Origin of the sequence: Nitrincola sp. A-D6, from assembly GCF_000764495.1 — a bacterium.
GTDB lineage: Bacteria > Pseudomonadota > Gammaproteobacteria > Pseudomonadales > Balneatricaceae > Nitrincola.
In genome coordinates, this window is sequence record NZ_JRLB01000038.1 from 1 (window position 1) to 57,671 (window position 57,671).

Annotated in this window: 56 protein-coding genes and 8 pseudogenes (1 of these 64 running past the window's edge); 31 read left to right on the plus strand and 33 right to left on the minus strand. The window is 50.5% G+C overall.

Annotated elements, in window-relative coordinates:
* Positions 1–105: 105 nt before the first annotated feature.
* The 4 genes and pseudogenes from fba to tkt all read right to left on the minus strand — a co-directional run bounded on the left by fba (position 106) and on the right by tkt (position 5,450).
* A pseudogene (gene fba / locus LH51_RS07270) lies at positions 106–1,169 on the minus strand (class II fructose-bisphosphate aldolase).
* Between the two features lie 24 nt (positions 1,170–1,193).
* Positions 1,194–2,362 (minus strand): annotated as a pseudogene (locus tag LH51_RS07275) (phosphoglycerate kinase).
* 22 nt (positions 2,363–2,384) lie between these two features.
* Complete coding sequence (locus LH51_RS07280; RefSeq protein WP_036521067.1) at positions 2,385–3,416, minus strand: type I glyceraldehyde-3-phosphate dehydrogenase; 1,032 nt, start codon at positions 3,414–3,416, stop codon at positions 2,385–2,387.
* Positions 3,417–3,455: 39 nt separating this feature from the next.
* On the minus strand, positions 3,456–5,450 hold the full coding sequence (gene tkt / locus LH51_RS07285) for a transketolase (RefSeq protein ID WP_036521070.1): 1,995 nt from the start codon (positions 5,448–5,450) through the stop codon (positions 3,456–3,458).
* A 247-nt stretch (positions 5,451–5,697) separates the two neighbouring features.
* Here tkt and metK point away from each other — a divergent pair.
* The 10 genes and pseudogenes from metK to LH51_RS07330 all read left to right on the plus strand — a co-directional run bounded on the left by metK (position 5,698) and on the right by LH51_RS07330 (position 13,530).
* Positions 5,698–6,916 (plus strand): annotated as a pseudogene (metK, locus tag LH51_RS07290) (methionine adenosyltransferase).
* A 12-nt stretch (positions 6,917–6,928) separates the two neighbouring features.
* Positions 6,929–7,657 (plus strand): 16S rRNA (uracil(1498)-N(3))-methyltransferase, encoded by a 729-nt coding sequence (locus LH51_RS07295; protein ID WP_036521072.1) that lies wholly within the window; start codon positions 6,929–6,931, stop codon positions 7,655–7,657.
* A 38-nt stretch (positions 7,658–7,695) separates the two neighbouring features.
* Complete coding sequence (gene gshB, locus LH51_RS07300; RefSeq protein WP_036521073.1) at positions 7,696–8,646, plus strand: glutathione synthase; 951 nt, start codon at positions 7,696–7,698, stop codon at positions 8,644–8,646.
* Positions 8,646–9,182, plus strand: a complete 537-nt coding sequence (locus LH51_RS22390) for a hypothetical protein (protein WP_235263595.1) — start codon at positions 8,646–8,648, stop codon at positions 9,180–9,182. Before gshB ends, LH51_RS22390 begins: the two co-directional genes overlap by 1 nt.
* A gap of 11 nt (positions 9,183–9,193) precedes the next feature.
* Complete coding sequence (locus LH51_RS22395; protein WP_235263596.1) at positions 9,194–9,610, plus strand: energy transducer TonB; 417 nt, start codon at positions 9,194–9,196, stop codon at positions 9,608–9,610.
* A gap of 59 nt (positions 9,611–9,669) precedes the next feature.
* Positions 9,670–10,236, plus strand: a complete 567-nt coding sequence (locus tag LH51_RS07310; protein ID WP_036521075.1) for a YqgE/AlgH family protein — start codon at positions 9,670–9,672, stop codon at positions 10,234–10,236.
* 11 nt (positions 10,237–10,247) lie between these two features.
* The gene (ruvX, locus tag LH51_RS07315; protein WP_036521077.1) at positions 10,248–10,730 is read left to right on the plus strand and encodes a Holliday junction resolvase RuvX; all 483 of its coding nucleotides are present in this window, start codon (positions 10,248–10,250) and stop codon (positions 10,728–10,730) included.
* Entirely contained in the window at positions 10,705–11,217 is a 513-nt protein-coding gene (gene pyrR / locus LH51_RS07320) for a bifunctional pyr operon transcriptional regulator/uracil phosphoribosyltransferase PyrR (RefSeq protein WP_036521079.1), read from the plus strand. Before ruvX ends, pyrR begins: the two co-directional genes overlap by 26 nt.
* Positions 11,218–11,241: 24 nt before the next feature.
* Positions 11,242–12,239: pseudogene (locus tag LH51_RS07325) on the plus strand (aspartate carbamoyltransferase catalytic subunit).
* A 13-nt stretch (positions 12,240–12,252) separates the two neighbouring features.
* Positions 12,253–13,530: a dihydroorotase gene (locus LH51_RS07330; RefSeq protein ID WP_036521081.1), complete on the plus strand. Its 1,278-nt coding sequence runs from the start codon at positions 12,253–12,255 to the stop codon at positions 13,528–13,530.
* 18 nt (positions 13,531–13,548) lie between these two features.
* Here LH51_RS07330 and LH51_RS07335 read toward each other — a convergent pair whose 3' ends face one another.
* Both LH51_RS07335 and LH51_RS07340 read right to left on the minus strand, forming a co-directional pair.
* Positions 13,549–14,727, minus strand: coding sequence for a PilT/PilU family type 4a pilus ATPase (locus LH51_RS07335; protein ID WP_036521082.1), 1,179 nt, complete (start codon positions 14,725–14,727; stop codon positions 13,549–13,551).
* Positions 14,728–14,752: 25 nt separating this feature from the next.
* The gene (locus LH51_RS07340) at positions 14,753–15,787 is read right to left on the minus strand and encodes a type IV pilus twitching motility protein PilT (protein WP_036521084.1); all 1,035 of its coding nucleotides are present in this window, start codon (positions 15,785–15,787) and stop codon (positions 14,753–14,755) included.
* A 90-nt stretch (positions 15,788–15,877) separates the two neighbouring features.
* Between LH51_RS07340 and LH51_RS07345 the strand changes: the two genes are divergently transcribed.
* The 10 genes from LH51_RS07345 (at position 15,878) to LH51_RS24155 (ending at position 22,220) form a co-directional block, all read left to right on the plus strand.
* Entirely contained in the window at positions 15,878–16,570 is a 693-nt protein-coding gene (locus LH51_RS07345; RefSeq protein ID WP_036521088.1) for a YggS family pyridoxal phosphate-dependent enzyme, read from the plus strand.
* Positions 16,571–16,808: 238 nt separating this feature from the next.
* Positions 16,809–17,147, plus strand: coding sequence for a type II toxin-antitoxin system HicB family antitoxin (locus tag LH51_RS07350; RefSeq protein WP_036521090.1), 339 nt, complete (start codon positions 16,809–16,811; stop codon positions 17,145–17,147).
* Positions 17,148–17,201: 54 nt separating this feature from the next.
* Complete coding sequence (locus LH51_RS07355; protein ID WP_036521091.1) at positions 17,202–17,516, plus strand: hypothetical protein; 315 nt, start codon at positions 17,202–17,204, stop codon at positions 17,514–17,516.
* A 146-nt stretch (positions 17,517–17,662) separates the two neighbouring features.
* Complete coding sequence (locus LH51_RS07360; RefSeq protein ID WP_036521093.1) at positions 17,663–18,196, plus strand: YggT family protein; 534 nt, start codon at positions 17,663–17,665, stop codon at positions 18,194–18,196.
* Between the two features lie 56 nt (positions 18,197–18,252).
* Positions 18,253–19,410, plus strand: coding sequence for a homoserine O-succinyltransferase MetX (gene metX / locus LH51_RS07365; RefSeq protein WP_036521096.1), 1,158 nt, complete (start codon positions 18,253–18,255; stop codon positions 19,408–19,410).
* Entirely contained in the window at positions 19,400–19,990 is a 591-nt protein-coding gene (gene metW, locus LH51_RS07370) for a methionine biosynthesis protein MetW (protein ID WP_036521099.1), read from the plus strand. The genes metX and metW overlap by 11 nt, the downstream gene beginning before the upstream one ends.
* A gap of 102 nt (positions 19,991–20,092) precedes the next feature.
* Positions 20,093–20,464 carry a DUF4426 domain-containing protein gene (locus LH51_RS07375; RefSeq protein WP_081960726.1) on the plus strand — a complete coding sequence of 124 codons (372 nt, stop codon included), beginning with the start codon at positions 20,093–20,095 and terminating at the stop codon, positions 20,462–20,464.
* Between the two features lie 3 nt (positions 20,465–20,467).
* On the plus strand, positions 20,468–21,076 hold the full coding sequence (gene rdgB / locus LH51_RS07380; protein WP_036521104.1) for an RdgB/HAM1 family non-canonical purine NTP pyrophosphatase: 609 nt from the start codon (positions 20,468–20,470) through the stop codon (positions 21,074–21,076).
* Positions 21,073–21,834, plus strand: coding sequence for a radical SAM family heme chaperone HemW (gene hemW / locus LH51_RS07385; RefSeq protein ID WP_327124530.1), 762 nt, complete (start codon positions 21,073–21,075; stop codon positions 21,832–21,834). Before rdgB ends, hemW begins: the two co-directional genes overlap by 4 nt.
* The gene (locus LH51_RS24155) at positions 21,831–22,220 is read left to right on the plus strand and encodes a hypothetical protein (RefSeq protein ID WP_327124531.1); all 390 of its coding nucleotides are present in this window, start codon (positions 21,831–21,833) and stop codon (positions 22,218–22,220) included. The genes hemW and LH51_RS24155 overlap by 4 nt, the downstream gene beginning before the upstream one ends.
* A gap of 8 nt (positions 22,221–22,228) precedes the next feature.
* Here the strand turns inward: LH51_RS24155 and LH51_RS22400 are convergent, their stop codons facing one another.
* The 7 genes and pseudogenes from LH51_RS22400 to lptM all read right to left on the minus strand — a co-directional run bounded on the left by LH51_RS22400 (position 22,229) and on the right by lptM (position 26,806).
* Positions 22,229–22,441, minus strand: coding sequence for a hypothetical protein (locus LH51_RS22400; protein WP_235263597.1), 213 nt, complete (start codon positions 22,439–22,441; stop codon positions 22,229–22,231).
* 28 nt (positions 22,442–22,469) lie between these two features.
* Positions 22,470–22,961 carry an HAD family hydrolase gene (locus LH51_RS07390; protein WP_235263598.1) on the minus strand — a complete coding sequence of 164 codons (492 nt, stop codon included), beginning with the start codon at positions 22,959–22,961 and terminating at the stop codon, positions 22,470–22,472.
* Complete coding sequence (gene xerC / locus LH51_RS07395; protein ID WP_036521107.1) at positions 22,954–23,868, minus strand: tyrosine recombinase XerC; 915 nt, start codon at positions 23,866–23,868, stop codon at positions 22,954–22,956. The genes LH51_RS07390 and xerC overlap by 8 nt, the downstream gene beginning before the upstream one ends.
* A 1-nt stretch (position 23,869) precedes the next feature.
* Positions 23,870–24,586, minus strand: a complete 717-nt coding sequence (locus LH51_RS07400) for a DUF484 family protein (protein WP_052063551.1) — start codon at positions 24,584–24,586, stop codon at positions 23,870–23,872.
* Positions 24,583–25,412: pseudogene (dapF, locus tag LH51_RS07405) on the minus strand (diaminopimelate epimerase). Before dapF ends, LH51_RS07400 begins: the two are co-directional and overlap by 4 nt.
* Before the next feature lie 12 nt (positions 25,413–25,424).
* Positions 25,425–26,681: a diaminopimelate decarboxylase gene (gene lysA / locus LH51_RS07410; protein ID WP_036521110.1), complete on the minus strand. Its 1,257-nt coding sequence runs from the start codon at positions 26,679–26,681 to the stop codon at positions 25,425–25,427.
* Positions 26,682–26,689: 8 nt separating this feature from the next.
* Entirely contained in the window at positions 26,690–26,806 is a 117-nt protein-coding gene (lptM, locus tag LH51_RS19955; protein WP_081960719.1) for an LPS translocon maturation chaperone LptM, read from the minus strand.
* A 216-nt stretch (positions 26,807–27,022) separates the two neighbouring features.
* Here lptM and LH51_RS18995 point away from each other — a divergent pair, with 216 nt between their 5' ends.
* The gene (locus tag LH51_RS18995; protein ID WP_052063552.1) at positions 27,023–28,936 is read left to right on the plus strand and encodes a methyl-accepting chemotaxis protein; all 1,914 of its coding nucleotides are present in this window, start codon (positions 27,023–27,025) and stop codon (positions 28,934–28,936) included.
* 25 nt (positions 28,937–28,961) lie between these two features.
* Here LH51_RS18995 and LH51_RS07420 read toward each other — a convergent pair whose 3' ends face one another.
* The 3 genes from LH51_RS07420 to LH51_RS07430 all read right to left on the minus strand — a co-directional run bounded on the left by LH51_RS07420 (position 28,962) and on the right by LH51_RS07430 (position 31,147).
* Positions 28,962–29,747, minus strand: coding sequence for a ChbG/HpnK family deacetylase (locus LH51_RS07420; protein ID WP_052063553.1), 786 nt, complete (start codon positions 29,745–29,747; stop codon positions 28,962–28,964).
* Positions 29,744–30,115, minus strand: coding sequence for a GtrA family protein (locus LH51_RS07425; protein WP_052063554.1), 372 nt, complete (start codon positions 30,113–30,115; stop codon positions 29,744–29,746). The genes LH51_RS07420 and LH51_RS07425 overlap by 4 nt, the downstream gene beginning before the upstream one ends.
* Positions 30,116–30,229: 114 nt before the next feature.
* Complete coding sequence (locus LH51_RS07430) at positions 30,230–31,147, minus strand: glycosyltransferase family 2 protein (RefSeq protein ID WP_200881906.1); 918 nt, start codon at positions 31,145–31,147, stop codon at positions 30,230–30,232.
* Positions 31,148–31,235: 88 nt separating this feature from the next.
* On the opposite strand from LH51_RS07430, the gene waaA reads away from it, so the two are divergent.
* On the plus strand, positions 31,236–32,372 hold the full coding sequence (waaA, locus tag LH51_RS07435; RefSeq protein ID WP_144244207.1) for a lipid IV(A) 3-deoxy-D-manno-octulosonic acid transferase: 1,137 nt from the start codon (positions 31,236–31,238) through the stop codon (positions 32,370–32,372).
* Positions 32,372–32,530 (plus strand): hypothetical protein, encoded by a 159-nt coding sequence (locus tag LH51_RS20790; protein WP_160173695.1) that lies wholly within the window; start codon positions 32,372–32,374, stop codon positions 32,528–32,530. Before waaA ends, LH51_RS20790 begins: the two co-directional genes overlap by 1 nt.
* Here the strand turns inward: LH51_RS20790 and LH51_RS07440 are convergent.
* Genes LH51_RS07440 through LH51_RS24165 form a run of 3 tightly spaced genes read right to left on the minus strand, consistent with a single transcriptional unit; the run spans position 32,515 to position 35,759 of the window.
* Positions 32,515–33,990 (minus strand): glycosyltransferase family 39 protein, encoded by a 1,476-nt coding sequence (locus LH51_RS07440; protein ID WP_036521116.1) that lies wholly within the window; start codon positions 33,988–33,990, stop codon positions 32,515–32,517. The two genes, LH51_RS20790 and LH51_RS07440, sit on opposite strands and share 16 nt — an antisense overlap.
* A gap of 15 nt (positions 33,991–34,005) precedes the next feature.
* Positions 34,006–34,659, minus strand: coding sequence for an ABC transporter ATP-binding protein (locus LH51_RS24160; RefSeq protein ID WP_327124545.1), 654 nt, complete (start codon positions 34,657–34,659; stop codon positions 34,006–34,008).
* A gap of 17 nt (positions 34,660–34,676) precedes the next feature.
* The gene (locus tag LH51_RS24165; protein ID WP_327124534.1) at positions 34,677–35,759 is read right to left on the minus strand and encodes an ABC transporter permease; all 1,083 of its coding nucleotides are present in this window, start codon (positions 35,757–35,759) and stop codon (positions 34,677–34,679) included.
* 107 nt (positions 35,760–35,866) lie between these two features.
* Here LH51_RS24165 and lpxL point away from each other — a divergent pair, with 107 nt between their 5' ends.
* The 3 genes from lpxL to LH51_RS07460 are packed head-to-tail and all read left to right on the plus strand — an operon-like array spanning position 35,867 to position 38,638.
* The gene (gene lpxL / locus LH51_RS07450; RefSeq protein WP_235263599.1) at positions 35,867–36,811 is read left to right on the plus strand and encodes an LpxL/LpxP family Kdo(2)-lipid IV(A) lauroyl/palmitoleoyl acyltransferase; all 945 of its coding nucleotides are present in this window, start codon (positions 35,867–35,869) and stop codon (positions 36,809–36,811) included.
* Positions 36,808–37,854 carry a glycosyltransferase gene (locus LH51_RS07455; RefSeq protein WP_036521118.1) on the plus strand — a complete coding sequence of 349 codons (1,047 nt, stop codon included), beginning with the start codon at positions 36,808–36,810 and terminating at the stop codon, positions 37,852–37,854. Before lpxL ends, LH51_RS07455 begins: the two co-directional genes overlap by 4 nt.
* Before the next feature lie 7 nt (positions 37,855–37,861).
* Positions 37,862–38,638, plus strand: coding sequence for a glycosyltransferase family 2 protein (locus tag LH51_RS07460; protein ID WP_036521120.1), 777 nt, complete (start codon positions 37,862–37,864; stop codon positions 38,636–38,638).
* A gap of 3 nt (positions 38,639–38,641) precedes the next feature.
* Here LH51_RS07460 and LH51_RS19960 read toward each other — a convergent pair whose 3' ends face one another.
* The 7 genes from LH51_RS19960 to LH51_RS07495 are packed head-to-tail and all read right to left on the minus strand — an operon-like array spanning position 38,642 to position 44,286.
* On the minus strand, positions 38,642–39,208 hold the full coding sequence (locus tag LH51_RS19960; RefSeq protein WP_081960722.1) for a YrbL family protein: 567 nt from the start codon (positions 39,206–39,208) through the stop codon (positions 38,642–38,644).
* Between the two features lie 28 nt (positions 39,209–39,236).
* Positions 39,237–40,268: a glycosyltransferase gene (locus LH51_RS07470; RefSeq protein WP_036521123.1), complete on the minus strand. Its 1,032-nt coding sequence runs from the start codon at positions 40,266–40,268 to the stop codon at positions 39,237–39,239.
* A complete protein-coding gene (locus tag LH51_RS07475; RefSeq protein ID WP_036521125.1) occupies positions 40,265–41,026 on the minus strand; it encodes a hypothetical protein in 762 nt (253 codons plus the stop codon). The genes LH51_RS07470 and LH51_RS07475 overlap by 4 nt, the downstream gene beginning before the upstream one ends.
* Positions 41,010–41,468 carry an O-antigen ligase family protein gene (locus LH51_RS07480; RefSeq protein ID WP_036521129.1) on the minus strand — a complete coding sequence of 153 codons (459 nt, stop codon included), beginning with the start codon at positions 41,466–41,468 and terminating at the stop codon, positions 41,010–41,012. Before LH51_RS07480 ends, LH51_RS07475 begins: the two co-directional genes overlap by 17 nt.
* Complete coding sequence (locus tag LH51_RS07485) at positions 41,465–42,229, minus strand: hypothetical protein (RefSeq protein ID WP_036521132.1); 765 nt, start codon at positions 42,227–42,229, stop codon at positions 41,465–41,467. Before LH51_RS07485 ends, LH51_RS07480 begins: the two co-directional genes overlap by 4 nt.
* 42 nt (positions 42,230–42,271) lie before the next feature.
* Positions 42,272–43,369: a glycosyltransferase family 4 protein gene (locus LH51_RS07490; RefSeq protein ID WP_036521135.1), complete on the minus strand. Its 1,098-nt coding sequence runs from the start codon at positions 43,367–43,369 to the stop codon at positions 42,272–42,274.
* Positions 43,366–44,286 (minus strand): mitochondrial fission ELM1 family protein, encoded by a 921-nt coding sequence (locus LH51_RS07495; protein WP_036521137.1) that lies wholly within the window; start codon positions 44,284–44,286, stop codon positions 43,366–43,368. The genes LH51_RS07490 and LH51_RS07495 overlap by 4 nt, the downstream gene beginning before the upstream one ends.
* A 165-nt stretch (positions 44,287–44,451) precedes the next feature.
* Here LH51_RS07495 and LH51_RS07500 point away from each other — a divergent pair.
* A pseudogene (locus LH51_RS07500) lies at positions 44,452–45,449 on the plus strand (branched-chain amino acid aminotransferase).
* Between the two features lie 53 nt (positions 45,450–45,502).
* On the opposite strand, the gene glnE reads toward LH51_RS07500, so the two are convergent.
* Together glnE and LH51_RS22405 are read right to left on the minus strand one after the other, a co-directional pair.
* A complete protein-coding gene (gene glnE, locus LH51_RS07505; protein WP_052063555.1) occupies positions 45,503–47,413 on the minus strand; it encodes a bifunctional [glutamate--ammonia ligase]-adenylyl-L-tyrosine phosphorylase/[glutamate--ammonia-ligase] adenylyltransferase in 1,911 nt (636 codons plus the stop codon).
* Positions 47,410–48,395 (minus strand): annotated as a pseudogene (locus LH51_RS22405) (hypothetical protein). Before LH51_RS22405 ends, glnE begins: the two are co-directional and overlap by 4 nt.
* A 188-nt stretch (positions 48,396–48,583) precedes the next feature.
* Here LH51_RS22405 and LH51_RS07510 point away from each other — a divergent pair.
* The 3 genes and pseudogenes from LH51_RS07510 to argA all read left to right on the plus strand — a co-directional run bounded on the left by LH51_RS07510 (position 48,584) and on the right by argA (position 51,993).
* A complete protein-coding gene (locus tag LH51_RS07510) occupies positions 48,584–49,264 on the plus strand; it encodes a TIGR00153 family protein (protein ID WP_036521138.1) in 681 nt (226 codons plus the stop codon).
* A gap of 21 nt (positions 49,265–49,285) precedes the next feature.
* Positions 49,286–50,550 (plus strand): annotated as a pseudogene (locus LH51_RS07515) (inorganic phosphate transporter).
* Between the two features lie 102 nt (positions 50,551–50,652).
* Positions 50,653–51,993, plus strand: a complete 1,341-nt coding sequence (gene argA / locus LH51_RS07520; RefSeq protein WP_036521139.1) for an amino-acid N-acetyltransferase — start codon at positions 50,653–50,655, stop codon at positions 51,991–51,993.
* Position 51,994: 1 nt separating this feature from the next.
* On the opposite strand, the gene LH51_RS07525 is transcribed toward argA, so the two are convergent.
* The 4 genes from LH51_RS07525 to LH51_RS07540 all read right to left on the minus strand — a co-directional run bounded on the left by LH51_RS07525 (position 51,995) and on the right by LH51_RS07540 (position 54,692).
* A complete protein-coding gene (locus LH51_RS07525; protein ID WP_036521141.1) occupies positions 51,995–53,359 on the minus strand; it encodes an ATP-binding protein in 1,365 nt (454 codons plus the stop codon).
* Positions 53,359–54,042, minus strand: coding sequence for a response regulator transcription factor (locus LH51_RS07530; protein ID WP_036521144.1), 684 nt, complete (start codon positions 54,040–54,042; stop codon positions 53,359–53,361). Before LH51_RS07530 ends, LH51_RS07525 begins: the two co-directional genes overlap by 1 nt.
* Positions 54,043–54,054: 12 nt before the next feature.
* Positions 54,055–54,324 (minus strand): PepSY domain-containing protein, encoded by a 270-nt coding sequence (locus LH51_RS07535; protein ID WP_081960723.1) that lies wholly within the window; start codon positions 54,322–54,324, stop codon positions 54,055–54,057.
* Positions 54,325–54,431: 107 nt separating this feature from the next.
* Complete coding sequence (locus tag LH51_RS07540) at positions 54,432–54,692, minus strand: hypothetical protein (RefSeq protein WP_036521148.1); 261 nt, start codon at positions 54,690–54,692, stop codon at positions 54,432–54,434.
* 153 nt (positions 54,693–54,845) lie between these two features.
* On the opposite strand from LH51_RS07540, the gene ilvD reads away from it, so the two are divergent.
* Positions 54,846–56,681, plus strand: a complete 1,836-nt coding sequence (gene ilvD / locus LH51_RS07545; RefSeq protein WP_036521153.1) for a dihydroxy-acid dehydratase — start codon at positions 54,846–54,848, stop codon at positions 56,679–56,681.
* A gap of 46 nt (positions 56,682–56,727) precedes the next feature.
* Here the strand turns inward: ilvD and LH51_RS07550 are convergent, their stop codons facing one another.
* Positions 56,728–57,671, minus strand: partial view of an EAL and HDOD domain-containing protein gene (locus tag LH51_RS07550; protein WP_036521159.1) — the 3' portion only. Its footprint extends 289 nt past the window's final position; the window shows 944 of its 1,233 coding nt (coding positions 290–1,233); its start codon lies beyond the right edge, outside the window; the stop codon is at positions 56,728–56,730.

The following is a 57,671-nucleotide window of genomic DNA, read 5'->3' on the forward strand; positions in this document are numbered from 1 at the left end:
AGCTCCTACAGGGGGGGTATATTTGGGGCTTATTCGCTCGCGGAGCGAGCTCCTACAGGGGGGTGTATTTTATCGTAGGAGCCCGGTCTCCGGGCGATAGAATCCTCAGTTAATTTTTACATCCAGCTGACCGGATTCGTAGCGCTCAGCCATATCCTCCAGCGCAATTGGTGTAATACTACTGGCATGGCCGGCAGTCCCAAAGGCTTCATAACGGGCGATACAGATTTCACGCATCGCATTAATGGTTTCCTTGAGATATTTACGTGGATCAAACTCTGCCGGGTTCTGCGCCAGGAAGCGACGAACGGCACCAGTTGATGCCAGGCGCAGATCGGTATCGATATTCACCTTGCGCACCCCGTGACGAATACCCTGTACGATTTCGTCCACCGGCACCCCATAGGTTTCCGGAATTTCACCCCCATATTCGTTAATAATCGCCAGCCAATCCTGCGGCACCGATGAGGAGCCATGCATGACCAGATGCGTATCCGGAATACGTGCATGAATCTCTTTAATGCGCTGAATTGCCAAGGTATCGCCTGTGGGTGGACGGGTAAATTTATAGGCACCATGGCTGGTCCCTATAGCGATTGCCAAGCATCCACACCGGTTTTACGTACAAAATCGGCGGCCTCTTCAGGATCCGTCAGCATCTGCTCATGCGACAGTACACCTTCAGCACCTATGCCATCTTCTTCACCGGCCATACCGGTTTCCAGTGAACCCAGGCAGCCCAGTTCCCCCTCAACGGAAACACCACAAGCATGCGCCATTTCCACAGTACGGCGAGTCACCTCCACGTTGTATTCATAACTGGTAGGGGTTTTGCCATCGGTCCCCAGTGATCCATCCATCATCACTGACGAAAAGCCCATGGCAATCGAACGTTGGCAAACGCCAGGACTGGTACCATGATCCTGGTGCATACACACAGGAATCTGCGGAAACTCCTCAATCGCAGCCAGAATCATATGGCGCAGAAAGTTGGAGCCCGCATATTTGCGGGCACCGGCTGATGCCTGCACGATCACCGGCGAATCGGTTTTAGCCGCCGCTTCCATGATGGCGCGCATCTGCTCCAGGTTATTTACATTAAAAGCCGGTATGCCGTAGCCATGCTCGGCGGCATGGTCAAGCAACTGTCGCATAGAAATAAGTGCCATGTGTAAACCTCTTTAATTTAATTTTTAGTGCCGGGCAGCTCGCTGTTCCAGTACCGCTACTGCTGGTAAGACCTTGCCCTCTACAAACTCCAGAAAAGCACCACCACCCGTGGAAATGTAAGACACCCGATCTTCAATTCCATATTTATCCACTGCAGCCAGGGTGTCACCACCACCAGCAATAGAAAAACCTTCACTTTCAGCAATCGCCAGGGAGAGAACCCGAGTACCTTCACCAAACTGGTCATACTCAAACACACCCACCGGACCATTCCAGATAATAGTGCCGCACCTTTAAGCATCTCAGCCAGATGTTGGGCTGACTGCGGGCCGATATCCAGAATCATATCGTTTTCTGCCACGTCATCGACCAGTTTAACGGTCGCAACGGCATTTTCAGCAAACTCTGTAGCCACCACCACATCAACCGGCAGTGGGATGGACACCTTATCCATCAGCGCTTTCGCCACCGGAATCAGATCATGCTCACACAAGGACTTGCCGACTGGCTTACCGGCAGCGGCCAGAAAAGTATTGGCAATGCCCCCGCCCACAATAAGCTGATCACAACGAACCGACAGCGCATTCAAAACCTCCAGCTTGGTCGATACCTTGGAGCCTCCGACAATAGCCATCATGGGTCTCGATGGCGCATCCAACGCTTTGGCCAAAGCATCCAGTTCATTTGCCAGCAAGGGACCGGCACACGCAATCGGGGCGAATTTGGCTACGCCATGAGTTGATGCCTGAGCACGGTGCGCCGTACCAAAAGCATCCATCACATAGACATCACAGAGCGATGCCATGGTTTTTGCCAAAGCCTCGTCATCTTTTTTCTCACCCACATTGAAACGCACGTTTTCCAGTACTACCAGATCACCCTCGGCAACGTCAAACGGCGTATCCAGCCAATTACTAACCAGTGGCACGGGACGCTTAAGCAATTTAGACAGATGCTCGGCAACCGGACCCAGTGAATATTTTGCTTCGTATTCGCCTTCCGTTGGACGTCCCAGATGAGACATGACCATGACCTTAGCACCCGCCTTCAACGCTAACTCTATCGTTGGCAAAGATGCACGAATACGTGCATCCGAGGTGACCTTTCCATCTTTGATCGGCACGTTCAGATCTTCACGAATCAGTACCCGTTTACCGGCCAGATTCAGGTTTGTCATTTTCTGAATGCTCATAGGGAGAGTTCCTTTTTAGTTATTAATCAAAATTGTTCCTAAGCTCAAGCCAGTGACCTGCAACATCCAGCATACGATTCGCGTAACCCCACTCATTATCAAACCAGCAGATCATTTTCAATAACCGCTGACCGGTCACCCGCGTCTGCGTGCCATCGACAATCACAGATCGGGGATCACGATTAAAGTCCACTGAGGCATGCGGCTCTTCGGTATAACCCATCAACTGTTGAAACTGGCCCTGGCATGACTGAGCCTCTATCAACCGATTCACAGCTTCGGCTGACGTATCACTGGCGAGGTTAACCGACAAATCCATCAGCGACACATTGATCGTTGGTACCCGCAGATGCAGGCATTCAAAGCGTCCGGCCAAATGCGGCAAGAGCCGGTCAATCCCCTTACTCAGGCCGGTATCAACCGGAATGATGGATTGCAGCGCACTGCGTGTTAAGCGCAAATCCGTGCGGTGATAACTGTCAATGACCGGCTGATCATTCATAGCCGAATGCACCGTGGTCGTCACACCATTAATGATACCAAACTCACGATCAAGTATATCCAGCACTGGCACAAGGCAGTTGGTGGTACAGGATGCTGCCGAGGCCACGCGATGCTCTGTCCGCAATTGCTGATGATTAAACCCATAGATAACCGTCGCGTCGATATCGGCCGATGCCGGATTGGAAAACAGCAAGCGTTGCGCACCACTATCAAGGTGCTTTTGCGCCTGAGCGAGATTGGAAAAACTACCGGAACAATCCATGACCAGATCAACATCCAATTCTGCCCAGGGCAATTGTTCAGGATCCTCAACACTCAGTACACGGATTTTATCGCCATTAATCAGCAGATGCTTTCCATCGTGGCTGACCGGCAGGGGGAAGCGCCCATGGGTGGTATCATAGCGCGTCAGATAGGTCAGGGTTTCGATGTCTGACAACTCATTTAATGCCACCACCTGCAACTGATGCTGCAAGCCGCGCTCATACAGGGCGCGCAACACACTCTGACCTATGCGGCCATATCCATTAATGGCAATGCGGTAACTCATAGCGTGTTGCGCGTCCTTTCTTTAGGTTAACGAACCAGCTTACAACAGTGCGCGGGCTGTATTAGCGACATTGTCAGTGGTAAAGCCGAAGTATTCGAACAAGGCACCGGCTGGCGCAGACTCACCGAAGCTGCGCATGCCAACAATAGCACCATTCAAACCGACATACTTGTACCAGAAATCTGCCTGCGCCGCCTCCACTGCCACACGAGCCGTGACGGCTGCTGGCAACACTGACTCACGGTAAGCCGCATCCTGCTTATCAAAACGCTCGGTGCATGGCATGGAGACCACTCGCACCCGCCGACCTTCCGCCGTCAGCGTTTCGGCCGCGCTAACCGCCAAAGCCACTTCCGAACCTGTTGCCATCAGAATAATCTCTGGTGTGCCATCGCAATCGGTCAACACATAACCACCACGGGCCACAGCTGCGACCTGATCATCGTTGCGTGGTTGGTGAGGCAGATTCTGGCGCGAAAAGATCAGTGCACTAGGTCCGTCTGTGCGCATCACCGCTGACTTCCAGCTAACAGCGGATTCCACCGCATCACAAGGGCGCCAGGTTTCCATATTTGGGGTATGGCGCAGGTTGGCAATCTGCTCAATCGGCTGGTGCGTTGGGCCATCTTCACCCAGACCAATTGAGTCATGGGTGTAGACAAAAATTACCCGCTGCTTCATCAGTGCAGCCATGCGCACGGCATTGCGCGCATACTCCATAAACACCAGGAAAGTTGCGCCATAGGGAATAAAGCCGCCATGCAGGGCAATACCGTTCATCATGGCACTCATACCGAATTCACGCACACCGTAGTACATATAGTTGCCACTGGCATCTTCACGGCTGATACCCTTGGCGCCCGACCAAAGTGTCAGGTTTGAGCCTGCCAGGTCTGCTGAACCACCAAGGAATTCTGGCAGAACCGGTCCCAGTGCATTCAATGCATTCTGAGAGGCTTTACGTGAAGCAATACTGTCTCCCTTTGCAGCAACCTCTGCAATCCATGTATCCACTTGTTGTTCGAAATTATCCGGCAGTTCACCCGCCAGACGACGCAGCAGCTCAGCGGCCAGCTCAGGATAGGCAGTCTGATAGGCCGCAAGGCGCTCATTCCACTCATTCTCAGCATACTGACCAGCTTCCAGTGCATTCCAGTCATCATAAATATCGCCCGGGACTTCGAATGGAAGGTGCGGCCACTGCAACTGATCACGGGCCAATGATATTTCATCATCACCCAGCGGAGCCCCGTGACAATCTTCCTTGCCCTGTTTATTGGGAGAGCCAAAGCCGATAATGGTTTTGCAACAAATCAGTGTTGGTTGCTGAGTATTTTCACGCGCCTGTTCAATCGCCTCGCGGATCTGATCCGCATCGTGACCATCAACTGCCGGAATAACCTGCCATCCGTAGGCTTCAAAACGTGCCGGAGTGTTATCCGTGAACCAGCCTTCAACTTCACCATCGATGGAGATGCCATTGTCATCCCAAAAAGCGATCAGCTTACCCAGACCCAGTGTCCCGGCCAATGAACAGGCTTCATGCGAGATACCCTCCATCAAACAGCCATCGCCCAGAAATGCGTAGGTATGATGATCAATGATGTCATGGTCGTCACGATTAAACTGTGCAGCCAATACCTTTTCAGCCAGTGCCATACCCACGGCATTGGTAATACCCTGCCCAAGAGGGCCAGTCGTCGTTTCAACACCAGGGCAGTAGCTGTACTCCGGGTGGCCGGCGGTTTTACTGTGTAGCTGACGGAAATTTTTCAAATCCTCAATACTGACGTCATAACCGGTCAAATGCAGCAGAGAATAAATCAGCATAGAGCCATGGCCGTTAGACAGCACAAAGCGGTCACGGTCAAACCAATATGGGTTGGCAGGGTTATGCTTCATGAAGTCATTCCATAAGACTTCAGCAATATCCGCCATTCCCATTGGTGCTCCGGGATGCCCGGATTTGGCTTTCTGGACGGCATCCATGCTCAATGCACGAATGGCATTGGCAAGTTCACGACGAGAGGACATTTAATCAACTCCTGGGGCTGGCCCAATTCTGATGTAGGTTCGTAAAAGTTTCAGGCGGTGATTTTCGCGCAGATAGCCACGCGCATCAAATGCAATTACACATAAAGTGGAAATTTCATGCAAAAACACCCGGATTTCACCCTCAACCTTAAATTCAGTTATGAAAAACCTCCATCAAACCGGTAAAATGGCTTGAACAGGGTCATTGACTGACGACAACTTCTCAAGCTATAGGAATTTTCCTGACATGAGCGAATACACCCTCTTCACTTCTGAATCCGTTTCTGAAGGTCACCCGGACAAAATAGCCGACCAGATCTCGGATGCGGTACTCGACGCCATTATCGCGCGCGACAAACAGGCGCGGGTAGCCTGTGAGACGTTGGTTAAAACCGGTGTCGCCATCGTGGCAGGTGAAATCTCCACCTCAGCCTGGGTCGACCTGGAGTACCTGGTACGCAACGTGATCAATTCGATAGGTTACACCTCCTCTCTTGTCGGTTATGATGGCGCCACTTGCGGCGTCATCAACCTGATTGGCAAGCAGAGTATGGATATTGCTCAGGCGTCGATCGCAGCAACCCGGAAGACCAGGGTGCTGGTGATCAGGGTTGATGTTTGGCTATGCCACCAATGAAACCGAATCCTTTATGCCCGCCCCGATCCACTACGCTCACCGTCTGGTGGAGCGTCAGGCGGAGCTGCGTAAAAGCGGCATGCTGCCGTGGCTTCGCCCGGATGCCAAGAGTCAGGTGACCTTCCGCTATGACGAGGCTGGCCAACCCTGTGGTGTCGATGCGGTAGTGCTCTCAACCCAGCATGACCCTGAGATTAAACAGGAAGACCTGCGCCGCATGGTGCAACGGGAAATTATTGAAGCGGTCATTCCGGCGCAATGGCTGTCTGAGTCTACCCGCTACCATATCAACCCGACTGGCAAATTTGTGATTGGCGGCCCTGTGGGCGACTGTGGTCTGACCGGGCGCAAAATTATTGTCGATACCTATGGTGGCATGGCACGTCATGGTGGTGGCGCTTTTTCGGGTAAAGACCCGTCGAAAGTGGATCGGTCAGCCGCTTACGCCTGCCGTTATGTGGCCAAAAACATCGTTGCCGCCGGTCTTGCCGATCGTTGCGAAATCCAGGTGTCTTACGCCATAGGGGTTGCCGAGCCAACATCTGTATCAGTCAACACCTTTGCTACTGGTAAAATCAGTGATGAACAGATCATCCAGTTGATTCGTCGTGAGTTTGATCTGCGCCCCTACGCCATCACCAGGATGCTGGATCTGCTGCATCCCATGTACCAGATGACGGCGGCTTACGGGCACTTTGGTCGTGATCCTTTTGAAGCCAGCTATGAGTGGATTGACCAGGAGGGTAACACGCAGACTGAAACCTTCACGGCCTTCCCCTGGGAAAAAACCGACCGGGCTGAGGCACTTCGCAAAGCCGCCAGTCTCTGATCAGACGCGCCTATGAGAGTACCACGCTTTTATGAGGCTCAGCCGCTGGCGGGCCTCACTGAACTGACACTCAGTGACAGCTGTTTTCAGCATGCCGGTAAAGCTTTACGCTTACGCAACGGTGATCGACTCTGCCTGTTCAATGGTGATGGCTACGAATATGACGCGATAGTCAGCCATGCCGACAAGCGCAGCATGCAAGTCAGCATCACCGCCATACGCAGCGCAAACACCGAATCGGCACTTAACATCGAAATAGGCCAAGCGCTTTCCCGAGGAGAGCGCATGGATTATGCGGTACAGAAAGCCACCGAAATGGGCTGCCAAACCCTCGCCCCACTCCTTACTGAGCGTTGCGAGGTAAAACTCACCGCTGAACGGCAAGACAAGCGCCAGCGCCACTGGCAACAGGTTGCTATCAGCGCGTGCGAACAGTCACTGCGTAACCAATTACCCGAAATCACCTCACCTCAACCGCTGCAAACATGGCTTGAAAACTGCCAGGCTGAGGTTAAGCTGGTACTGCACCATCACAGTGCAACCCCGCTCACAGCCATGCAACCACCCGCTTCTGTAGCACTATTGATCGGCCCAGAAGGTGGACTGACTGAAGCAGAAGTAGCCTTGGCAATAGCGCAGGGTTTCCAGCCACTGGCACTTGGACCACGGGTGATGCGCACCGAAACAGCGCCAGTGGCTGCCTGCGCAGTGTTACAGTATCTCTGGGGTGATCTAGGTTAAAATGGCAATCCTCACCAGACCAACGACAGGACGCATAAATGAGTATTAAAATCGGTATCGTCATGGATCCTATTGAGGCGATCAGCTACAAAAAAGACTCCAGTCTGGCCATGCTTTGGGCTGCGCAGCGTAAAGGCTGGGAAATCTGGTATATGGAACAGTCCGATCTCAGTCTTGTTCAGGGTCAGGCGATGGGCCGCATGGCCCCGTTACAGGTGGCTATGGACCCACAACAATGGTTCAGCCGTGGTGACTATCAGCAGCAACCGCTGAGCTCACTCGATATTATCCTGATGCGCAAAGACCCGCCGTTTGATAGCGAGTTTCTGTATTCGACACAGCTATTGGCCCTGGCCGAACAGCAAGGCACACTGATCGTTAACCGCACCCAGGGCCTGCGGGACTACAATGAAAAGCTCTTCGCCACCCATTTCCCTCAGTGCTGCCCACCAGTACTGGTATCACGCCGCACAGACGACTTACGCGCGTTTCATAGTGAACACCTGGATGTGATTTTCAAACCCCTGGATGGCATGGGCGGCGCGTCGATCTTCCGGGTACGCGAAGATGGGCTGAACCTGGGTGTGATCATTGAAACCCTGACGGCACACGGCACGCAAATGTGCATGGTGCAAAAGTATTTGCCAGAGATCAGTGCCGGTGACAAACGCATCCTGATGATCAATGGTGAGCCTCTGCCTTATGCACTGGCCCGCATTCCTTCAGCTGGAGAAACGCGTGGTAACCTGGCAGCTGGCGGTCGGGGCGTAGGCCAACCATTGAGTGATCGTGATCGCTGGATCTGCGAACAAGTAGGCCCTACCCTGAAAGCACAAGGGTTGCTGTTTGTTGGCCTGGATGTCATTGGTGACTATCTTACAGAAATCAATGTCACCAGCCCGACCTGCATCCGCGAACTGGACACGCAATTTGATCTGGATATCGGTATGCAGCTAATGAATACGCTAGAGCAATCGCTTGCACCCTAATGATACTTGCACCGGATCAACACCACTCCTGGTATAAAACCGCTGTAGACCGTTTCGGCCTGAACCTGTTTCTGGCTGCAGCACTGCACGGTTTTTTGATCCTGGCGATTAGCTTTAAACTTCCTGAAACGCCACCACCGCAGCACACATTGGACATCACACTGTCCAGACAACAGAGCGAAACTCCACCAGAAAACGCTGACTTTTTTGCCCAGACCGATCAGCTCGGCAGTGGTGAAAGTGATGAAAAATTATTACCTAGTGTAATCGAAGAATCTATCATGGAAGACGAGGTAGTAGCAGAGCAAGCACCTCTGCCACAACCTATCGCCATACCCGAACCCCAACCCGTCATAGCAGAATCCGCGCCAGCCATGCCCGAGCCAGTAGAACTGGAAACAGCATCACCGGAGCAACCAGGCGTTGAACAAACCCCGGTTGTTACCCAGGCACCGGCACCAGAACAAGCACCAGTACAACAGGAGCGCCAGCCCGCCAGCCCGCCACAACCCACCCCCGAAAAGCCCGTTCACTGATGGCTCGCAGCATGGAAATTGCCAGTATTCAGGCGCAGCTCTCCTCCCAGCAACAAACCCAGGCGCGCAAACCCAGAGTGCGCAGACTCACCTCGGCACCCTCCACCATGGCGCATGATGATGCAATTTATCTGGATAACTGGCGACGACGCATTGAATCAGTCGGCAATATGAACTACCCGGAAGAGGCACGACGCAATGATATCAACGGTAGCTTACGACTGCTGGTGGCTATCCTGCCTGATGGCAGTGTAACTAATATTGAAGTGTTGCAGTCTTCTGGCCACGCCGTGCTGGATAATGCCGCCATCCGTATCGTGCAAATGGCATCTCCCTTCCAGCCCTTCACCAATGAAATGCGCCGCAACACCGATCGACTTGAAATAATTCGTACCTGGAAGTTTGAGAAACGCGCCAGTGTGTACTAAGCCTAAGGGAAGACTTTTGTTTTGGGTCCATCGGTAACTTATTTCCCAAGGTGACTCGCATGACCGATTCCACTTCACTGCGCGATCAGTTTCTCATCTCCATGCCGCATCTGGATGATCGCCACTTTTCCCGCACACTGACCTATGTTTGTGATCACAGCGAATATGGTGCCATGGGTATTATTATTAACCGCCCAGCTGGCATTCTGGTTCATGACCTGCTCAATCATATCCAACTGGACCACACCTCTGTAACTATCGATCCTATGCCGGTGTTCAAAGGTGGCCCCATTCACCCTGACCGGGGTTTTGTATTACACCGCGATGATGGACGACGCTGGCTCTCCAGCCACCCGATCACCAGCGAGATCCAGCTAACAACCTCCATGGATATTCTGGAAGCCATGGCGTTGGGCGAAGGCCCAAAAGACTGCCTGGTAGCACTTGGCTATGCTGGCTGGAGCCCGGGACAGCTGGAACATGAAATCTATGAAAACACCTGGTTAAGCTGCCAGGCAAATTCAGATATAATGTTCCGGTTACCAGCTGAGGAGCGACTTCAGGCCGCTGCGGCATCACTGGGCGTCAATCTGCAACTTCTGACGACTCATGCCGGACACGCCTGACCGAAAACTGCATGCAGTCATCTTATGAAACGGCACTCGGATTTGATTTTGGGACACGCCGCATCGGCATTGCTGCCGGACAATCCGTGACCGCTACAGCAAAACCACTGAATCCAGTGAATGCCCGTGATGGCATCCCTGACTGGGACGCCTTGACTATGATCATTGAAACCTGGCAACCAGACTGTCTTGTCGTCGGCATTCCGTTCAATATGGACGGCAGTATCAGCGATATGGCTCGCCGAGCGCGCAAATTTGCCAACCGCATGCATGAACGCTTTGGTCACCCCTGCTTCCTGATGGACGAACGCCTTACCACCCGTGAAGCCAAGCAGATACACTATGCCGCTGGTGGTGGCAGTAATTTTCGCAAAGAGCCTGTCGACAGCATTGCCGCACGCCTGATACTGGAAGACTGGTTTTCCACCACCCAACTTATTCCCAGCCACACCCCACTGGAGACCCTTTATGGTATCGGGCAACCTGAACGTTGAACGCCTGCTTGACTCTATTAGCCAGGATCTCAAAACCCTGATCGCCTATCGCAATATCGACGACCCATTAATGATAGGTATCCGCACCGGTGGAGTCTGGGTAGCGGAACGCTTGCACCAGCAACTGGGCATTACCAGCCCGCTAGGCATACTGGACATCTCCTTTTACCGTGATGATTTCAGCCACTCCGGCCTAAACCCTAAAGTTAAGCCAACCAAACTGCCCTGCCCAACAGAAGATCGACACATTCTGCTGGTGGATGATGTCATTATGTCAGGACGCACCATTCGCGCGGCAATGAATGAATTGTTCGATTATGGTCGCCCCGCTTCCATCTCACTGATCACTCTAATCGACTTACAACGTCGCGAATTGCCTATTCAACCGGATGTGTGTGGCGATACCCTGAGTCTGGGCCCGGATCAGCAGATTAAACTCTCCGGCCCTAACCCGCTGTTACTGGATATTAGTCAACGTCAATCCTGACCCTGAAGACATGAGTATTTTATTATGCTGAGCCAGAACCACTACGACAGTATTCAGTTAACGCCTGAAGGGCAGCTGAAACACTTCCTGACCATTGAGGGCCTTTCTGCCTCACTGCTCACCGAGATACTGGACACTGCCGACTCATTTGTCGACATGGGTGCCCAACAGGTCAAGAAAGTACCCCTGCTACGCGGTAAAACCGTGGCCAATCTGTTCTTTGAGTCCAGCACCCGCACACTGTCTACCTTTGAACTGGCCGCCAAGCGATTATCTGCCGATGTGCTCAACCTCAACATCAGCACCTCGTCGACGTCCAAAGGGGAAACCCTGAAGGATACACTGATGACCTTGCGTGCCATGCATTGCGATATGTTTGTGGTACGCCACTCAGCCAGCGGCGCAGCACATTTCATTGCCGAGCATGTCACCCCCGATGTTGCCGTTATCAATGCCGGTGATGGCCGCCATGCGCACCCCACTCAAGCCATGCTGGATATGCTCACCATACGCCAGCATAAAGGCGACTTTGCCGGTCTCAAAGTCGCCATTGTTGGCGACCTGCTGCATTCCCGCGTTGCCCGCTCACAGATTCACGCGCTACGCACGCTGGGGGTAGCTGAAATCCGTGTTATTGCCCCTTTGACCCTGCTACCACGCCATATTGAAGCCATGGGTGTCAAAGTCTTTACGGAAATGTCGCGTGGACTACGCGATGTCGACGTCATCATCATGCTGAGGCTGCAAAAGGAACGCATGCAATCCGCACTGCTACCGAGTGAATCCGAATTCTACAAGCTGTATGGTCTGACCGAAGCCAAGCTGGCCTATGCCCGCACCGATGCCATCGTGATGCACCCCGGCCGATTAACCGCGGTGTGGAAATCGAATCCAGCGTAGCCGATGGTGAACGCTCTGTCATTCTGAATCAGGTCACCAACGGCATTGCCGTACGCATGGCCGTTATGTCGATGGCCATGAGTGGTCAATTAAAAGATAACCAGCCAAGCGCCAAGGCTTAAGGATCCCCAGACGATGAACATTATAATTGAAGGTGGCCATGTCATAGATCCAGCCAGTGCTGTTGATCAGATTACTGACCTGTATATTTCTAATGGAGAAATCCTGGCACTGGGTGAGGCTCCGGCTGGCTTTATCAGCGATGAACGTATTGATGCAACCGGCCAGGTGGTCTGCCCTGGTCTGATTGATCTTTGTGCGCATTTACGTGAGCCAGGCGAAACCCACAAAGGCACCATAGCCAGTGAAACAGCGGCAGCAGCGGCCGGTGGTATCACCACCCTGATTACACCGCCGACAACGCGACCCATTGTTGACACCCCGGCTGTTGCTGAACTGATACAGGATCGCGCGGCCGATGCTGGATTTAGCCGTGTGCTGCCAATGGGGGCTCTGACTCAGGGACTGCTGGGCGAACAACTGGCACCGCTACACGCTTTGGCCAGCTCGGGCTGCATTGCTTTTACTAATGCCCGTTGCGCGGTGAAAAGCTCACTGAGCCTGCTGCGCAGTCTGGAATATGCGGCCACTTTTGATTTGCTGGTGATTTTTCAGGCACAGGATCACAGCCTGGCAGCCAGTGGCTGCATGCATGAAGGGGCTAATGCCACACGCATGGGCCTCAGCGGCATTCCGGAAGCAGCAGAAACCATCGAAGTTGCGCGCTGCCTTCTGCTGGTAGAACAAACAGGAGTACGAGCTCACTTTGGTCAGATCACCTGCGAACGCTCCGTTCAGCTGATCAGTGCCGCACAACAACGTGGACTAAAAGTTACAGCAGATGTCGCTGTGCACCACCTGATCCTCAGTGACGATCAGGTCAATGAATTTGATTCGGCCCTGCATCTGCAGCCGCCTTTACGCAGTGCACTTGATCGCGCCGGGTTACTGCAGGGACTACTAAGTCAGACCATTACCGCCATCTGCTCTGATCACCAGCCCCAGGATTTAATTTCCAAACAAGCACCTTTTGCAGAAACAGCACCCGGACTTAGCGGACTGGAAACACTATTGGCCTTATGCCTGACACTGGTTGAACGCAAACTGATTGAACTGCCGCAATTGATTGAGAAACTGACCCTCGCCCCGGCTCGCATTCTAGGCCTGGAAAGCGGCAGTCTGATGCCTGGTCAACAAGCTGATATCTGTATTTTTGATCCACTGGAAAACTGGGTTGTGAGTGCAGAGAATCTGCACTCAGCCGGTAAAAATTCACCCTTTACTGGCCAGACGTTAACAGGCCGGGTAACTACCACCCTGATCGGTGGCAAGGTGGTATTTCGGCGCTATTAATGGCGGCTGACACTGACTTTACATATTGTTAACGTCAGCCACACCACCAAGGTTCATGTTGTCATCCTCTTCCTGCAGGGTAAAGGATGGCATGGACTCATCTTTAATCGAAGCGGGCTTTGACTTGCCATGCGTTTCTTCATTAAGTTTGATCATCAAGCGCAGATCGTTGGTGGAGTCCGCATGTGTTAAGGCTACATCGTAGCTAATAACTCCCTGTTTATAAAGATTAAACAGTGCCTGATCAAAGGTTTGCATGCCCAGATTAGTAGATTTTTTGATGACATCCTTGATCTCATGCACCGCCCCTTTACGCACCATATCCTGAATCAAGGGTGTATTGATCAACACTTCAATGGCAGCACGTCGCCCGGAACCATCCACAGTAGGCAGCAGTTGTTGCGCCACAATAGCCTTAAGGTTCAGTGACAGATCCATCCACACCTGTGAATGATGATCGGGACCGAAGAAAGAGATAATCCGATCCAGTGCCTGGTTGGCATTGTTGGCATGCAGAGTTGCCATACACAGGTGCCCGGTTTCTGCAAAGCTCAGACCATATTTCATGGTCTCAGCATCACGTATCTCACCCATCAAAATAACATCCGGTGCCTGGCGCAGAGTGTTCTTCAATGCGATTTCGTAGGAGTCGGTATCCAGACCCACTTCACGCTGAGTCACAATGCTCTTGCGGTGATTATGGATATACTCTATCGGGTCTTCAATGGTAATAATGTGACCGGCGTGATGTTGATTACGGTAATCAATCATGGAAGCCAGCGATGTAGACTTACCCGTAGAGGTACCACCGACAAACAGGATCAGACCGCGCTTGGTCATCGACAGGTCTTTCAACACAGCCGGCAGGTGCAACTCTTCCAGGCTGGGAATATAGGTATTGATGCGACGCATCACCATGCCGGGGGTATTACGCTGCACAAAGGCACTGACACGAAAACGGCCAATCCCCTGGGCACTGATGGCAAAGTTACACTCATGAGTGCCTTCAAACTCGGCCAGCTGTTTATCGTTCATGGTGCTGTATACCAGCTTTCTGGCCTGCTCTGGTTTGAGCACCTCTTTGGTGAGCGGCTTGATGGTACCGTCTACCTTGATAGCAGGCGCAGCCCCAGCGGTGACAAACAGGTCAGATGCGCCACGATCCGACATCACCTTAAGCAGTTGTGTAAAATCCATAACCCGGTCCTTTTACATTAAGCCATCAGAAGGATGACGGAGTCTTTGATTTCTCGCGCGCAGCCTCTCTGGATATCAAGCCTTTCGACACCAGTTCGGTGAGTGACTGATCCAGGGTTTTCATACCAAAGGACGCGCCGGTCTGTATCGCAGAGTACATCTGAGCGACCTTGTCTTCTCGAATCAGGTTACGTATCGCCGGGGTGCCGATCATAATTTCATAGGCAGCTACACGCCCACCTTTGAGCTTTTTCATCAGAGTCTGGGAGATAACGCCCTGCAGTGACTCAGATAGCATGGAGCGCACCATGTCTTTTTCCGCTGCTGGAAATACGTCAATAATACGGTCGATGGTTTTAGCCGCCGAGGTGGTATGCAAGGTGCCGAACACTAAATGCCCGGTTTCTGCTGCTGTAAGTGCCAAGCGGATAGTTTCCAGATCACGCATCTCACCGACCAGGATAATATCCGGGTCTTCACGCAACGCCGAACGCAACGCATTGGCAAAGCTGTGCGTATCACGGTGCACTTCTCGCTGGTTTACCAGGCACTTCTTACTTTCATGCACAAACTCGATCGGATCTTCTATGGTAAGGATATGCTCCGAGCGTGTGTCGTTGATATAGTCAACCATAGCCGCCAGCGTGGTACTTTTACCCGACCCGGTAGGCCCGGTAACCAGCACCAGTCCTCGAGACTTTTCAGACAAATCCTGAAACACCTTGCCCATGCCCAGGTCATCCAGGGTAAAAACCTTGCTGGGTACGGTACGAAATACGGCCGCCGCACCACGGTGCTGATTGAAGGCATTGACACGAAAGCGAGACAGTTTGGGAACTTCGAAAGAGAAGTCGACTTCGAGATTTTCTTCATACTCCTTACGCTGACGGTCATTCATGATGTCATACACCAGCGTATGCACCTGTTTATGATCCAAGGCAGGTAGCTTGATGCGGCGAACATCACCATCTACGCGAATCATGGGTGGCATACCAGAGGTCAGGTGTAAATCAGAAGCGCCCTGCTGGACAGCAAAGGACAAGAGTTCAGTAATATCCATAGAATTTATGCTCGCAGCTTCTTCCCATTAGAGGTTCTATTAACGCAGAATACCCTGATCCATGAATGTACGACAACCAGAATATCCTATATGTCTATCATAGCAGAGAAAACCACACAGGTAGTGAGCGAGATCAATCAAGCCTGCCAGGCCACAGGCCGCCACCCATCGGAGGTCGCCCTGCTAGCGGTGAGTAAAACACGCAGCGCCGATGAGGTACGCGAGGCTTTTCAACAGGGGTTGATTCGCTTTGGTGAGAATTACCTACAAGAGGCGTTGGATAAAATCCAGGCGTTGGCTGATTTGCCGCTTGAGTGGCATTTCATCGGCCCGGTGCAGTCGAATAAAACCCGTCAAATTGCTGAGTCTTTTGACTGGGTACACAGTGTTGATCGATTGAAGATCGCCCGGCGTTTGTCTGAACAGCGCCCGACTGAGTTAGCGGATCTGAATATCTGTTTGCAGGTGAATATTGATGATGAGAGCAGCAAATCCGGCTGTTCTCCGAATGAAGCACTGGACCTGGCGCGTGAAATAGCCGCGCTGCCTCATCTTAATTTGCGCGGGCTTATGGCGATTCCGGCACCAACGGATGATGCCGCTGCACAACGCTTGGCGTTTGCCAAGGTGCGGGCGCTGGCGGAGCGCATTCGTGCCAGTGGCATTGCTATGGATACGCTGTCGATGGGGATGTCTGGGGATCTTGCGGCCGCCATCGCTGAAGGGAGCACGATGGTTAGAATTGGTACGGCGTTATTTGGTCCGCGGGTGGCGAAAGGCTAGCATTATTGGGGTAGTCGCTTCTGGGTGCCGAGCTGGGGTGGTCCTGTGCCAACTGAATTGCATAAAAAAACCTACCTTCATTCGGCCTGATAGACAGGAGGCCCAGATTGACAATGATATCATTAGTGATACCATTTAAATTATAACAAAGATTTAAAATATCCTCAGTCAGATGCGGGACAACCCCAAGAGCATCACATTTAACGACCTATACAAGGTATGTTGCTAGAGGTCCAAAGTGGCAAAAAATATTGATCGATACACTTATAGAGTTACCTGGTCGGAAGAAGATCAGGAGCATGTTGGGTTGTGTGTGGAGTTTCCCAGCCTGAGTTGGCTGGCTGACGATCCTGAACTAGCATTAAAAGGGATTCGTCAATTGGTTCATGAGTGCGTTGAAGACATGCGCCGAACAAATGACCAGGTTCCTGAGCCACTGTCGTCAAAAAAATTCAGCGGCAAATTTATGGTGCGTGTACCACCAGAAACGCATCGTTTGTTAACGATTGAAGCGGCAGAGTCTGGTGTTAGTTTGAATCGGCTTATTTCCAGCAAGTTACATCAACCGCGCATGTAATCGGGTAACTGAGGTTTTAAGCTGGCTGAAACCAGGTGCTATCAAGAGGTGCTTATGAAAGAGAGTGATTGGCAGAAGTTCAATGTCATCAAAGAGAAAGCCATAGAGCAGTTCTGTACTCAGACCCTGAATGAGTTTGAAGGGGTCATCGCTAATACGGGTGAGTCTGCTCATGATCGCTATTTGCAGCTTTACCAGCTTGTCCGAAATCGCGACAAGGAAATGGCATTCATTTTCGATGGCCACAGCAGATCCAAAGCGCCGATTCAACTCATGGTCATTCGGTCTCATGGACTCGCTGATGAAGCATTGCTTGCGGAATTATCGGATGAATTTCGGGATCAAACAGAACCACAACGCTTTAGTTGACAGACTGTAACCGTCAGCCTCGTGCGATTACCCTGAATATCACCGTGAAAAGGTTCATTCGCCGCGTGAAAATCTCTATACTCTAATTTTCGATTTCAGCACCGGCTTTAGCCGGGTGACGGCTGCATCAAGTTTAAGGGTAGATCATGGATCCGCTATTATTAATTATCCGAACGATCGGCGAAATTTTTGCTTTTATTGCCATTCTGCGCTTTCTGCTGCAGACAATGCAGGTGGATTATTACAACCCCATCTCTCAGGCCGTAGTGAAATTCACGCAGCCACCCTTGATGCCATTACAGCGGATCGTCCCCAAGTTTGGGCGTATTGATGTAGCGCCACTGGTATTGGCATTTCTTGTCAAACTGGCCACGCTGTTTATTTTGGTATCGATCACCAGCAGCCCTCTGGGTATCGCCACGCTTATTATGCTTTCCCTTGTCGGTGTATTGGATACACTGCTGACCATTCTATTCTGGGCTACCATCGGTTCCGTGATTATCAGCTGGGTTGCCCCTGACTCACCCCATCCGGCACCGCAACTGTTGCAGCAGCTTGTTGAACCGATGTTTGCACAGGTTCGGCGCTTTATACCCCCAATTGGCGGGCTTGATCTGTCACCCATTGCCATCTTTTTGGTAATACAGATCGTGCAGTCGCAATTACCACGTTTGATGTGACCTGAAACTCAGCCAATTAACGCTTAGATTTCACATATCAACGAAGAGGTAACAAGGTGAGCGAGTTCCCGGAAGATAGCATCGGTCTGGTCACGCCACAGACACTCCATTTTGACGATCCGCTAACGCTGGCTTGTGGCCGAGTGTTACCACAATATGATCTGGTAATAGAAACCTATGGCCAGCTTAATGCGGATGCCAGTAACGCGGTATTGATATGTCACGCCCTATCCGGCCACCATCATGCAGCGGGTTATAACTCAACTGATGAGCGCAAACCTGGCTGGTGGGATTCGGCCATAGGCCCCGGCAAGGTCATTGATACGAACCGTTTTTTTGTGGTTGCTCTGAATAACCTGGGTGGCTGTCACGGCAGCACGGGGCCTAATACCCAAAATCCTGAAACCGGCAAACCCTATGGGCCGGACTTTCCGATTGTAACCGTACTCGACTGGGTACACAGTCAGGCGCGCCTGGCTGACCGGCTCGGTATTACCCAGTGGGCAGCCGTTGTCGGCGGCAGCCTCGGCGGTATGCAAGCGATGCAATGGGCTATTAGCTATCCGCAGCGACTGCGTCACTGTGTCATGATTGCTGCTGCACCTAAGCTGAGCACCCAGAACATTGCCTTCAATGAAGTCGCTCGCCAGGCTATCAGCAAAGATCCGCAATTTCACAATGGCCACTATTATGAACAGGGTGTTGTGCCTAAAACCGGTCTGATGCTGGCACGCATGGTTGGTCATATTACCTACCTGTCCGAAGATGGGATGCGTGATAAATTCGGTCGGGAACTGCGCTCCGGCAAGCTCAGTTTTGATTTTAACCCCCAGTTTGAAATCGAAACTTACCTGCAATACCAGGGTGAGCGCTTTTCATCGTCCTTTGATGCCAACACTTATCTGCTGATGACCAAAGCACTCGACTATTTTGATCCGGCCGCTGAGTTTGATAATGACCTGGCCGCAGCACTAAGCAATGTACGCTGTGAGTTTTTTATCGCATCCTTCACCACCGACTGGCGTTTTTCGCCTGAGCGCTCGCGTGAAATTGTTGATGCCTTGATTGAAGCCAGGAAGCACGTGACCTATACAGAGATTCAGGCAGCCCATGGGCATGATGCTTTCCTGATCCCTATTCCTCGCTATATGGAAGTCTTCGGTGCCTATATGAACCGGATTGCTGCTGAACAGGAGACTCAACATGCGTGCTGACCTGGAGATTATTCGTGAATGGATCAGACCCGGCTCACGTGTCATCGACCTGGGTTGCGGTGAAGGTGAACTACTGGCGCATCTGATCAAGGAAAAGCAGGTCAGTGGCTATGGTATTGAAATTCATCCCGATAACATCACGGCTTGTATTGAAAAGGGTGTCAGCGTAATTGAAAAAGATATAGATGACGGCCTGAGTGGCATTCGCAGCGACAGCTTTGATACCGTGGTGATGAGTCATGCACTGCAAACCATGCATCGTCCGGATCAGATTGTTGAAGAGATGCTGCGCATCGGAAAAGAGTGCATTGTCACCTTCCCAAACTTTGCTCACTGGCGGGCGCGTGGCTATCTGGCATTGAAAGGAAGAATGCCGGTATCGAAGTTTCTATCCTACACTTGGTACAATACTCCCAACATCCACTTTTTCACCTTCAAGGATTTTGAGGAACTCTGTGTCGAACGTAATATCTATATTGTAGACCGTACTGTGGTAGATCATGAGCACAAACACCGTTGGTGGATACGTTTATGGCCGAACATGCTCGGCGAGATCGCCATTTACCGTATCACCCGCTGAACCTATATAACAGGAAGAGATGATCATGTTGACTCGATACAGCCTTTGCTCTTCGCGGCCTTACTGTCGCTCACCTTAAGCAGTAGTCTGCAGGCAGAACAGATGTTCAGCGATGAACACTATGAAATCCATTACAATGCATTTAACTCCACACTGATTCCAGCCGAAGTGGCCGCCAGCTATAACCTCACCCGTAGTGGTAGCCGTGGTCTGATAAATATTGCTGTGCTTGAGAAGCAGCCGGATGGCAGTACCCGCCCAGTCAGCGCCCAGGTCAGCGGGGAAGTACGCAATCTGATACAACAGACACAACCCGTTGAATTCCAGGAAATTACTGAAACTGATGCCATTTATTCAATCGGTAGTTTTCAGTTTACCAACGAAGACCTGCTGACCATTCAGTTAGCAGTCCAACCGGATGCTGAACGCCCTCCTTATCAGATTGAACTCCAGCAAACCTTTTACGTGGATTGAGTTTTGAGTAAACAGCAATTTGTATTAGCCAGCGGCAATGCGGGCAAACTGCGTGAATTCAGTCAGATGCTGGCTGAAAAACACATAGAAGTATTACCCCAGTCAGCCTTGAATGTAAGCGAAGCAGAGGAAACCGGGCTGACATTTGTCGAAAATGCCATTCTCAAGGCCCGACATGCCTGTGAATCTACAGGACTGGCCGCACTGGCGGATGACTCAGGGTTGGAAGTCGATGCACTTGATGGTGCACCAGGCATTTACTCGGCACGTTATGCCGGTGTTGGCGCAGGTGACGAAGCTAATATCGACAAACTGCTGCTGGCCTTAGACGGCCTTCCCGAGCATCAGCGTACCGGGCGCTACCAGTGTGTACTGGTGTATATGCGCCACACACTGGACCCTACCCCCCTGATCTGCCAGGCCAGCTGGGAAGGTCGGGTATTAACCGAACGACTTGGTGAAGGTGGCTTTGGCTACGACCCGGTTTTTTATATCCCTGAGCTGCAATGCTCGGTGGCGCAGCTCAATGCGGCCGAAAAACATCAACATTCACACCGGGGCAAAGCGATGCGTGAGTTTTTTCAGCGTCTGAACAGTTTACTGCCGGTATGAACCCACCGGCACTGCCTCCACTGTCGCTGTATATTCATATTCCCTGGTGTGTACGTAAGTGCCCTTACTGCGACTTCAACTCGCATGCCAGGCAGGATGATCTGCCGGAACAAGCCTATGTTCGGGCTTTGTCTGAGGATTTAAAAGCTGAACTCGATCGCCTGCAAGCACCGCGCCCCCTAAACTCTATATTTATAGGTGGCGGTACGCCCAGCCTGTTCAGTGCTGAAGCCATAGGCCAGATTCTGGCTGATGTTGACCAACAGTTAGGCATAAGCAAAGATATTGAAATAACCCTGGAAGCCAACCCCGGTACCTTTGAGCAACAACGTTTCGAGGGCTTTCGTCATGCCGGTGTTAACCGTCTGTCACTTGGCATACAAAGCTTCAATGACGCTCACCTTCAGGCACTTGGACGTATTCACAGCGCTGACAATGCGCTCAGCGCTGGACGCAGTGCCCGCCGCATTTTTGATAACCTCAACCTGGATCTGATGCATGGGCTGCCGGGTCAAAACACCACTGAAGCGCTGGCCGATCTGCACCAGGCAATAGATCTGTCACCGGATCATCTGTCCTGGTATCAATTAACCCTGGAACCAAACACGGAATTCCATGCCAGGCCACCTACCCTGCCTGTCGATGAAGCCTTATGGGACATACAGGAACAAGGCAGGTATTACTGGATCAAGCTGGCTTTCAACAGTATGAGATATCAGCCTACGCCAGAGCTGGTCGCGTCAGCCAGCATAATATGAACTATTGGCAGTTTGGTGATTACCTGGGCATAGGCGCAGGCGCCCACGGAAAGGTTAGCCAATTCAGTAAATTGACCTTGCAACAGCAGCGTCACCATAAGCTGCGCCAACCCAAAGCCTATCTGCAGGCGCTGGATAAAACCGCTGGTCGAGAGCCGATAGTGGACGATGAACTGAGTTTCGAGTTTATGCTGAACGCGTTACGTCTGGTAGACGGCGTACCCAGCGAGCTATTTAGTGCTCGCACTGGCTTGCCTCTAGCCTCAATAACCGCCCAGCTTGCTCAGGCCCGCGAGCGAGGTCTACTGGAAAGTGATACTCGCCTGTTGCGCCCAACCCGACAAGGGCGCTTGTTTCTCAACGACTTGCTCGGTGTGTTTCTTTGACAAATTAGTCACAAACACAGCTGCTTGCCTGCCTCAGCCCGTATGGCTTCCACCGCAGCGGGAATGTGCTCAAGACTGGTCACTTCAGCATCAGCAGGCTGACCACCTGGCCAGGCTCCCGCGTCCAGGTTCACCCAAATCGTCCAGATGTGCAGTTGCTGTGCTGCCTGAACATCGTTGACCGGGTGATCTCCAACATGAATAACCTGACGTGCATTCAACCACTATGTGCCAGAGCCGTCTCAAACATCAGTGGATGAGGCTTGGCCTTGCCACATGATCAGCGTTGAACTGAAAATCAAACAGATCGGCCAGCCCGGTTCGACTGACTTCAGCATTACCATTACTCAAGGCTCCCAAACGATAGCCCTGTTGGTGCAAGATTTCCAGCATGCTGCGAGCATGAGCGAAAAACTCTACTTCATGACGGGCTTCAATAAAGGTTTCAAAGGCACTCAATGACAGTTCAGCTGCCTCCACTGCACTGTAGCCACAATGTGTCAGGCACTCTTCCAGCAGCTTAAGCCGAATTTGGCTAACACTGTGGGTAATGTCAGGATAACGTTGCAATAGCTCGGCTCGCAACGCAGAGCCTTCGTTCAGATCATCCAACACATATCGCTGCGTAAATAACGGCGTATGTGCATGCAACCAATCCCATAGCGTACGGTTAGCCTGCTGAATAACCGGGCCAACAGCCCAGAGGGTGTCATCCAGATCAAAAGTAATCGCTTTAATCACGGGGTTTTCTCCTGGCACGTGGATGCGCTTGTTCATAAACCTGCATCAAATGCTGAAAATCAAGGTGAGTATAGATTTGTGTGGTACTAATATCGCTGTGTCCGAGCAATTCCTGAACGGCGCGTAGATCCTGACTGGACTCGAGCATATGGCTGGCAAAACTATGACGCAACCTATGCGGATACACCCGCCCCTGAGCACCCATGTATTCACCCCAGTGAGCCAACCGCAACTCTACGGCCCGGGTTGTGAGCGCGGTACCGCGCTGACTGATAAACAATACGGCGACCCCGTACCGGTTCCATAGTTGGCGTATCGGTAGCCAGTGTTGCAAAGCCTTAATAGCTTGCCGACCAACCGGTAGCACCCGTGTTTTACGGCCCTTGCCTGTCACCCGCAATGTTGCATCGGATAGATCCAGCGCTTGCAACTCTAACCCCACCAGCTCCGAAACACGCAGTCCAGATGAGTAGATCAACTCCATCATGGCAAAATCACGTAGTGTTATCGGCTCGTCATTCGGTGGACTGAGCAGTTGATTCATCTGTTCAGGATCGAGGGTACTGGGCAGACGACGTCCAGATTTAGGCGCCTGTACTGCAAGAGCCGGGTTACTGTTCATCCAGCCTTCACGGTTCAGGAAACGGTAGAAGGTGCGTGTTGCCGATAGCAAGCGATGCAAACTGCGGCCTGACAGGCCATTGCCATGCAGCATGGCGATCGCCTGGCGCAGTTTTCTTTCTGTTAATGCAGACCAGCCACCCAACTGCAGCAGCTCAAGCTGCTCCGACAGGCGTAGCAGGTCACGCTGGTAGTGTTGCAGGGTATGCGCCGACAGCTGCCGTTCACCCTGCAAGTAGCGCATAAACGCCTCAACCCACTGCATCTCGTCAGGTTGAGGCAACATATCAGATACGTGGCTGATACAGAATATGCATGAGAATCCGGCTAAGCACTTCGCCGACATAGCTTAGAAACAATGTCCCCTGGCTGCTCTGGAAGTAATCCGGATCAAAGCTGCCGATGGCCAGCAGACCAAGCGTTTCCCCTTTAACGAGTGGTACTACAGCCGCCGATTGGATGCGTGCCGCATTTTCCTGGAACAGAAAACGGTTCATCGCTTCACTCAACTGGCCACAGCTGGGCAAACTGATTTCAATCAGTGGCTGTACAATACTGCAATCCGCTTTGCTGAGAATCCGCAGACTATTAACATCGAACGGCGTATCGCTGAACAATATGAGACGTGCATCATCACCGTAAAAATCCTGACACAGACTTTCTTCGATAGCGATGGCTACATCATCCAGCGTCTGAGCTTCCAACAGCGACAGCACCATGCGCTTGGTTTTATCAAACTGCACATCATTATGACGGGCTATTTCAATCAGTTCAGAAAGATGACCATGCAGCAGTTGATTGCGTTCACGCAGCAACGAGGTTTGCCGCTCAACCAAAGACACCGTTGTACCCCGCTGATGCGGCACATACAGCTTCTCCAGCAACCAGGCATGCTGATTAAAAAAATCAGGATGGCTAGCCAGGTAATCGGCAACCTGTGCGGGACTGATCGAATCAGCCGGTGTCTCAGTCAAAGCCTGTTTATCGGTTGCTTGCTGCGTCATAAGTAAATCTGCCCTTCATATACCGTTGTGGCCGGCCCGGTCATCAATACCGGGTGACCTTTTCCTTTCCAACTGATCTGCAGTTTACCACCGGTCAGATGCACATCGACCTGCTCGTCCAGTAAACCACGTAGCCGTCCAGCTACCACAGCCGCGCAGGCACCGGTGCCACAGGCCTGAGTTTCACCCGCGCCACGTTCAAATACACGCAGATGGATCTGAGAAGGCGACGCGACCTGCATGAAACCCACATTCACCCGTTGCGGAAAACGCGCATGGCGTTCAATCAACCGCCCCAGCTGTTTCACTGGCGCCTGAGCCACATCCTTGATCAGCAACACACAGTGCGGATTTCCCATAGACACCGCCGAAACCTCATGCACTGCCCTTCAACTTCCAACTGATAGGTAGCCGCTTCCAGCTCTGCAGCAAAGGGAATTTCTACCGGCTGCAGAACCGGTTCACCCATATTCACTTCAACCTGACGATCCGGCAGCAGGGTTAACAACGCGCTGCCGTTGGCAGTTTCTACCCGTATCTCGTTTTTAACACTCAGGCGACGTTCGCGTACAAAGCGGGCAAAGCAGCGCGCACCATTACCGCAGTGCTCCACCTCGGAACCATCCGCATTATAGATACGGTAACGAAAATCCATATCCGGACGCGTCGGTGGTTCCACTAACAACAGCTGGTCAAAACCTACACCTGTGTGCCGGTCGGCCAGACGCTTTACGGTATCAGTATTGATACGGACACGCTGTGCCACAGCATCAATCACCATAAAGTCATTTCCCAGGCCATGCATTTTACTGAATCTTACCAGCATGTAGTTCTCCGCTCAGCAATCATTGGGTAGCAATTGCTCACCCTGCATCAGATCACTGATGTTTTCCCGTTCACGAATGACAAAAGCCTGATTATCATCAACCATCAACTCAACCGGACGCGGACGGCTGTTGTAGTTAGATGCCATCACAAAACCGTAGGCTCCGGCTGAACAAACTGCCAGCAGGTCACCGGCTTCCAGATTCAGCTCCCGGTCTTTACCCAGAAAGTCACCTGTTTCGCAGATAGGCCCAACCAGATCCCAGTGTTTCGCTTCACCCTCATCACGCAGGGTTAGTGGAATAATTTCCTGATAAGCGCTATACAACGCAGGTCGAATCAAGTCATTCATCGCCGCATCAATAATGGCAAAATTCTTTTCGCCTGTCTGCTTTAGAAACTCGACCCGAGTCAGCAGCACGCCGGCATTGGCCACAATCGAGCGACCTGGTTCAAATATCAGCTGGAGCTGACGATCACCCAAACGCTCCAGCATGGCAGCAATAAACACTTCCGGAGCAGGCGGTGTTTCGTCGGTATAACACACCCCCAGGCCACCACCCAGATCCAGATGCGCAATATGAACCCCCTCGGCCTGCAACCGATCGATCAGTTGCAGCAAACGGTCCAGCGCATCCAGAAAGGGGCTGATTTCAGTCAACTGACTGCCAATATGACAATCCATACCAACCACTTCAACCCCCGGCAAAGCGGCGGCACGGCGATAGACGTCAACAGCCTGATCGATATCAATACCAAACTTGTTTTCTTTAAGCCCGGTGGATATATAAGGATGGGTGCCAGCATCTACATCCGGATTCACACGAAAAGAAACCCGTGCTACCTTGCCAGCGTCCAGAGCCACCGCATTGACCCGGTCCAGCTCTGCATCGGATTCAATGTTGAAGCAGAAAATACCTGCATCCAGTGCCCGACGAATTTCGTCCGCCTGTTTGCCAACACCTGAAAAGACTATTTTGCCCGGTTCTCCACCAGCCCGTAGCACCCGCTCCAGCTCACCGATAGAAACAATATCAAAACCCGCTCCCATACGTGCCAGCAGGTTCAGCAAGGCGATATTGGAGTTGGCCTTAACCGCATAACAAATCAGTGCATCACGACCTTGCAGTGCTTTGGCGTAAGCCAGGTAAGCACGCTCGATGGCATCTCGTGAGTAGACATAAGCGGGCGTCCCATGCGCAACGGCGAGGGTTTCCAGATCTACCTCTTCACAAAACAAACGCCCATTACGGTATTCAAAACTATCCATTGGTTATCTCATTCACCCTGTTCGGTTGTGGTATCCGGCTGATCCGGCAAATACAGCGGCCCTTTCTGCCCGCAGCCAGCCAAAAGTAGCAGGCTTACAAACACCACTGACCAGAAAATTTTCATACGGCACCACCCTCAGGGCTGATTATCTGATTAAACCGATGATTATAACCTGATGTGGGTGTTGATGGGCAGAGGCGAGGCAACACAAGCATGGGCAGACTTTTTTAAAATTGCGCAAGAATACCGCGAGTACTATTATCTGATATGTATCATGGCTCTGCAGACTTACTTATGCTGAATGGCGCCCAGCCTATGCTGGCATAAATGGAGAACAGCATGCTAAAGCGACTAAAAATGACTCCCAGGCTGATTTTGTTCACCAGTCTGCCGCTTGCCGTGTGCCTTTTTTTGGCCGCTTATATTGTTATTCAACATACCAGCCGCACTGTAGCAGCGCAGGGGGAAGCCTCTGCAAGTATGGTTGCATTAAGCAGCTCAGACGCTGTCAGCGCCTGGATTAACGAGCGCATGGCTGTCATTCAGACGCTGGCTAGCACATCAACACTCACCAGCGGCAATACCGATGATATCTTTGCGTTTATCCAGGACTTTGGCAAAAAAATGGATGATAGCTTCCAGGTCATGCTATTTATCGATCTCGAAGGTAAGGGTTACCACCACAATGGCAATATTGCCGACCGTGCAAACCGGGACTACTTTCAGAAGCTGGTCATTCAAAAAAGCCAGACCACGCTTGTTAGTGACCCATTAATCTCCGGCTCTACTGGCGATGCCATCGTTGTGATGGCCCAAGCTGTCTATAATTCGTCTGGACAAGTCATCGGATTGCTCGCGGCCACTGTAACACTTGACACCCTGACACAGCTAATTGATGAGATCTCCTCAGACCAAGCCAGTGCCTGGCTGATAGACTCACGCGGAATTTACATTGCTCACCCAGATACCAATCGCCGAATGAATGACAACGCTCTGGAGTCACAACTCCCTGAGTACGCGGCGCTGTCTAAACAAATGATTGCAGGTGAAACCGGTATCGCTGAACTACAGCTTGATAGTCAACAGCAATCCATTGTTGCCTATCAACCTGTAGATAACACCCCAGGCTGGGCGCTGGCTGTTGCGCTACCTTACAATCAGGTAATGACTGCCGCATTGAATTTACGTTCATCCCTAATACTGGCTTTTTCCATTACGCTGATTATCTTAGTGATTATTATTGTGCTTGTCTCACGCGTGATCGTTAAACCTATCAATGCAACACGTTCGGCGCTGGACCAGATTGCTGCCGGAGATGGCGATCTCACCCAACGGCTGAGTGAGGAGCGACTGGATGAGCTCGGTGATCTGGCGCGAAGCTTCAATAAATTTGTGAGCGGTGTGCAGTTAGTGATTAAACAGGTTTCTGATGCATCCATACAGCTCGGAGCAGCAGCTGAAGAGCTGGCAGCATCCAGCCAGGTCACCAACCAGCAGGTTCAACAACAAAGCCACGAAACAACACTTGCCGCCTCATCGATGACACAAATGGCAGCTTCAGTCACTCAGGTTGCGGGCAATGCGGCTCAAGCTGCACAGGCTGCAGATGCATGCAATCAGTCTGTTAAAGACGGTGAAACTATTGTGCAGAAAAACGCTAATGAGGTAGGTCTGCTGTCGCAAGAAGTCCAAAAAGCCGTAGAGGTTATGCAACGTTTGCAAAATGATACCGAATCCATAGGCACTGTACTGGCAGTAATCCGTGGCATCGCTGAGCAAACAAACCTGCTTGCACTGAATGCGGCTATTGAGGCCGCCCGTGCTGGAGAGTATGGGCGCGGGTTTGCGGTTGTTGCCGATGAGGTTAGAACCCTGGCAACACGCACTCAGACTTCTACGGAAGAGATTCGTATCATTATTGAAAAACTGCAAAACGCCTCAAAACATGCCGCTGATGTCATGCAAAACAGCTATTCCAAAGCGCATGTAGCAGTTGAGTGTGCCGGACAGGCTTCTGACAAACTTCAGGATATAACAGGCGTCATCGCCACCATCAACGATATGAACACGCAAATTGCCAGTGCTACAGAAGAGCAGTCGGCTGTTGCAGATGATGTCAGTCAAACACTGGTCCGCATCAGCAGTGGCGTTGAGCAACTATCCAGCGGCTCTAGTAATATTGCCGCGGCAAGTGATGAACTGGCACAACTGGCTAATCAGTTACAGGTTAGAGTCGGGCGATTCAAAGTATAGCTAGCACCGCTTTTAAGCAACGAAATCAGTACAGGGTTGGCGTGGCTGTCAGATTGACAGCTTGCTGTTGCAAGCGTGACAGGAAGCTGTCACCAGACAGATACGCCAATTCACGCTGACGAGTCAGGGCCAGTCCGGTTACGCTTTTCCCTGTGGCACCTGGATGACACATGATCAAGCCGCCATCGGGTAACTGATTAATCCATCCATGTAACAGACTGGCGAAATCAGCATTCGGATTGAGTGAATAAAGTCCCGCAAAAGCCTGCGTCAGCGGTAACTGCTGTCGACGCATCTGTGTCGCAAAACCAGTGCTCATCAAACGTAACACCAGCGCCTTAACCAAGGCGTCATGGCCTGTCAGATGGGGAGCAACCCTACGCACCCAGGGCTGTTGATCGGTATAACGCGTTTGCAGCACTTCGATCAAAACCTGACGGATACCAGGAAAAACCTGAACATGCTGATGGCCGTCGACAAAGTCTGGACGACAACCTAAAACGTTTTCAAAATCATCCAACTGACGCTGCAGCTCATCCCTCACCCACTGATGATCCAAACGGCCAGTCAATGACTGCTGCATCAGGTGACCTAAAGACACAGCACGTGGTGACTCAGTCAGATTAAAATGTAATCCGATAGCGGCTCTGCTACGAAGAGTATTCAATGTCAGGGCTGATGAATTCCAGTATGGCAAACAGGTCATACAACTGACCGCTGACAAGCGCTGACACTCTAATAGCTGCAAAATCCCCTCATTGATCTCGGCAGACAAACCAAAATCATCAGCACATAGAACCACAGATTTCATACCGCGAAAGCCCAAAAGCGACTGAACAAATAAGTCAGTACCGCCACCACGCCGAGTACGATAAACAGTGCCAGGTCATACCGCAAAGAGGTAAAGGTCAGCAGCAGGGCATACAGAGTTTCATTTACAGCAAAGCTAGCCAAGGCCACGGTAGCAAAGCGTGGCAGGGTGCGTGAATGGTTTAACGCTTCGGCCTTGAAGGTCAACCTGCGATGGCCAAAGTAGCTGACATTAAAAGCCACCACAAAACCAAACACATTGGCAATCAGTGGTATCAGCCCAAGTGGCACCAGCAGTCTAACCACCAGCCAGTGCACAATCAGTGCGGTGACGCCTACCACGATAAAGCGTGAAACCTGCGCCAGCATCAGTCAATAGACTCTGTTTTTTGCTCAGTTTTTTTACGCGTGGCCAAAGGATGGTAATCCGAAACAAGATACACAGGCCGCGCCTTCACTTCAGAGAAAATCCGCGCCACATATTCACCCAACACTCCTACTGAGAGCAACTGCATACCACCCAGAAAACCGATACCAGCCACCAGTGTCGGCCAACCGGCACATCGACGCCCAGATCATTGTTCTCAGCACGACGATGACCGCATAAGCGATTGCCAGAAAGGAGATTCCGGCTCCAATAAACATCCAGATTCGCAAAGGCGTACTGCTGAAAGCGGTAATGCCTGTCAGGGCCAGGGAGGAAAGGCGACGGATTCCAAAAGAGGTTTGTCCACTGAAGCGAGGCGCAACCTGAAAGGGTACACCGATGCTACGAAACCCGACCCAGGCAAACAGCCCTTTCATCATCCGCTTGCGCTCTGGCAAGGCCCGCAAGGCACGTACAACTTTGGCATCCATCATGCGGAAGTCACCGGCATCAGCCTGAATCTCAACATCGGCACTCTGGCTGAGCATATGGTAAAAAAAGCCAGTCATCCGGCGCTTGATCGGGTGTTCATCTGATCGATCTGAACGTATCCCGTAGATCATGTCGTAGCCTTCCAGCCAATGCTGATAAAAGACTTCAAGCACATCCACCGGGTGCTGCATATCGGAATCCATCAGAATCACAAGGTCCGAATCAGCATGATCAAGACCAGCGCTCATAGCCGCTTCTTTACCGAAATTTCGCGATAGTCGGATCAATGACACCGGATACTGCTCAGCCAATTGGATCGCTACGGCTGAAGTAGCATCTCGACTGCCATCATCCACCACCAGCACTTCAAATCGACTGGATAAGCGTGGAAGATATTCGCAGAGCAACGGAATCATCTCTCGCAGATTGTCGGCTTCATTGTAAGCCGGCAAAATACAGGTGATGGACGGGGGCAGCTCCATCTTACGCGGCGTTAACGATGGATCCGATTCCGATGTATGTTGTGTTATTTTTTCGGGCATTGTTCTATCCAGTTTCAAGTCCTACAGACTTAGAGAGTTAATGGTAAACTATATCTTTGAATTGCGCACCGGATAGCCAGCAAATCCTATGATAAGTCGTTATATTTACACTCTTGTATTGCATCTGTTATTGCCATCAATCCTGGTCCGCTTATGGTTCCGCGGGCGACGCGCGCCAGCTTATCGGCAGCGCTGGACAGAGCGTCTGGGATTTACCCCACCACTTGTTTCCTCTACTGCACCACTATGGATTCATGCCGTTTCAGTCGGCGAAGTGCAAGCAGTCGCCACGCTGGTCAGGCGCTTTCTGCAGCAACACCCGGAAATCCCGGTACTCATCACCACCATGACACCGACCGGGGCTGACCGGGTCAGGCAACTGTTCGGTGACCAGGTATCGCACCGTTACTGCCCCTACGATCTGCCCTGGGCCATGAGCCGTTTTATTAACATCACCCGACCACGCGCTTGCGTCATAGTGGAAACCGAACTCTGGCCTAACTTCTTAAGACAATGCCAGCGCCAACAGATTCCAACGTTATTAGCCAATGCGCGTTTATCGGAACGCTCTGCACGCGGCTATGCCCGCTTTGCTGGCCTGACCCGTGACATGCTGAGCCGGCTCAGCCGGGTCGCCGTTCAGGATCACTCAGATGCTGAGCGCTTCAAGGCGCTTGGCCTGGACCCAGACCGGCTCAAGGTCATCGGCAGCATCAAATTTGATGTGGAGATCAATCCACAATGGGCCGAAGATGCTCAGCAACTTCGACAGCACTGGGGCGCCGCACGCCCGGTATTCCTGGCAGCCAGTACGCATGATGTTGAAGAGTCCCAGCTTTTGGCAAGCCTGCCGGAGCTACTGGCTGCCTACCCTGATGTATTGATTGTGCTAGTGCCCCGTCATCCCGAACGTTTTGATACAGTTGCCCAGTTATGTCAGGAATCAGGCCTATCCCATGTCAGACGTAGCCAGAGTGCCCTGCCGATTGCCACTACACAGGTCTATCTGGCCGATACCATGGGCGAGCTGATGTCCTTCTGTAGTGCCGCTGACATCGTCTTTGTCGGTGGTTCACTGATTGAACGGGGTGGACACAATCCATTGGAACCAGCCTTATTAGGTAAACCGATAATTACCGGCTTACATACCTTTAATTTCGCCGCCATCACCCAAGGACTGGCTTCGGCTGGCGCACTGGTTCAGGTTAGCAATACCAAGCCGTAGTGACACAAGTGCAGCATTGGCTGAGCAATCCAGAAAATGCCGCCCAAGCCGGACAAGCCGCCCAGCACTTTGTTACCAGCCATGCTGGCGCACTCAATCGACTTGAAGCGGAACTGGAAGCACTGCTGAACACACCACCTAATCAGTCACACGAATAGGCAGGCGCCACCACAGCCCAATGTAACTGTAAAGGCGCTGCCGAACCCATCGGCCAGTCCAAGGCTAGCGCCCCCTGTGCAGCAATAGTACCCAGCCAAGCCAAATCTGTGGGCACTTCATCACCCTGTTGCCAAATGAGCAGTGCCCCGGATTGCGCTAAACGCTCCTCATCAATCCACGGGCTGTATTCCAGGCGCCCATCAATCAACACCGACGGCTGAGTGGATGCCCGCAACGCCATCAATCCACCCAGCCAGTACTCAGATGCGACAATATCCAACGGGCAGTCTGTGTGCTCGGTCCAGATACGCTCCATCTCAACCGCCATAGCCTTATCCGGCCAACCTATGCGTGAAGGCTTGTCCTTCAGATAGGGTAGCAAGCTCATATCTACCAAGCGCAACAACACCAGCAGTAGCACCATCACCCAGGTATTTCGCAGTAGCTTTTTCTGCCGCAGCGCGGGCAGTGGCGTCATTAACCAGGCCGCCAGCAACAGACCTGACAAGTTCCACATGGGCGTACCCCACATATCCCGCAACCCGGTCCCCGTTAAGCCAGCACCCAATGCGGTCAGCAGCGCTGGCCCCAAGCCCAGACATAGCAAGAACCATTTGTTCTGTGAGTCGGTCTGATCACGACACCAGAGCGAGCGAGTGAAAAAGCCAGAGGCGGCCAGCAACAGCAATAAGGGCAGATGATCGAGTAGCTGCACCAGCAAAAATTTAAGTGGGCCAAGTAGATGAGCCTCAAGTCCGAGCGCACCGCCGGAGCGTTTTTCAGCATAGGCCAGTGGTAAAAAATCATGCTGAACAAGCCATAACAGATGCGGCAAGAAAATCGCACCCATTAACAATACACCGCTCCAGAGCGGCCAGTGTAATAGCTGTTTCCTGGTCTCACGCTGCGTCAGCAGGTGTAAAAACATCGCTGCTAACAGCACTACGATTACATACTTGGTCAGTAAACCCAGGCCAACACAAAGGCCCAATAGCAGCCAATGGCGGTAACGCCCATCAGTAATAGCGCAGTGATAAAAATAAGTGGCCGCCGCCCAGAAAGGCATTTGTGCGATATTGTGATTGTATTCCGGTGTTGGCCAAGTGAAGTAATAGACGCCGAGTAGAAGCAAAGTTCCTAACGCAGCCTTTTCACGACTCAGTAAGCGTAAACCCAGCAACCAAACAAACAACAGTGTAACTAATAGGGTCAACTGGCTAAGCAGAAAAGGCCCCAGATCAGCCAAGGCCAACCAGGAGATCTGTACCAGCCAGGCGGGAAGCGGCGGATGCTTGTAATAGCCCCACTGCCATTCTTGTCCCCAGAATAACCCTTCCACCACATCCAGTGGCAAACTGTAGGCTACCAGCCAGGGCAGTAATGTCCAGAGAAGCGCATTGACCAGCAGTAACAACCAGACTTTGCTGGCGGTTTCACCCAGCGCAGACAAACCTTTCATCGACCCCATCACCCACTAAGGATTAAATTGCATATTGTAAAGGCGCGCATAACTGCCCCCTTGCGCCAGCAGCTCGGCATGATTGCCCTGCTCGATCACCACACCGTTCTCCATAACCAGAATGCGGTCAGCGCGTTCTATCGTCGATAATCGGTGCGCAATCACCAGCGTGGTTCTATCCTTAACCACATGTTCAAGTGCGGTTTGAATATAGCGCTCCGATTCTGTATCTAAAGCGGATGTTGCCTCATCCAGTATCAACAGAGGGGCGTCCTTGAGAATCGCCCGTGCTATGGCAATACGCTGACGCTGCCCACCCGATAGCAACAAGCCATTTTCACCAACCAGGGTATTCAGCCCCAAAGGTAAACGATCCGCAAATTCTGACACCATGGCGGCATCTGCTGCCGCACGAATGGCGTCATCAGAGGCTCCCGCCAACGCACCATAGGCAATATTTTCAGCAATACTGCCTTCAAACAACACCACATGCTGATTTACCAAGGCTATCTGGCTGCGCAGACTGTCGAGTGTATAGTAGGAGAGTGGGCGATCATCCAGCAGAATTTCACCATCAACCACATCATAAAAACGCGGCAGCAAACCGGCAAGCGTCGACTTACCGCTGCCTGAGCGCCCTACCAGCGCGATCGTTTCACCCGGCTCAATACGAAAGCTGACCTGCTTTAAAGCGGGTTCATCACTCTGGGGTAGGTAAAAGAAACTGACTTAAACTCGACACGTCCGTTAGCGGTTACCAGCTCTTCTGAACCGGTATTACTTTCCGGCAACTCATCAAATAGTGTAAAAAAGCTTTCTGCTGCGGCAATACCTTTTTGTATCGTGCTGTTAATTTCAGTCAATTGACGGATAGGCTTGGCCATTAACGAAGCCGCTGAGATAAAAGCAATAAACTGGCCCGTCGTCATAGACGCAACCAATGCCGGTGACATGGCAATATAGGTCAACAACGCCACCACAGCCGCTACCAGCATCTGTACCACTGGTGTGGTGATCGACTGGGTAACTACCATCTTCATAAACTGACGCCGGTTACGCTCAGATACGCGATTGAAGCGGGTACGTTCAGCCTCGGCACCGCCAAATATACGTACAACCTGATAACCTTTGATTGCTTCTGATGCCGCTGAAGAAATATCGCCTACCGAGTTTTGAATGCCGTGACTGAGACGACGCAGGCGCTTGGAAGCCAGCGCAACCACGCCACCCACCAAGGGTGCCACCACCACAAACAACATAGTCAACTTCCAGTTAAGGAACAACATATAACCAAACAAGCCAACTACTGTGAGCCCTTCTCGCACAGCGGTTTTCAGAGCGTCGGTTGCCGCTCCCGTCACCTGTTCTACATTGTAAGTCAGACGCGACAATAGCTCCGCCGAAGTATGCTGCTGATAAAAAGCACAGGGTAGCACCAATAAATGATCAAACATCTGACAACGCAGACGACTGACGACAGCACGGGCAACATAAGAAAACCCATAGTTACCCAGCAGCGTCCCTATACCCCGAACAAAAAAGATCGCAATGATCGCCAGCGCCAACCAGATGCGATGATCTAAATTGCCTTTTTCAACCGCATCGATGAAGTGCTCCAGCCATTTGGCCGCCGCTGTCTGGGAACCGGCATAGAGCACAAAACCGCTAAACGCGAGTATAAACATCGGCCAGTGTCCACGCACATAACTAAGCAAGCGTTTGTACACATCCCAACCCGATGCAACCTGAATATTTGTATTTTTCTGCATACTTCTCTCTTAGCGGTGACTCATACAAAAGCCGTAGTATAACTGCACACGCCACAGATATCAGGTTAGAATGTAGCATCTTTTGTTCTGAATCAGTGAAACAGCCCGTGGCAGCCAACGATAACTTCCTGCAGATACTGAAACAACCCAGCCTCTGGCCAACACTAACCTGGGTGGGTTTGCTGCGATTGCTTGTCTACCTTCCGTATCGCTGGCAACTGCGTATTGGCGCCGGATTTGGCTGGCTACTCAGCCACCTCGCCCGCGAGCGCCGCCACGTCACCCACACTAACTTGCACCTGTGCTTCCCTGGCCTCAATGCAACTCAGCATCAAAAAATGTTCCGTGATGTATTTCGCCATAACGGCATAGGCATAATGGAAGCTGCCATGGCCTGGTGGGCACCGGAATCATGGTTCAAGCAGCGCGTGACGCTAAAAGGCCGCGAACACCTGGATACCGCGCTCGCCCAAGGCAAGGGTGTGATCATGCTTGGTGCGCACTTTTCAACCCTGGATCTGGGCGGGTTGCTGTTCTCCTTTCACTACCCACTGAACACCCTTTACCGCCCCAACAACAACCCATTGCTTGATCGTATCATTTACAATGGACGGGCACGTTTCACCCATAATATCGACCGTTCTGACTTTCGTAGCGTGATCCGAAAATTGAAAAATAATGAGATTATCTGGTATGCGCCGGATCAGGACTTCGGCATGAAGCAGTCTGTATTTGTACCTTTTTTTGGTGTCCCTGCTGCTACATTAACGGCAACCACCCGGCTAGCAAAACTAAATGCTTCTCCCATCCTAATGCTCGCACAGCATCGCACCGAAAACGGCCAATACGAACTGGAACTTTACCCCGCCATAGAACCCTTTCCAACGGGCGACCTGCAAGAAGATGCCAGCCTGATCAACCGGGCTATCGAAACCGCTATACGCAAAGACCCAGCTCAATATATGTGGGTTCATCGGCGCTTCAAGAGCCACCCCAAGGGTAAAAATTATCTGTACCGAAACCCGCCACAAACCGAGAGTAAAGTGCCATGAAAGTCATCCAGATCTGCGGTGCTCAACATGCTGGTGGTGCGGAAGCACACTTTCTGAGATTCTGTATTGAGCTGAACCTCTTTGAAGGCATTGAGGTTATTGCACTGGTCCGCAAGGGGTCCTGGCTGGAAGAGCAACTATGCCATAGCAACATCAAAACCTATGCTCTGGGCTTTCGCTCCAGCTTTGATCTGATCACCCGCTACCAGATCAAAAAAATCTCCCACCTGGAAAAAGCCGATATAATCCAATGCTGGATGAACCGAGCGGCCAGCCTGACCCCGAAAAGTAGCCACGGCGTCAAAATAGGTCGACTGGGCGGCTACTACGCCCTGAAAAACTATAAAAGTATGGACTGGTTGGTCGGTGCAACCGAGGATATATGCCAACACATTCGAGAGGCAGGCTGGAACCCTGAGCGCCTTTCCTGCATACCCAACTTCGTTAACTTACCAGCGGCCAATGACCCGATAGTGTCCGAACGACTTAGAGATGAGATGGGATTAGCTGATAAAACGGTCATTATCACACCGGCCAGATTACATGGTGTCAAAGGATTGGATACCGCTATCGAGGCGCTCAAACTACTACCAGAGCACTATGTATATCTGATTGTCGGCACCGGTCCAGAAGAAGCCAGCTTAAAACAACTCACAGAAACACTCGGTGTGCAGCAACGTGTGATCTTTACCGGCTGGCAGAACAATATCTCTACCTTCTGTTATATCAGTGATATTTTCCTGGTGCCCTCGCGACATGAACCCTTTGGCAGCGTATTGCTGGAAGCCTGGTCACATCAGCTACCGCTGATAACCTCAGACTCTCAGGGAGCGCTTGCCATTACTGAACACAACCGCACCTGTTTGATGTATGAAAAACATAGCGCTACAGCATTAAAAAATGCCGTAATGTCACTGGCAACTGATGAGAACCTTAAGCAGGCGTTGATCACGCAAGGCTATCAGGAGCTGCTTTCTCGTTACACGGCAGAGCCCGTGCTGAATCAATATATCGCCACCTACACACAAGTGGCGAGAGGCTAAAAATCCTATGGAAAAGCTGCCAATCAGCGTCATTATCATCACCCTGAATGAAGCCGACAGGATAACAGCGGCCATACGCAGTGTTATTGACTGGGTGGATGAGGTGGTGTTGATCGACTCAGGCAGCCAGGACAACACAGTTGAGCTGGCCAGCGAACTGGGTGCCCGGGTTATGTACAATGCCTGGCCGGGTTACGGACAGCAAAAACGTTTCGCGGAAGAACAGGCGCACAACGACTGGTTGCTCAATCTGGATGCCGATGAACGCGTAACGGAATCGCTCCGCAGCGAGATAGCCAAACATTTTGAGCAACCTCAAAAACTGGCTGATGGCTACCAGATCGCTATACACGACATCATCTATCCCACCGAAGAACTGAACCCCAATACGCCCTACAAACCTGTACGTCTGTATCGAAAATCCAAAGGTCGCTATAGCGATAGCCCCGTGCATGATCGTGTAATCATGCAACCAGACAGCCAAGTGGAAAAACTACACGGCAAAATAGCCCATGCATCCATACGCAGCTTTGCCCACCGTGTTGAAAAAATGAACGCCTACTCTGATGCTCAGGTACAGGACATGGTCGACAAGGGCAGAAAGCCCTCTGTAGCACGTATCCTGCTTGAATTCTGGCTGTCGTTTATTAAGCGCTACTTTTTCAAAGGTTATTGGCGTAAGGGGTTGATTGGCTATATTTATGCAATAAATTATGCCTATAGCCGTTTCCTAAGGCAGATAAAACTATATGAGTATTATAAAAATAATCAAAAAAATAAATAAGCGTCAATCCAATACACTTTTACTATAAAAATCAAACAATCTTTTATTTCTTCTTTTAACTTTCAATAACCTAAAAAATCTGATTTTGCTTAGGGGAAGCCATTCTTTAATAGTTATAACTTTAGTATCACAAGAAACCAATTTCTCACCTTCATAATCTTTTACAATCAATAAATTTTCAGGATTAACCGCACAGGTAAGCAAAGCATCTTTTTCAAGCTGATTCATCATATTTTTAATTTGTAAAATGAATAATCGTGGTATTTTTTTATCCCTGTATTGATCAAACAGATGAATTGGCTCGCTACCATCAACATTTGAAATTCTCTTAAACACCAGACCTTGACCAAAGTTTGTTTCCTCCACACCTATAAATGTTGGAAAAAAATCAAGACAGCCTGTGATTTTTGAATGAAACTCTAGCTCTCTATTATGAGGTGAATCGGCACAGTCACAATCTGATTTATTTAAATGCTGAACCTTTATTACATAGTCGATATTATTTGGATGCAGGAAACACTTCCTGAACCGGCTTTTTCCAACAAGCTTAGCTGTACTTAAATCTAACATCTGGCCACTCCAATATAACCTATGTACTTCAACTATGCTTTACCTTCATCAAAATTTGTTCAAAATCAAGGAGTCTGTTGCTCATTAAATAATATTGAGCACGCAAATATGCAGAGTTACGTATATCTGGCCATTGCTGCTTATTATTTATAGCTGTACTGATTTTTAAAGCTAAGCTTTGAGGTGAACCCGGCTCAGCCAGCCAGCCATCCACACCATCACGTATCTGACTGGCAGGCCCGGAAGCTGATGTTGATATTACCGGACAACCATAGGCCGCCGCTTCTAGCACCACAATTCCGAACGGTTCATATCTTGAGGGTAAGACCGCAAGATCTATTTCCGACAACCATCCGGCAATCTCCTCTATCCAACCTGCAAAGTGGATATTCTCTAAAATCCCTAACTGTCCGGCCAGCTTTTGAATAGCCAACTGATCCGGTCCACTACCTGCAATATACAATTCCAGCGAAAAACTATCCTTTAACAAAGCCATTGCATGAAGTAAATCTTCCAACCCTTTTTCTTCATTCAAACGCCCGACAAAACCCAAACGTACTGGTGCAGTATCTTGCCGCTCAGTATAGGGTGGCAGCTCTGGTATATACTCTATTATATTTGGAAAAATACTGATTGCTTCACCTGCTCTTCCAGAGGATATAAAATTCTGTTTCATATCCTCGGTGAGCACAACCAGATGATCAGCAGATTTGAATCTGTGGGTTTTATTACTATGAGAAAATGCCAAATGCGGGATGTTTAGCCCAAATGAAGCCCTGCCCAATATACTGGTTGCACGAGAATTGTGTGTAACAATCAAATCAGGAGCTATTTTTCTCAGCAACAGATGGCACCGAAGCCATGCACTTGGGCTATAGTATCCAGCACTTTTGAAGTCATGATGAGGCAGAGGATGATCTAACTCATTCAGAAATGGTGCCTGCCTGGGAAGCAACAGCTCAACCTGATGCCCCAAACCCAACATAGCCTTAGTCGCATTGATAAATGCACGCTCCAAGCCACCTTTTCTATCTGAATATAATGCATGCAATATTTTCATACTTTCAACATCGCTTTAATCGCTTCTTCTAATGCCACTTTATACTCACAGCGTGGTATAGAGTTTAAATTACCTACTGGACTACAATTCCTAATCATACGACTATCTTGACTGTAAACACGCCCGGCTTCTAAAAACTCACTATTAGCATTCTTCATTGCTTTTCTTTTAACACTAGTTGAATCATGTAATTCATGTATAGAGTCTTTATCACACATATCATATGCATATTTTTTTGATTGACTATAATCAAGGTCACAACCAATTACATTTACTACATCATAACCAAGATAATATAAAATCTGTATAGCAAAAAGCATTACATTTGAATCATTACCAATACCATATTCAACATTTTCCTGAAATCCACGCTTTAATATTCCACCTTTTCTATAAGAAACAGAAATGGCATCTTTATCTCTAAAAGATGCCCGATAAAATTTCATACCCACATCTAAAAATTCAAATTCAGCGGCGTAATTATTATAACAATCCTCATCTGAAACAAAGTGATATGGAATTTTTTTATTCTCACCCAGACAACGATAACTAAGATTCACACAACCAAAATCAACACCTGAATCGTAAAGATTCTTTAAATCAAGCAAATTAACAGAAGGTGCGCTGCCAATCAAAAAAAAATGTTTTCCACGCCCAATATTTTTAACATTTTTTAGGGGTAATGTTTTTGATCGACTAACAACTATAGAGCGTAAAAAATCACCAGTAGAGCGAAATAATTTATTGTATAGTTTCACTACGACCACCTTCATCAGTACTTAAGTACCTTAAAATAGCGACAAGAATAAAATAGATCACAAATGCCCGCCTATGCTCAAAAAAGTTAACAGTCAACCCAGCAAAAATGAATACTATTAATATAGTCAACATATAGATTCGCCACTTTCTGTTTAAACCTACAATAGGTGCAACAAATACAAATATTAGTAACAAAACTCCAATCAAACCATATTTAAAAAAGTGATCCAAAATATCATTATGGAAATTATGGTGTTGATACATCAGCCCTGAATCATAGTTTTTATCATGAATGATAGCAGAAGTAATATCTCTTCTTTTTTCATCACTTTTCCCTATCCCAAATAACCAGTTTTCAGAGCCGGCTCTCAATGCAACATCCCACATTTGCAATCTCAAGCCTATGCTTGTATCTAAATTCCCCTGAAATATTTCATTCATCTCATACGCAGTTTGAGAAACAACCCTATCACCAATCTTCCCAGAAAATACCAAAAATAAAATTCCAGCCCCCCTAGAAAAACATAAATAATATTTTTCCCTTTAAAAAAATTTCGTTTATAAATATACGTAATCATCAAAAAAACCAAGGCTGGATAAATACCTCTAGTCTCTGTCAAAATAGCAGAGACCAACCCTATAATAAACGCAAATAAAAGCAAATAATTAAGCGGCCTGGATTGAAATACATTAAAATAAAAGAGGCATATCATAGAGCCAAGCAAATGAATATGAGCATCTATTATTGGTTGATATGTGAAAGATGGCCTTGATAGATCTAAATAATAAGCATTATAAAAAGTTCTAATACCACCCAAAACAAGCGACACAGAAACACAAACTAAAAAAAGGTCAATTTTTATTTTTGAGAAATAAAAAAGTGACACATAAAATAAAAATATAAATAAAGGTATGGTTTCTCGTCCAATCACACTTACATCATCACCATAAAGCAACCCATGGAACAGATAATAAATAAACCACAACAACAATGACAAAAACCATACTAAATCCTTACTAAAAACCACCAATAAATTATCATCAAGTTTAAAAAATATTAAATATAATCCTAACAATGCACCATAAACCAAAGGAACTCGATAATTAAAACCAACAAAAATAGAAGCAATCAATATAACAATAAAAAATATATGAATTTTTCTGGCCTTTTTACTATCAAAAAAACTGACCCTATCTAACATTACATAAACCTTTTTAAAAAAACACAACTATATGAATTAAGATCATATACTCTTTTTATACAAAGCTAGCGTCTCAGCTATCATTCTGTCCTTTAAAAAAACAGTATTATCTTGGATTTTATTCGAGCTATTAGAATCAAAACAAATAGTTTTTTGTACCAGGCTTTCGATATCTAACGTATTTACTCTTCCAAAAGGAAACAACTCCCCCAGTGTTTCGCTTACCGCCCCATGGGCATACCCCACAACCGGTGTTCCAATCGACAGGCATTCAACAACAGTTCGACCAAAGGCTTCAGCTGTGGTACTGGTCAGCGACAGCATGACATCGCTAATGGCGTAAAGCTCTTTCATGTCCGAGCGGGTACCGAGAAAGGTAAAGTATTCAGTTAACGATCGCGCTTTTATAGCGCTCTTAACTTCGGCCAGAAACTTTCCCTTGGGGTCACTACCTACTATTAACACATGTACATTGGGTAGCCGTTCCTTGAGTTGATCAATTACCTTAACCAGATCCAGATGCCCTTTCCAGCGGGTGATGCGTCCCGGAAAGCAGATCAGAAACTTATCCTGCGTCTGTGGATTCTCAGCATAGAATTGCTGCAGCCAGGTATCTGATGGGCGATACCCGCGGGGGAACTCCTCTGGATCTATCCCCCGATGAATGACTGAAACTTTAGCTGGATCAACCTCGGGAAAATTATCCAGCAGATAGCGCTTGGCGGTTTCGGAAACAGCGATCACCCGCTCGCCCTTACCCATAATGGCACTGTAACGGTTTACGGAGTGCATCCCGTGCAGGGTGGTGATAAAACGCGGCCTTGTAGCTGGATTCATACCTCGCCATGCCAGCCAGACGATCCAGGCAGGCATGCGCGAACGTACATGGATAATATCGGGCCGCTCCTGTTCCAGCCAACGCCGAAAAGGGCGCACCTGCAACAATGTCAGCAGAGATTTTTTGCCCAGTTCCCAGCCAACGTGCCGACTTCCAGTGCTCTCAAGTTCAGTGACCAAACGACCACCTGCCGATACCACGACGGACTCATGGCCCGCTTCTACCAATCCCTTGGCAATTTCCAGAGTACCACGCTCGACCCCTCCCAGCTCCAGCGCTGGTAGAACTTGTACAACTTTCATAACCAGCCTCTATCTATAACCAGTTGTGCACAGCGCTGTGCTTCATTGAATACTTCAGCCGGACGCTGCAGATCCGGATCCTTCTCATCACTGTAAACGCTCACCTGCCCCTGCTGCACCAATGCATTCAATCCACGCACCAAGCGATTGGGCTTATCAGTTGAACCTGGCACTTTGATTATACCCACGGCACAGCCGGCGGTCAGCGCTTCATAAATCATCGACACACTGTCTTCTGTCACCCAGGCATACTCGGCAGCAGCCAGTTGTTGGGCTACCCAGCCAGGTGCAGTAGACTCGAATGGGATGAAGTCGATATTTCTAAGCTCGCTTATGCGGTTTTGTGTCGATGCCGGTGTTCGCCGTGAGGTGGTCAGGGTCCAGTATACTTCAGGTGATTGGGTGATTTTTTCGAGTTGCTGCAATAAACCCTGCTCATCCCAATCATGATGCTTTGAAGGTCCACCTATAAGAATCACCCCCTGCCCTGATTTTTTTATACCGGATCGCATGGGGTTTAAAGCCCCCTGAGTGCCAATAATATTATCGGCTTCAGCAGGCTGATCATGTACGGGTATCAGGCAAAGATCGAACAGTCGGCAAGGCAGGCTGGGCTTCATCAGCAGTAGGGTTTTCGCCCTTATCAGCCAACCCAGCACTAACAGGGTAAAATGGGTTGCATGGCCCGCTGCAATCAACAGTCTGGGAGCTCCCCTGTCCCGAAGAGACTCTAGTTCTGGCGGCAGGTTACGCGTTAGCAGGATTTTTAGCAGTTGTGTTGGTCCAAGTCGGTCAAGCGTTTCAACCCTCAAGCCAGGTACGCGCTCAACCAGCGCATTGCTCAGCCCTTCGCACTGACTGTAATGCCCCGGCTTGGCGTCACGAATTATCCAAACTACGCTCACTGCGTTATCCATTATGTTTTGTGCTTAAAATATACCTAATGATACCAGCCAGACCTGAAAAGCCACAGCTTTGCGGTAAATTTAACGCCCAGACGCCTCAGGCAATTCCCTTTAGCGGACGGTATGATTACAATCGATAGATTCTTTGTTCAGTAACACCTTCTTGAGGATTTATTCATGGCTGCTGCATTTGGTACCGTTTTCATGCCTGAAATGGCGATCACCTGGTTTGATGGCTCAAACTGGAGTGTCCCGGAAATGGTCAGCAGTGACAGTATCAGCCTGCACCCAGGTGCGCATGTGCTGCATTACTCCAGCACCTGCTTTGAAGGTTTGAAAGCCTTTCGCCATGCGGACGGATCGGTGAATATTTTCCGTATGGACCGCAATATTGCACGCTTATCCCAAAGCTCTCGCCTCTTGGGTTTACCTGCATTGGATGACGCGAGTGTTGCCCGGATGATCAAGGATACCGTGGCACGTTTTGCGGATGAAGTGCCAGCACCACCGGGCTCTCTGTATATTCGTCCGACACATTTCGGTACAGAGCCTGCCATCGGCAAAGCGGCGGTGCCTTCGGTAACGTCTTGCTTTTATGTATTGGTTTCGCCGGTTGGCGATTATTTTGCTGGTGGTGACAAGGCGCTACGCTTGTTGCTTGAAGATCAGGGGATGCGTTGTGCGCCACACATGGGCATGATCAAAAGCGGTGGTAACTATGCCAGCGCGCTACAACCAATCATGCGGGCACGTGATTCAGTACAGGCTGATCAGGTACTTTTCTGTCCGGGTGGTGATGTACAGGAAACCGGTGCGGCTAACTTTCTGTTGATCGATGGTAATGAAATTATTACCAAAGCCCTGGATGAAAGCTTCCTGCATGGCGTCACCCGTGAATCCATACTGACTCTGGCGCAGGACATGGGCATGCAGGTGAGTGAACGTGAAATCACTGTCGACGAGCTGCTGCAACGCGCCGCCAAGCCAGGCTGTGAAGCAGCACTATCGGGTACAGCAGCCGTACTGGCACCAGTAGGTACGCTGATTTACCAGGCAAGGAATATGCCGTAGGCCATGGTGGTGTTGGAGAGACAACGCGCAAACTGCGCCAGGCACTCAACGATATTCAATGGGGCAAGGCTGAAGATACCCACGGCTGGCTGACCCGGATCTGAAACCGGGTATTGATGGGCTGATTCTTATATCAGCCCATCTAATTTCCAACTGATCAGCACATCACTTCATCCCAGATAGCCGCTACCTGCTGTCGGTACCGGGTTAACTCTTCATCGGCAACAACACTGCTGGACTGTTCCTGCAACGCTTGACGATGACCCACAGATCGCAACACCCGATAAGCATCACGTAAAGACCCGGCTTGCTCGGCGGCCAGCAATCCATTGGCTTCGATACTATCCAGAATACGAATATTGTCAGTGTAGGTGAGCAGATCCGGGTATTCGCAGGCATGATTCAATACCAGAAACTGCACCATAAACTCAATATCAACAATACCGCCCCGGTCCTGTTTCAAGTCAAAACTGTCGCTGTCATCCGTACTCCGGCTACCCAGGTGTTGGCGCATTTTCTCACGCATACGGCACACCTGTTCCAGCAACACTGCCCGGTCACGTGGCTGTGACAATAACTCAGCTCTGACCTGCTCAAAACGCTTTGCCAATGCCGGACTTCCGGCAACAACCCTGGCTCTGACCAGTGCCTGATGCTCCCAGGTCCAGGCTTCTTTCTGCTGATACTGTCTGAAAGCCTTCAATCCGGACACCAGCAACCCGGAGTTACCCGATGGCCGCAAACGCATATCTATGTCATACAACTGACCTGACGGCGTGAAGGTATTGAGGAAGTGAATCATTTTCTGCCCCAGGCGATTAAAGAACACCGGATTGGGTACCGATTTATCACCATTGGTATTTAAATCCGGGTCGGCATCATGAATAAACACCAGATCCAGATCTGAACCATAGGAAAGCTCAATGCCACCCATTTTACCGTACCCCACCACCACAAAGTCGGGATCACAGGGCTCTCCGGGTTCCCGCATCGGTACGCCGTGTTTCTCCGTCAACATCCGCCAGGCACTTTGCAGCACAGCCTCCAGCAGAGTCTCAGCCAGCCAGGTCAGATAGTCACTGACCTTCATTAAGGGTAGCGCCTCGGTGATATCGGATGCCGCCACACGCAACACATGGGCATGATGGAAATAGCGCAAGGTTTCCATCAACTGCTCCATATCATCTTCCGGAACACGCAAGAGTTGCTGTGCCAGTTCAGCTTGCAAGCGAGCTTTGTCGGGTGGGGTAAATAGCGTGCGTGGGTCGATCAACTCATCCAGCAATACCGGTTGTTTGGACAATTGCGCTGCAAACCAGGCACTGGATGAACAAAGCCTGACCAGTTGCTGCATTGCACTAGGGTTTTCAGCGAGCAATACCAGATAGGCTGAGCGGCGCAAAACGGCTTGAATTAACAGCAACACCCGCTCCAGGGTCACTTCAGCATTGCTGCACTGCCCTGCCGCTTCGAGCAAGGCTGGCAAAACATGGAGTAACCGGGTTTTGGCTACCTGCTGCAGCATCTGCATAGCACGGGACTGCTGTAAGGATTGCAGTTGCTTCAAAGCAAACTGAGCGTCAGCAAAGCCTTTTCGCGCTAATAATTGCAGTGCTTGATCCTGATCCAGCTCATCATTGATCAGGGCTTTCCATTCGCCAGCATCACTGGACTCAGCCTGATCGTCGTCAACCTCAGCGGGCGCAATCACATCGGCAAAATGCCGGGATACGGCCTGGCGATGCGCTGTCAGTTGCTGCTGAAAACTGTCCCAGTCTGCACACCCCATCGCCAGCGCAATGCGCGCCTGCCCCTGAGAGTCACCGGGTAACTCCTGAGTCTGCTTATCAGCGATGGCCTGAATAGCATGCTCGGTATTGCGCAGGAACACATAAGCATCCACCAGCTCTTGCACAGCAGTTTCCGGCATACCCACATACTCCGGCAGAAGCGGCAGGATATTCAACAGCTCTCGTTGCTGCAGTGCCAGATCTCGTCCTCCCCGGATCAGTTGAAAGGCCTGGGCAATAAACTCTATTTCACGTATACCACCAGAACCCAGCTTCACATTCTGCTCCAGCCTTTGCGACGCACCTCACGGTTTATCATCAACTTCATATCGCGCAGGGATTCAAACGCACTGAAATCGATATACTTACGGTAGACAAACGGCCGCAGCTGCTGCATCAACTGCTCACCCGCCGCAATATCTCCAGCAACCGGCCGCGCCTTGATCATCGCGTAACGCTCCCAGTCACGACCCTGTTCCTGATAATAATGCTCCATGGCGGTAAAGCTGACCGCCAGTGGGCCCGCTGTGCCAAACGGACGCAGGCGCATATCTACCCGAAAGACGAAGCCTTCAGCGTTTTGGTTATCCAGGGCCTGAATCAATTTTTGCCCCAGACGAATGAAAAAATCCTGATTCTCCAGCGATTGCGTTGGGTGATCCGTCTCTCCATTAGCTGGAAAACAAAACATCAGATCAATATCCGAAGACAAGTTGAGTTCATTCGCTCCGAGTTTGCCCATACCCAGCACAACCAGTCGCTGCGGCTGCGCATCGGATCCGGATAAAGGCACCCCCCAGCGCTTTATTGCTCGCTGGTAAAGCCATTTCAGGGTTTCATCAATGCAGGCACCAGCAAGATGGGATAGGTCACGGGTGGTTTCGCGCATATCCGCACGCCGGGTCAGGTCACGCCAGATCAGGCGTACCATTCGTAGTTACGAAAACGACGCAGTTGCTGGTGCAGCATGGCTTCATCATCCACTTCAGCCAAGCGCCCTGCCAGTCGCTCTGCATAGCAGCCATCTTGATAAGACGTGAATACATCACCCTGATCCAGCAAACCTTCCAGCCATTCAGAACGCCGTGTCAGCTGATCAGCGACAAAGTCACTGATGGCCAGCACCCGACACAGCTCCTGCAACAAATCCGAATCTTGCTGCGCCAGCAGTGACGCATGAGACTCTAGCTGACTCCAGGGCTTTTCAGCCACGGACTGAAGAATATCGGGCAACTGGGAAAGTGGATTGTTATCGGACACGTCGCGACTCCCGCTATCAAACGCTCATAAATAATTTACAGCATATCAGACCTGCCGCCTTTGCAGCAGCCCGAAAGATACGCAGCCCAAGCAAACAGCTGATTACAAATTTATGACGTTTTTACTACATAATTATGACTATGACCCTTATAATCGGCGTGTCTTTTCACAAACACAGGTTAGTCCTTATGGTGAGCAACAACCCGATCCTGCAAATGTTTGCCCGATCGCCGTTCAAGCCAATGCAGGAGCACATTGCCAAAGCCCAGGAAGCGGCCGCTGAACTCAAACCTTTTCTTGAAGCTGTACTCAACAATGACTGGGATACCGCCGCCGCCGTGCAGCATCGCATCGCCGTTATTGAAGGTGAAGCCGATGATATGAAGCGTGCCATACGTCAGAACCTGCCCAGCAACCTGTTTCTTCCTGTCCCCCGTACGGATCTGCTCGACCTGTTACGCATGCAGGACAAGGTCGCTAATCGCGCCAAGGATATCGCCGGCATGATGCTGGGACGCAAAATGCAGATACCCGAAACCATTCAGGCCGAAATGGTCAACTTTCTTGATACCGCTATTCAAACGACTGAGCAGGCGGTGATTGCGCTGAATGAGCTGGATGAACTTCTGGCGGCAGGATTTCGCGGACATGAAGTCAAAGTGGTAGAAAAGCTGATCGATGAGCTCGACCGCCTTGAACATGAGAATGACGAACTGGAGCGAAAACTGCGCACCTCGTTATTTGCCGTTGAGCGAGATATGTACGCCGTTGATGTGATTTTCCTCTATCGCATCATTGATGACATAGGTGATCTTGCCAACTACGCACAGCATGTCGGCAGCCGACTGCAACTATTGCTAGCCCGCTAACCTGAATATACGCGAGACGTTATGGACGTATTAGCACAACACGGCACAATTCTGATTGTTCTGGCCTGCCTCTTTGCCTTTTTTATGGCCTGGGGTGTCGGTGCCAACGACGTGGCCAACGCCATGGGCACATCGGTCGGCTCCAAGGCCATCACCCTGAAACAGGCGATTATTATCGCTATCATCTTCGAATTTGCCGGTGCTTATCTGGCAGGTGGTGCAGTCACATCAACCATCCGCAGTGGTATTACCGATGCCGGATTATTAGCTGACTCTCCTGACCTGCTGGTCTTCGGGATGATGTCCGCACTACTGGCAGCCGGTATCTGGCTGCTGATTGCTACCCATTTCGGCTGGCCGGTTTCAACAACCCACTCAATCATTGGTGCCATCGTAGGGTTTGCCGCTGTAGGTATATCCGTGGATGCAGTGCAATGGAATAAAATCTGGACAATTATTGCCAGCTGGGTGATTTCACCTGTGACCGCCGGATTTATCTCCTTTTGGCTGTTCCGCAGTGTGCAGTACCTGATCCTTAGCACCGACGACCCCTTCTCTAACGCCAAACGCGTGGTGCCCTTTTATATATTCCTGGTCGGATTCATTATCTCCATGGTGACCTTCACCAAAGGTTTGAAGCATGTAGGCCTGGACCTGAGTTTTTTTGAAAGCAGCATGGCCTCGGTTGTGGTGGCTTTATCGCCATGTTCATCGGCATTTTGATGATCCGCAAGGTCAAGTATTCAGCCGCTGACGATAAGGATTTTCACTTTACCAATGTTGAAAAGATTTTCGGCATCCTCATGCTGTTTACCGCCTGCGCTATGGCCTTTGCACACGGCTCCAACGATGTCGCTAATGCTGTAGGTCCGCTGGCCGCTGTTGTCGGGGTAGTACAATCAGGGGGAGAAGTCGCGGCCCGTTCGGTGATGCCCGCCTGGATACTGCTTCTCGGTGGTATCGGTATTGTTGCCGGACTGGTCATGTATGGCCACAAGGTGATTGCCACAGTCGGTCAGAACATTACTGAACTGACCCCCAGCCGGGGCTTTGCCGCCACCTTGGCGGCGGCCGCTACCGTCGTGGTGGCTTCCGGAACAGGCCTGCCCATATCCACCACCCATACCCTGGTAGGCGCGGTGCTGGGGGTTGGCCTTGCCAGAGGTATGGCCGCACTCAACCTGCGTATTATCGGCACTATCTTTATTTCCTGGATCGTTACCCTGCCAGCTGGTGCCTTTTTATCGATTGTGATCTTCTTTATTCTCAGTGCCATCTTCCTTTAAGGCGGCATTTGCGTTTAAGCTGATAGACCTGAACCACGAAAGTCTGCATTATATTGGCAGACTTTCGTGTTTATAAACGGCGGATAATAATCAGGTTCCAGTGTGAGTAAAGACAATAGCAACCAGTATATCGATTGGTTCAGACATTCATCTCCCTATATTAATGCCCATCGCGGCAAGACCTTTGTGCTGATGATTGGCGGAGAAGCCCTCGCCGATCCCAATCTGACTCATATTGTCCATGATATTGCGTTGCTGAGCAGCCTCGGCGTACGTCTGGTACTGGTATTCGGTTCCCGCCCGCAGATAGAAGAGCGGTTGCAAGCCTTAGGCCTGCCCACCCGCTTGCACCACCATCAGCGCATTACCGATGCCACCACCTTGCAGTGTGCCATTGAAGCTGCTGGGGTGCTACGTACACGCCTTGAATCACTCTTCTCCATGGGCTTATCCAATACACCGATGCATGGCGCCAGAATCCGTGTCTGTAGTGGTAATTTCGTGACCGCACGACCCGCTGGTGTTGTCGATGGTTTTGATTTGGGGCATACCGGTGAACTGCGTCGCGTCGACCATGCGGCTATTCGCAAACAACTGGATCTGAACAATATTGTCTTGATCTCTAATCTAGGCTTTTCGCCCACCGGAGAAGTATTTAATCTGTCGGTCGAAGAAGTCGCCACACGAACAGCTACGGCGCTGAACGCGGACAAACTGATTCTGTTTGGCAGCGAAGCCGGTATTACCGACAGCCATGGTGACTTGCGCAGTGAGCTGCTGGCCGCTACCGCCAAACGCTGGGTCAGCCAGTATCTGGCCAGTCTCGATGATCCATCGCAGGCACACACAGAAACCGCACGCCTGTTACAAGCGGCTGCCGAAGCCTGTGAGGAAGGTGTACCTCGCTGCCACCTGATCAGTTATCAACGTGACGGGGCACTTATCGCCGAGCTGCTCACCCGCGACGGGTCCGGCACCATGGTGGTGCGTGAGTCTTATGAGCAGATACGTACCGCTGGCATTGACGATGTTGGCGGCATACTGGAATTGATAGCGCCACTGGAAGCCAAAGGCATACTGGTGCGTCGTTCCAGAGAGCGACTGGAAACCGAAATTGAACGCTTTACCGTGATCGAACGTGATGGTGCCATTATCGGCTGCGCGGCGCTCTATCCTTTCGATGAAGAGCAGACCGGTGAGCTCGCTTGCGTCGCTATTGATAACAATTACAGAGGTGGCGAGCGAGGTGATCGCTTACTTACCTCTCTCGAAACACAGGCGCGCGAACAAGGGCTCACTCAGCTTTTTGTACTCACAACCCGTACCGCTCATTGGTTCATTGAACGCGGCTTCAAAGAAGCCTCGCTGGATGCACTGCCAGGTGAAAAAAAGGCCCTGTATAACTTCCAACGCAACTCCAAGGTGTTCTTTAAGTCGCTTTGATTCAAGTCGGTATAGGCAACAACATCCGGAACCTGGCTCCCTTGAGTTCCGGAGAGCTATCCACTTCCAGGGCACCATCGTAACTACTGAGTATATCTACCACCACAGCCAGGCCAATACCCTGTCCGGAAATGGATCTGTCAATGCGCTGACCGCGCTCCAGTATCACCTTGGACTGGGTTGGCAGCACTCCCGGGCCATCATCTTCGACCAGCAGCAGCAAACCGCTGCGAACTGAGGATGAAGTGACCTGCACACGGGCCAAACCGTATTTACAGGCATTTTCCATCAGATTACCCAGCAACTCCATCAAATCACGCTCATCGCCATAAAACTGAGCGTTATCCTCTACCCGGTTATCAATCTGTATCGATTTTTCGGTATACACCTTGATGAGTACGTCGGCCACCCGTTGCACCAGCGCCCTGACCAGTACCGGCTTAGCCGCCAATCCCCCTTTGGATTTAACCGCACGTGATAACTGATACTGCACTATCTGGTCCATACGCTGGCTCTGCTCTTCCACCAGTTTACGGTACGCTTCAGGAGACAGGTTTTCTGAACTGGCGCCGGTAATAACAGCCAAGGGGGTTTTAAGGCTGTGAGCCAAATCTGCCAGGGTGTTGCGATAGCGTTCACGCTGCTGACGTTCAGTTAAAATCAGCTGGTTAAGATTTTCAGTCACAGGTTGCACTTCACGCGGATAGCTGCCAGAAAGACTATCAGACTCACCCTTCTCTATGTGGCGCAAATCAGCCGCCAAACGCCCAAGGGGGCGCAAGCCCCAACGTAAAATGAGGTATTGCATGCTCAGCGCTAACACCAACACCCCCATTAGAGACCCCCAGAGCCGAGCACTGAAAGCCCGCATCTGCTCGCGTAAACGCTCATCACTGCGTAATACAGAAATCATAAAAAAGCGCTCTTCTCCAGGGCCTTCCCAGATTATCGGATATTGCAGCAGATAGAGATTACTGTCTGCCAAGTAGCGAAATGGCACCTGACCAGGGGATGGAATACTGCCCAGTACTTCGGTTACTTGAGCAGCGGGCAAGAGTGTCGATGAGTCTGACTGCCACAACAACTGCTCACGATCATTACTAATAAAAGCGTAAACACCGGAACCCGTCTGTGAAAATCCCGGCTCAGGTAACAACTCAGGCAGCTTAAGCTCTCCGCCATCCAGTTCGGCTAAACCCAGTAACAGATAGACCTGGAGCTGCGCTTGAGAGCGTTCAGACGCGACTAAGCTATCGTAGTGAGCTCGTTGCAGTATCATCACAGCCGCCACAATAATCAGTGGCAATACCACCAACGAGGCCAGAAACAAGCGCGACTTGAGTGAACGAGGCAATAGCTGACGCATCAGGCGTCTTTCAGTTCCGGATTAAATCGATAGCCCAACCCACGGACTGTCAGGATAGGTTGTAACTGCTGATCCGGATCCAGCTTCTGCCGTAAACGGCGGATAAACACTTCCAGCACATTACTGTCACGGTCAAAATCCTGATGATAAAGATGCTCAGTCAACTCCGTCTTGGAGATGGTCTTACCCGCATTCAGCATAAGATACTCAACCGTGCGATATTCATAACTGGTTAAGCGCACTTCCTCATCATGCAACCGCACCACACGGCTCACCGTATCCAACATCAAGGGCCCAAAGGTCAGTCTGGGTTTAGCATGGCCTGCCGCACGACGCACCAATGCATTAAGGCGCGCTGTCAGTTCTTCTGGCTGAAACGGCTTAACCAAATAGTCATCAGCACCGCTTTCAAGGCCTTCTACTTTATCTTGCCAATGGCCACGAGCAGTCAAAATCAACACTGGGAAATCCCGGTTAGCCTCACGCCAGCCTTTAATCACATCCAGACCCGACAAACCCGGCAGACCCAGATCAACGACGGCAATATCGAACTCATATTCCATCCCCAGGAACAAGGCGTCTTTACCTTCTTCACACTCCTCAACGGTATAGCCTTTTTCGGTTAACTGAAGGCTTAGCTGACGACGCAGATTAAAATCATCTTCAACCACTAATGCTTTCATACCAGGTTCCTTTCAAGGGTTAAGTATCTCACCGTCTTCAGGGTTGATCATCACATCCCGGACCCGCCCATCATTGACGATGCGGATCAAAAACACAGGTTTATGGTCTACTTCTGTTTCTTCGGCCTTAACCACTTGACCAGCAAACGTTTCCAAGGCAATTTCCGATGCCTGCTTCAGACTGGTGACGGGTTCAGCCATCAACGGGAAAGCCAACAAGACACAACAAAACAACAACGCTGTCAGCGGGTATCCAGCTAAAACACTTCGACCCCTGCACATAGGGCTCCTCCGGTATTTCTGATTGTATGTTACCGAAACTCAGCAACAGCCACACTTTACTCTAATAGAAATGAACTGATGATTAACAAAACCGCCACCTTTTCAATTCAGGACTTGTTATTCTGTTCAGCTTGCTGACGCTTTGCCTCACGAATGGAGAGCATCACAAAACGAATGTTGTAAGCCAAGCCGATCACAATGGCCAGAGACGCCGACACAATAAACAGCATACCCAGTGCGGCTGAACCAGCATACTGACCTGTCCAAAGACTGATAACAGCGATAATACTGAGCGGAATACCGGTTTTCATGCAGATTCGCAGAAAGGCATCCTGACGAATTATTTTTTTATCAATTTTTATTGTCATAGGGCGCAACGCTTCTGTTGGACGTGGAGGCAAGCAGCATAGAACGCCTGTGTTTTTTGTTCAAGGTCATCCGTTCGGCAGCCTGACAGCCACAAAGAATCTGATATACTCGAACAATATTAGACTTAACCATCCGATCCAAAGGACCCCTCAATGCCAGAGTATCGTTCCAGAACGTCTACCGCCGGTCGTAACATGGCAGGTGCCCGTGCACTGTGGCGCGCCACAGGCATGAAAGATGATGATTTTCACAAACCCATCGTTGCCATTGCCAACTCCTTCACCCAGTTTGTGCCCGGTCACGTGCACCTGAAAGACATGGGGCAACTGGTTGCCCGGGAAGTGGAAAAAGCCGGTGGTGTAGCAAAAGAGTTTAATACCATTGCTGTCGATGACGGTATCGCCATGGGCCATGACGGCATGCTCTACTCGTTGCCATCACGCGATATTATTGCCGATTCTGTTGAATACATGGTTAATGCGCATTGTGCCGATGCACTGATCTGTATCTCTAACTGCGACAAGATTACCCCAGGGATGCTGATGGCGGCCATGCGCCTTAACATCCCGGTCATTTTTGTCTCTGGTGGCCCGATGGAAGCTGGCAAAACCAAACTTTCCGAACACAAGCTGGATCTGGTCGATGCTATGGTCATTGCCGCTGATGACTCAGCCTCTGACGAAATGGTCGCTGAATATGAGCGCTCAGCCTGCCCCACCTGTGGTTCCTGCTCCGGCATGTTCACCGCCAACTCAATGAACTGCCTGACCGAAGCACTGGGGCTGTCACTGCCAGGCAACGGCACCACCCTGGCTACCCACAGTGATCGTCGTCGCCTGTTTGAAGAAGCCGGTCACCGTATTGTTGAACTGGCCAAGCGCCACTATGAGCAGGATGATTATTCCGTTCTGCCACGCTCTATTGCCAACTTCAAAGCCTTTGAAAATGCCATGTCACTGGACATCGCCATGGGCGGTTCCACTAATACCATCTTGCACCTGTTGGCGATCGCGCTGGAGGGAGAGATCGACTTTACTCTGAAGGATATTGATCGACTCTCCCGGCATGTACCGCAGTTGTGTAAAGTAGCGCCCAATACCCCCAAATACCATATTGAAGACGTGCACCGTGCCGGGGGTATTTTTGCCATTCTCGGCGAGCTGGATCGTGCCGGCAATCTGCACAGCGACCTCCCAACCGTACACAGCAACAGCATGGCTGAAGCACTGGAGACCTGGGATATCATGCGCAACCCCTCGGCAGCCGTAATGGAGTTTTACAAAGCGGGCCCTGCGGGCATCCCCACCCAGACAGCCTTTAGTCAATCCACGCGTTGGCCGACACTGGATGGTGACCGCGAAAATGGCTGCATACGCAACCTCGAACATGCCTTTTCGCTCGAAGGTGGTCTGGCCGTGCTATACGGCAATATCGCTGAAGATGGCTGCGTGGTTAAAACCGCGGGTGTGGATGACTCGATCCTGCGCTTTGAGGGTCCTGCACATATCACAGAATCCCAGGATCAGGCGGTTGAGCATATATTGCAGGACAAGGTTAAACCCGGTGACATCGTCATCGTGCGCTATGAAGGCCCCAAAGGCGGCCCAGGCATGCAGGAAATGCTCTACCCAACCTCTTATTTGAAATCCAAAGGGATGGGCAAGGACTGCGCCCTGCTGACAGACGGACGCTTCTCCGGTGGCACTTCCGGACTGTCAATCGGCCATGTCTCGCCTGAAGCAGCCGCAGGTGGTGCCATAGGACTGATCAGAGATGGTGATCCTATCTGTATCGACATTCCTAACCGCAGTATCAATGTGCTCTTGTCTGACGAAGAGCTGGCCAAACGCCGTGTGGAGCAGGATGCTATTGGCTGGAAGCCAGCAATGCAACGTCCCAGAAAGGTATCCTCAGCACTTAAGGCCTATGCCAAGCTGGTGACTTCAGCCGATAAGGGTGCGGTCAGGGACCTTAGTCAATTGGATTAAGCGGAGTGGAGGGGTGTGAAAACATCCCTCCTGATATGGAGACGCCTTATTGCAAGGCTTCAAGCACCTGCTCAGCCCACTTGAGACTGTGACGATAAGCAACCTCATAAAACTGTGAAGGCAGCAGCTTCTTCAGCTGCGCAAACTCACCACGCTCATAAATTTCAACTTCGCTCAAAACCAAACCTGCCTGCCCTTCCCGCTTGGTTAAAGCGTCCTTAACCGAGTGCTGAAGCGGCACTTCATTTAATAGCACATCCATCTCCATATCCATCATCACATCCATCTGTGATAACAAACCCACAATGAAGCACTCCATGGGTGCCGGGTATTCCAGCATCTCCGCCAACAACTCACACATCCGCCCTCGTATGAGCATATTTCGTGTTAATTCAGTGGGTTTGCCATTATCATTTTTGGCCAGAAACAGCATTACCCAACGGCGTATCTGGTCCATCCCCAGAAGTGCTATAGCATGTGAGAGGGAGTTCACTTCACGGCGTAAATTAACCGCAGCCGAGTTAACCACACGCAAGATTTTGTAAGTCAGCTCAGGATCTTTTAATGCTATCTGCTCAACGGACTCCGCTGTTGCATGTTCACTCTGCAATTCCTTCAAAACCTGCAGTAGCAACATTTTGTTTCCTGGAAGTTTTTTACCTCTTACCAAGTCGGGCTTACTGAGGAAATAACCCATATAAAGAGCAAACCCCATCTCCAGACACTGGCGAAATTCATCCTGAGTTTCAACTTTATCCGCCAGTAATTCCAGATTAAAAGGCTTCAGTTTTTGTACCAACGCAGGGATTCTGCTCAAACCAATCAACTGAATATCCAGCTTCAACACATGCACCACCTTAAGCAAGGGGTGTAACTTGGTATCCGAAGGATCAAAACCTGACAACGCCAACCGGTAGCCCTGTCCGGCCAAAAGTACCAGACGGTCTATTAACGCCTGTGTAACCCGGGTATGTGCCAATAGCTCCAACA

Excerpts from the sequence above, each read along its gene's own strand:
- LH51_RS07470 (WP_036521123.1), bottom strand. The coding sequence starts at position 40,268 with ATGAAAATATTGCATGCATTATATTCAGATAGAAAAGGTGGCTTGGAG.
- lysA (WP_036521110.1), bottom strand. The coding sequence starts at position 26,681 with ATGGATAGTTTTGAATACCGTAATGGGCGTTTGTTTTGTGAAGAGGTA.
- LH51_RS07375 (WP_081960726.1), top strand. The coding sequence starts at position 20,093 with ATGTTCAGCGATGAACACTATGAAATCCATTACAATGCATTTAACTCC.
- LH51_RS07480 (WP_036521129.1), bottom strand. The coding sequence starts at position 41,468 with ATGAATGAAATATTTCAGGGGAATTTAGATACAAGCATAGGCTTGAGA.
- metW (WP_036521099.1), top strand. The coding sequence starts at position 19,400 with ATGCGTGCTGACCTGGAGATTATTCGTGAATGGATCAGACCCGGCTCA.
- LH51_RS07460 (WP_036521120.1), top strand. The coding sequence starts at position 37,862 with ATGGAAAAGCTGCCAATCAGCGTCATTATCATCACCCTGAATGAAGCC.
- LH51_RS07310 (WP_036521075.1), top strand. The coding sequence starts at position 9,670 with ATGACCGATTCCACTTCACTGCGCGATCAGTTTCTCATCTCCATGCCG.
- ilvD (WP_036521153.1), top strand. The coding sequence starts at position 54,846 with ATGCCAGAGTATCGTTCCAGAACGTCTACCGCCGGTCGTAACATGGCA.
- LH51_RS07400 (WP_052063551.1), bottom strand. The coding sequence starts at position 24,586 with ATGACGCAGCAAGCAACCGATAAACAGGCTTTGACTGAGACACCGGCT.
- LH51_RS07430 (WP_200881906.1), bottom strand. The coding sequence starts at position 31,147 with ATGCCCGAAAAAATAACACAACATACATCGGAATCGGATCCATCGTTA.
- ruvX (WP_036521077.1), top strand. The coding sequence starts at position 10,248 with ATGCAGTCATCTTATGAAACGGCACTCGGATTTGATTTTGGGACACGC.
- lptM (WP_081960719.1), bottom strand. The coding sequence starts at position 26,806 with ATGAAAATTTTCTGGTCAGTGGTGTTTGTAAGCCTGCTACTTTTGGCT.
- pyrR (WP_036521079.1), top strand. The coding sequence starts at position 10,705 with ATGGTATCGGGCAACCTGAACGTTGAACGCCTGCTTGACTCTATTAGC.
- LH51_RS07340 (WP_036521084.1), bottom strand. The coding sequence starts at position 15,787 with ATGGATATTACTGAACTCTTGTCCTTTGCTGTCCAGCAGGGCGCTTCT.
- LH51_RS07355 (WP_036521091.1), top strand. The coding sequence starts at position 17,202 with ATGAAAGAGAGTGATTGGCAGAAGTTCAATGTCATCAAAGAGAAAGCC.
- LH51_RS07490 (WP_036521135.1), bottom strand. The coding sequence starts at position 43,369 with ATGAAAGTTGTACAAGTTCTACCAGCGCTGGAGCTGGGAGGGGTCGAG.
- LH51_RS07295 (WP_036521072.1), top strand. The coding sequence starts at position 6,929 with ATGAGAGTACCACGCTTTTATGAGGCTCAGCCGCTGGCGGGCCTCACT.
- LH51_RS07495 (WP_036521137.1), bottom strand. The coding sequence starts at position 44,286 with ATGGATAACGCAGTGAGCGTAGTTTGGATAATTCGTGACGCCAAGCCG.
- LH51_RS18995 (WP_052063552.1), top strand. The coding sequence starts at position 27,023 with ATGCTAAAGCGACTAAAAATGACTCCCAGGCTGATTTTGTTCACCAGT.
- LH51_RS22390 (WP_235263595.1), top strand. The coding sequence starts at position 8,646 with ATGATACTTGCACCGGATCAACACCACTCCTGGTATAAAACCGCTGTA.
- LH51_RS07335 (WP_036521082.1), bottom strand. The coding sequence starts at position 14,727 with ATGGATTTTACACAACTGCTTAAGGTGATGTCGGATCGTGGCGCATCT.
- LH51_RS24155 (WP_327124531.1), top strand. The coding sequence starts at position 21,831 with ATGAACTATTGGCAGTTTGGTGATTACCTGGGCATAGGCGCAGGCGCC.
- LH51_RS07485 (WP_036521132.1), bottom strand. The coding sequence starts at position 42,229 with ATGTTAGATAGGGTCAGTTTTTTTGATAGTAAAAAGGCCAGAAAAATT.
- LH51_RS07440 (WP_036521116.1), bottom strand. The coding sequence starts at position 33,990 with ATGAAAGGTTTGTCTGCGCTGGGTGAAACCGCCAGCAAAGTCTGGTTG.
- xerC (WP_036521107.1), bottom strand. The coding sequence starts at position 23,868 with ATGTTGCCTCAACCTGACGAGATGCAGTGGGTTGAGGCGTTTATGCGC.
- LH51_RS07530 (WP_036521144.1), bottom strand. The coding sequence starts at position 54,042 with ATGAAAGCATTAGTGGTTGAAGATGATTTTAATCTGCGTCGTCAGCTA.
- tkt (WP_036521070.1), bottom strand. The coding sequence starts at position 5,450 with ATGTCCTCTCGTCGTGAACTTGCCAATGCCATTCGTGCATTGAGCATG.
- LH51_RS07455 (WP_036521118.1), top strand. The coding sequence starts at position 36,808 with ATGAAAGTCATCCAGATCTGCGGTGCTCAACATGCTGGTGGTGCGGAA.
- LH51_RS07535 (WP_081960723.1), bottom strand. The coding sequence starts at position 54,324 with ATGTGCAGGGGTCGAAGTGTTTTAGCTGGATACCCGCTGACAGCGTTG.
- LH51_RS07540 (WP_036521148.1), bottom strand. The coding sequence starts at position 54,692 with ATGACAATAAAAATTGATAAAAAAATAATTCGTCAGGATGCCTTTCTG.
- LH51_RS07330 (WP_036521081.1), top strand. The coding sequence starts at position 12,253 with ATGAACATTATAATTGAAGGTGGCCATGTCATAGATCCAGCCAGTGCT.
- LH51_RS07510 (WP_036521138.1), top strand. The coding sequence starts at position 48,584 with ATGGTGAGCAACAACCCGATCCTGCAAATGTTTGCCCGATCGCCGTTC.
- LH51_RS19960 (WP_081960722.1), bottom strand. The coding sequence starts at position 39,208 with ATGTTAGATTTAAGTACAGCTAAGCTTGTTGGAAAAAGCCGGTTCAGG.
- LH51_RS07420 (WP_052063553.1), bottom strand. The coding sequence starts at position 29,747 with ATGAAATCTGTGGTTCTATGTGCTGATGATTTTGGTTTGTCTGCCGAG.
- LH51_RS07360 (WP_036521093.1), top strand. The coding sequence starts at position 17,663 with ATGGATCCGCTATTATTAATTATCCGAACGATCGGCGAAATTTTTGCT.
- LH51_RS22395 (WP_235263596.1), top strand. The coding sequence starts at position 9,194 with ATGGAAATTGCCAGTATTCAGGCGCAGCTCTCCTCCCAGCAACAAACC.
- LH51_RS07525 (WP_036521141.1), bottom strand. The coding sequence starts at position 53,359 with ATGCGTCAGCTATTGCCTCGTTCACTCAAGTCGCGCTTGTTTCTGGCC.
- LH51_RS07345 (WP_036521088.1), top strand. The coding sequence starts at position 15,878 with ATGTCTATCATAGCAGAGAAAACCACACAGGTAGTGAGCGAGATCAAT.
- LH51_RS24165 (WP_327124534.1), bottom strand. The coding sequence starts at position 35,759 with ATGCAGAAAAATACAAATATTCAGGTTGCATCGGGTTGGGATGTGTAC.
- waaA (WP_144244207.1), top strand. The coding sequence starts at position 31,236 with ATGATAAGTCGTTATATTTACACTCTTGTATTGCATCTGTTATTGCCA.
- gshB (WP_036521073.1), top strand. The coding sequence starts at position 7,696 with ATGAGTATTAAAATCGGTATCGTCATGGATCCTATTGAGGCGATCAGC.
- LH51_RS07425 (WP_052063554.1), bottom strand. The coding sequence starts at position 30,115 with ATGCTGGCGCAGGTTTCACGCTTTATCGTGGTAGGCGTCACCGCACTG.
- hemW (WP_327124530.1), top strand. The coding sequence starts at position 21,073 with ATGAACCCACCGGCACTGCCTCCACTGTCGCTGTATATTCATATTCCC.
- LH51_RS07280 (WP_036521067.1), bottom strand. The coding sequence starts at position 3,416 with ATGAGTTACCGCATTGCCATTAATGGATATGGCCGCATAGGTCAGAGT.